The 57671-nt window shown below is 43.4% G+C and carries 46 protein-coding genes, 1 other RNA gene and 1 pseudogene (2 of these 48 only partly in view); 26 read left to right on the top strand and 22 right to left on the bottom strand.

Going from position 1 to position 57671, the window contains the following annotated elements:
• The 5 genes from J5X94_RS07395 to J5X94_RS07415 all read right to left on the bottom strand — a co-directional run.
• Positions 1-564, bottom strand: the 5' portion of a protein-coding gene (locus J5X94_RS07395) for a KilA-N domain-containing protein (RefSeq protein ID WP_210540785.1). 198 nt of this gene lie to the left of the window's left edge; only the first 564 of its 762 coding nucleotides appear in the window; it begins with the start codon at positions 562-564; its stop codon lies beyond the left edge, outside the window.
• 128 nt (positions 565-692) lie between these two features.
• The gene (locus J5X94_RS07400) at positions 693-1985 is read right to left on the bottom strand and encodes a coiled-coil domain-containing protein (RefSeq protein ID WP_210540786.1); all 1293 of its coding nucleotides are present in this window, start codon (positions 1983-1985) and stop codon (positions 693-695) included.
• Positions 1986-2101: 116 nt separating this feature from the next.
• Positions 2102-3343, bottom strand: a complete 1242-nt coding sequence (locus J5X94_RS07405) for a tyrosine-type recombinase/integrase (protein WP_210540787.1) — start codon at positions 3341-3343, stop codon at positions 2102-2104.
• 163 nt (positions 3344-3506) lie between these two features.
• Positions 3507-3885: a transfer-messenger RNA gene (ssrA, locus tag J5X94_RS07410) on the bottom strand.
• Between the two features lie 85 nt (positions 3886-3970).
• On the bottom strand, positions 3971-4642 hold the full coding sequence (locus tag J5X94_RS07415) for an alpha/beta hydrolase (protein ID WP_210540788.1): 672 nt from the start codon (positions 4640-4642) through the stop codon (positions 3971-3973).
• Positions 4643-4816: 174 nt separating this feature from the next.
• On the opposite strand from J5X94_RS07415, the gene J5X94_RS07420 reads away from it, so the two are divergent.
• The 4 genes from J5X94_RS07420 (at position 4817) to J5X94_RS07435 (ending at position 9832) form a co-directional block, all read left to right on the top strand.
• On the top strand, positions 4817-6202 hold the full coding sequence (locus J5X94_RS07420; protein ID WP_210540789.1) for a glycerophosphodiester phosphodiesterase family protein: 1386 nt from the start codon (positions 4817-4819) through the stop codon (positions 6200-6202).
• 414 nt (positions 6203-6616) lie between these two features.
• Complete coding sequence (locus J5X94_RS07425; RefSeq protein WP_194620128.1) at positions 6617-7399, top strand: response regulator; 783 nt, start codon at positions 6617-6619, stop codon at positions 7397-7399.
• Positions 7400-7613: 214 nt separating this feature from the next.
• Positions 7614-9470, top strand: a complete 1857-nt coding sequence (gene creC, locus J5X94_RS07430; RefSeq protein ID WP_210540790.1) for a two-component system sensor histidine kinase CreC — start codon at positions 7614-7616, stop codon at positions 9468-9470.
• 161 nt (positions 9471-9631) lie between these two features.
• Entirely contained in the window at positions 9632-9832 is a 201-nt protein-coding gene (locus J5X94_RS07435) for a hypothetical protein (RefSeq protein WP_010199444.1), read from the top strand.
• Positions 9833-10021: 189 nt separating this feature from the next.
• Here J5X94_RS07435 and aroC read toward each other — a convergent pair whose 3' ends face one another.
• Positions 10022-11125 (bottom strand): chorismate synthase, encoded by a 1104-nt coding sequence (aroC, locus tag J5X94_RS07440; protein ID WP_210540791.1) that lies wholly within the window; start codon positions 11123-11125, stop codon positions 10022-10024.
• Between the two features lie 76 nt (positions 11126-11201).
• A complete protein-coding gene (gene prmB, locus J5X94_RS07445) occupies positions 11202-12368 on the bottom strand; it encodes a 50S ribosomal protein L3 N(5)-glutamine methyltransferase (protein WP_194620136.1) in 1167 nt (388 codons plus the stop codon).
• A gap of 354 nt (positions 12369-12722) precedes the next feature.
• On the opposite strand from prmB, the gene J5X94_RS07450 reads away from it, so the two are divergent.
• Entirely contained in the window at positions 12723-14090 is a 1368-nt protein-coding gene (locus tag J5X94_RS07450) for a L,D-transpeptidase family protein (protein ID WP_228293189.1), read from the top strand.
• 202 nt (positions 14091-14292) lie between these two features.
• Here J5X94_RS07450 and J5X94_RS07455 read toward each other — a convergent pair whose 3' ends face one another.
• A complete protein-coding gene (locus J5X94_RS07455) occupies positions 14293-14505 on the bottom strand; it encodes a hypothetical protein (protein WP_189584363.1) in 213 nt (70 codons plus the stop codon).
• Between the two features lie 310 nt (positions 14506-14815).
• Between J5X94_RS07455 and J5X94_RS07460 the strand changes: the two genes are divergently transcribed.
• The 5 genes and pseudogenes from J5X94_RS07460 to J5X94_RS07480 all read left to right on the top strand — a co-directional run bounded on the left by J5X94_RS07460 (position 14816) and on the right by J5X94_RS07480 (position 22165).
• Positions 14816-16657 (top strand): TIGR00341 family protein, encoded by a 1842-nt coding sequence (locus J5X94_RS07460; RefSeq protein ID WP_210540792.1) that lies wholly within the window; start codon positions 14816-14818, stop codon positions 16655-16657.
• 169 nt (positions 16658-16826) lie between these two features.
• A complete protein-coding gene (alaS, locus tag J5X94_RS07465) occupies positions 16827-19499 on the top strand; it encodes an alanine--tRNA ligase (RefSeq protein ID WP_210540793.1) in 2673 nt (890 codons plus the stop codon).
• A gap of 310 nt (positions 19500-19809) precedes the next feature.
• A complete protein-coding gene (locus J5X94_RS07470; RefSeq protein WP_210540794.1) occupies positions 19810-21096 on the top strand; it encodes an aspartate kinase in 1287 nt (428 codons plus the stop codon).
• A gap of 325 nt (positions 21097-21421) precedes the next feature.
• Positions 21422-21589, top strand: a pseudogene (gene csrA / locus J5X94_RS07475) (carbon storage regulator CsrA); the annotation flags it as partial.
• Positions 21590-21790: 201 nt separating this feature from the next.
• Positions 21791-22165, top strand: a complete 375-nt coding sequence (locus J5X94_RS07480) for a HopJ type III effector protein (RefSeq protein ID WP_010199421.1) — start codon at positions 21791-21793, stop codon at positions 22163-22165.
• A 110-nt stretch (positions 22166-22275) separates the two neighbouring features.
• Here J5X94_RS07480 and J5X94_RS07485 read toward each other — a convergent pair whose 3' ends face one another.
• The gene (locus tag J5X94_RS07485) at positions 22276-22587 is read right to left on the bottom strand and encodes a YeaC family protein (protein WP_010199419.1); all 312 of its coding nucleotides are present in this window, start codon (positions 22585-22587) and stop codon (positions 22276-22278) included.
• Positions 22588-22625: 38 nt separating this feature from the next.
• Positions 22626-23630 carry an NAD(+) kinase gene (locus J5X94_RS07490; protein WP_010199415.1) on the bottom strand — a complete coding sequence of 335 codons (1005 nt, stop codon included), beginning with the start codon at positions 23628-23630 and terminating at the stop codon, positions 22626-22628.
• Positions 23631-23917: 287 nt separating this feature from the next.
• On the opposite strand from J5X94_RS07490, the gene J5X94_RS07495 reads away from it, so the two are divergent.
• A complete protein-coding gene (locus tag J5X94_RS07495) occupies positions 23918-24640 on the top strand; it encodes a Bax inhibitor-1/YccA family membrane protein (protein WP_010199412.1) in 723 nt (240 codons plus the stop codon).
• 235 nt (positions 24641-24875) lie between these two features.
• Here J5X94_RS07495 and J5X94_RS07500 read toward each other — a convergent pair whose 3' ends face one another.
• Complete coding sequence (locus J5X94_RS07500) at positions 24876-27710, bottom strand: heavy metal translocating P-type ATPase (protein WP_210540795.1); 2835 nt, start codon at positions 27708-27710, stop codon at positions 24876-24878.
• 404 nt (positions 27711-28114) lie between these two features.
• On the opposite strand from J5X94_RS07500, the gene mrcB reads away from it, so the two are divergent.
• From mrcB to purH, 6 genes are all read left to right on the top strand, one after another.
• Positions 28115-30592 carry a penicillin-binding protein 1B gene (gene mrcB, locus J5X94_RS07505; RefSeq protein WP_210540796.1) on the top strand — a complete coding sequence of 826 codons (2478 nt, stop codon included), beginning with the start codon at positions 28115-28117 and terminating at the stop codon, positions 30590-30592.
• A 33-nt stretch (positions 30593-30625) separates the two neighbouring features.
• The gene (locus J5X94_RS07510) at positions 30626-31471 is read left to right on the top strand and encodes a tetratricopeptide repeat protein (RefSeq protein ID WP_210540797.1); all 846 of its coding nucleotides are present in this window, start codon (positions 30626-30628) and stop codon (positions 31469-31471) included.
• A gap of 214 nt (positions 31472-31685) precedes the next feature.
• On the top strand, positions 31686-32612 hold the full coding sequence (gene prmA / locus J5X94_RS07515) for a 50S ribosomal protein L11 methyltransferase (RefSeq protein WP_010199392.1): 927 nt from the start codon (positions 31686-31688) through the stop codon (positions 32610-32612).
• A 197-nt stretch (positions 32613-32809) separates the two neighbouring features.
• The gene (locus J5X94_RS07520; RefSeq protein WP_210540798.1) at positions 32810-33958 is read left to right on the top strand and encodes a DUF3426 domain-containing protein; all 1149 of its coding nucleotides are present in this window, start codon (positions 32810-32812) and stop codon (positions 33956-33958) included.
• Positions 33959-34264: 306 nt separating this feature from the next.
• Positions 34265-34510, top strand: coding sequence for a helix-turn-helix domain-containing protein (locus J5X94_RS07525; RefSeq protein ID WP_189585244.1), 246 nt, complete (start codon positions 34265-34267; stop codon positions 34508-34510).
• A 152-nt stretch (positions 34511-34662) separates the two neighbouring features.
• Positions 34663-36243, top strand: coding sequence for a bifunctional phosphoribosylaminoimidazolecarboxamide formyltransferase/IMP cyclohydrolase (gene purH, locus J5X94_RS07530; RefSeq protein ID WP_210540799.1), 1581 nt, complete (start codon positions 34663-34665; stop codon positions 36241-36243).
• A 216-nt stretch (positions 36244-36459) separates the two neighbouring features.
• Here the strand turns inward: purH and J5X94_RS07535 are convergent, their stop codons facing one another.
• Both J5X94_RS07535 and J5X94_RS07540 read right to left on the bottom strand, forming a co-directional pair.
• Positions 36460-38334: a SurA N-terminal domain-containing protein gene (locus tag J5X94_RS07535; protein ID WP_210540800.1), complete on the bottom strand. Its 1875-nt coding sequence runs from the start codon at positions 38332-38334 to the stop codon at positions 36460-36462.
• Between the two features lie 406 nt (positions 38335-38740).
• A complete protein-coding gene (locus J5X94_RS07540) occupies positions 38741-39013 on the bottom strand; it encodes an HU family DNA-binding protein (protein WP_045445077.1) in 273 nt (90 codons plus the stop codon).
• Between the two features lie 510 nt (positions 39014-39523).
• On the opposite strand from J5X94_RS07540, the gene J5X94_RS07545 reads away from it, so the two are divergent.
• From J5X94_RS07545 to fdx, 8 genes are all read left to right on the top strand, one after another.
• A complete protein-coding gene (locus J5X94_RS07545) occupies positions 39524-40168 on the top strand; it encodes a hypothetical protein (protein ID WP_201591766.1) in 645 nt (214 codons plus the stop codon).
• A gap of 482 nt (positions 40169-40650) precedes the next feature.
• Complete coding sequence (locus J5X94_RS07550) at positions 40651-41160, top strand: Rrf2 family transcriptional regulator (RefSeq protein ID WP_010199379.1); 510 nt, start codon at positions 40651-40653, stop codon at positions 41158-41160.
• Positions 41157-42383, top strand: coding sequence for an IscS subfamily cysteine desulfurase (locus J5X94_RS07555; protein ID WP_210540801.1), 1227 nt, complete (start codon positions 41157-41159; stop codon positions 42381-42383). The genes J5X94_RS07550 and J5X94_RS07555 overlap by 4 nt, the downstream gene beginning before the upstream one ends.
• Positions 42384-42552: 169 nt before the next feature.
• Positions 42553-42963 (top strand): Fe-S cluster assembly scaffold IscU, encoded by a 411-nt coding sequence (gene iscU / locus J5X94_RS07560; protein WP_010199375.1) that lies wholly within the window; start codon positions 42553-42555, stop codon positions 42961-42963.
• A gap of 395 nt (positions 42964-43358) precedes the next feature.
• A complete protein-coding gene (iscA, locus tag J5X94_RS07565) occupies positions 43359-43679 on the top strand; it encodes an iron-sulfur cluster assembly protein IscA (protein ID WP_025653020.1) in 321 nt (106 codons plus the stop codon).
• Positions 43680-43828: 149 nt separating this feature from the next.
• Positions 43829-44410, top strand: a complete 582-nt coding sequence (gene hscB, locus J5X94_RS07570; RefSeq protein ID WP_210540802.1) for a Fe-S protein assembly co-chaperone HscB — start codon at positions 43829-43831, stop codon at positions 44408-44410.
• A gap of 249 nt (positions 44411-44659) precedes the next feature.
• Positions 44660-46540, top strand: coding sequence for a Fe-S protein assembly chaperone HscA (gene hscA, locus J5X94_RS07575; RefSeq protein WP_210540803.1), 1881 nt, complete (start codon positions 44660-44662; stop codon positions 46538-46540).
• Positions 46541-46632: 92 nt separating this feature from the next.
• A complete protein-coding gene (fdx, locus tag J5X94_RS07580) occupies positions 46633-46971 on the top strand; it encodes an ISC system 2Fe-2S type ferredoxin (RefSeq protein WP_010199366.1) in 339 nt (112 codons plus the stop codon).
• 93 nt (positions 46972-47064) lie between these two features.
• Here fdx and J5X94_RS07585 read toward each other — a convergent pair whose 3' ends face one another.
• Both J5X94_RS07585 and J5X94_RS07590 read right to left on the bottom strand, forming a co-directional pair.
• Entirely contained in the window at positions 47065-48348 is a 1284-nt protein-coding gene (locus tag J5X94_RS07585; RefSeq protein WP_228293190.1) for an adenylate/guanylate cyclase domain-containing protein, read from the bottom strand.
• 344 nt (positions 48349-48692) lie between these two features.
• The gene (locus tag J5X94_RS07590; RefSeq protein WP_210540805.1) at positions 48693-49292 is read right to left on the bottom strand and encodes a DedA family protein; all 600 of its coding nucleotides are present in this window, start codon (positions 49290-49292) and stop codon (positions 48693-48695) included.
• Between the two features lie 364 nt (positions 49293-49656).
• On the opposite strand from J5X94_RS07590, the gene J5X94_RS07595 reads away from it, so the two are divergent.
• Positions 49657-51177: a phosphatase PAP2 family protein gene (locus J5X94_RS07595; protein WP_210540806.1), complete on the top strand. Its 1521-nt coding sequence runs from the start codon at positions 49657-49659 to the stop codon at positions 51175-51177.
• Positions 51178-51404: 227 nt separating this feature from the next.
• On the opposite strand, the gene J5X94_RS07600 is transcribed toward J5X94_RS07595, so the two are convergent.
• From J5X94_RS07600 to J5X94_RS07630, 7 genes are all read right to left on the bottom strand, one after another.
• Positions 51405-52160, bottom strand: a complete 756-nt coding sequence (locus J5X94_RS07600; RefSeq protein ID WP_210540807.1) for a PAP2 family lipid A phosphatase — start codon at positions 52158-52160, stop codon at positions 51405-51407.
• Positions 52161-52182: 22 nt separating this feature from the next.
• The gene (locus J5X94_RS07605; RefSeq protein WP_228293191.1) at positions 52183-52656 is read right to left on the bottom strand and encodes a diacylglycerol kinase; all 474 of its coding nucleotides are present in this window, start codon (positions 52654-52656) and stop codon (positions 52183-52185) included.
• A gap of 131 nt (positions 52657-52787) precedes the next feature.
• The gene (locus tag J5X94_RS07610) at positions 52788-54134 is read right to left on the bottom strand and encodes a sensor histidine kinase (RefSeq protein ID WP_210540808.1); all 1347 of its coding nucleotides are present in this window, start codon (positions 54132-54134) and stop codon (positions 52788-52790) included.
• 130 nt (positions 54135-54264) lie between these two features.
• Positions 54265-54954: a response regulator transcription factor gene (locus J5X94_RS07615; protein ID WP_210540809.1), complete on the bottom strand. Its 690-nt coding sequence runs from the start codon at positions 54952-54954 to the stop codon at positions 54265-54267.
• A gap of 57 nt (positions 54955-55011) precedes the next feature.
• Entirely contained in the window at positions 55012-56688 is a 1677-nt protein-coding gene (locus J5X94_RS07620; protein WP_210540810.1) for a phosphoethanolamine transferase, read from the bottom strand.
• Between the two features lie 141 nt (positions 56689-56829).
• Positions 56830-57492, bottom strand: coding sequence for a c-type cytochrome (locus J5X94_RS07625; protein WP_210540811.1), 663 nt, complete (start codon positions 57490-57492; stop codon positions 56830-56832).
• Between the two features lie 49 nt (positions 57493-57541).
• A protein-coding gene (locus J5X94_RS07630; RefSeq protein ID WP_210540812.1) for a flavin monoamine oxidase family protein crosses the window boundary here: on the bottom strand, positions 57542-57671 show its 3' portion. It continues 1487 nt past the right edge of the window; the window shows 130 of its 1617 coding nt (coding positions 1488-1617); the start codon falls outside the window, past its right edge; its stop codon occupies positions 57542-57544.

Genomic DNA, 57671 nt, shown 5'->3' on the forward strand with positions numbered 1-57671 from the left:
TTGCTGATTAGATATTGAGTCAAAGGCACGTATAACGAGTAGTTGAAAACATGGGCTAATCCACATTGCATAACTATAGACAAGCTCACGGCATACAAATGTGCCTTGCTGTTCTGAGTCACCACCTTGAATAACCTTGTAAGCTGTTGAATTTGTTCCGTTACTCATATCTGAGCAACGCTCTATTTCGTCAATCAAGCCTTTCGTGTTTTCTAATCGCATGAAGTTTTCTGGCTTATGTTTTTGGCTTTTACCACTTACTCTCTGTAGGTCGTTGAGTGAATAAAGCCCGTCTTTCATACCTATTTTGCTGTCATGAACGTCTGCATAGCTCCATGCGGTCATCGTTGGTGATAGCTTTCTGCCAGCTGGGAAACGTCCGTCTTTTGACCATTCAAAAAGTGTGGTCTTAGAGAATGGTAGGAAAGGTAGGATATCTTTAGCCCTGCCCATGCCAGTAGTAGGCAGTTGCATAGCTGGACTGTTTGCGTTGGTTGGTTCGGTATCGTGAGAGGTGTTATCAGTAAAAGGAATTACTGGTGTGTTTTGGGTTGGGTGTGTCATATTCATATCTCCATGTCAGCTGTAGCGGTGTGCTACGGCTTTCAACATGGTTCTATGGTATGTGTTGACAGAGGGGTCAGATAAGGACATATGACGGTCATATAACCCTAAAACATGATGATATGACCCTATTTTTTGAGATCTATGTCTAATTGATGAACCCTTTCTAGCCAGTTAGCTACAAAGTTTCTAGTAACTGGTGATTTGTGACTCCGTGATGCTGCTACAATTTGGTCATTTGCTACACCCTTACCTTTGGGTGATGATAAATCATACCTATGTTCTTTCAAAATAGCGTAAAGCATATGAGTAACTTTTGCTTGTGAATTGGGTGCTAACTCTTTGTCATCAGCCGACTTGTCTGCTAAGTCAGCTTTGGCTTTATTAAGCTGCTCAATGAGGTTAGCTTTTTCAATGTTCACTTTCTCAAGCTGTGCTTTGAGTTCTTTTATCTCGTTTTTATCTTGCTTGTAAGTATTTCTAGCAGTAAACAATCTAGCGTTGAGGTCGCTATTCTCAGCTTGGGCGGTTTCTAGTTTTGTGAGTAATTCGCTGTCTTGTGCTGTAGGCTTATAGCCGACATAAACGGTATCAAGTGAGGCTATGTAGCTGTCCAGTTCTTGCTTTGAAAACCTGATTTCATCAAAGCCAATGCAGCTAAATTTACTCCTATTGTTTTTATGGTCATCAAAAGGCTGGGGTTTGCTCTCAAACAAAGCCAAGCCGTTGCTGTAATTTATATTTGTGTCGTCCTGCCTCTCAAGTAACCTATGAATTCGTATCTCGTTGCCAACTTCGCAAGACGGTACTGTTAGGTAGTCGTCTTGATTGCTAATTTGCTCCACTAATAATCTATAGGTGAAATAGCCTGTCATCATTTTAAACTTTGAGTTTGAGTTGGTACTATTACTAATATATAGCTCGCCCAGTGGGCCTTTGAATAGCGGGCAAACAAAGCCACTAAAATAAAAACACGGCGTTATTTTTTTCTTTCTTGCCAAGTCCCTTATCTTGTCATAACCACAAGACAACCCAGCTCTATTGTTAAGATTGGCCATTACCTCATCTAGTGTTAGGTAGTCATCATCAATATTTTTTTGATATGGGTTGAGAAAGTCATTACTGCCCTCTTTAAAGATACCGTGCTTGATGATTGGTTCAAATGCCATTACATCGGCTTTTTGATAGTAAGTTATATTTGCGTCATTGCCCAAGCCTAAAATATGCCCGTTGTACTCCTCAAAAGTATAACTTTCGTCCATGTATAACAGTGGCATGTGATCGTCAATATTATGGGCATCAAGATATTTAACCACCTCATCAGGTACGCTATTGGTCGCATTTCCCAGCACGTTTATAACGTCTGCCACTAGAATATAATCGTTCTTTCTAGCCTCTAATTCATCAATTAAAACACTCATATCCACACCCCTACACCCTTTAATCAAAATAGGTGCAAGGCAGCGACAGCATAAGGGTGTGTAAATAGCTGTCGTTCGGGTAATTAGTCCTAGCCTTGCATAGTTGATGCTAAGCCTTAGCCTAGCTTTTGTGTTTGCGCTTTAAAGTCTGCACGGATTAGATTATCCAGCTTGCCAGCATAAGCATCATCAATGAAGTTTGCCCACTGGTGCATCATGTCTATTCTGTATGGTAGGTGCTGTGCCCCGTTATAGGCTGCGCTTATTTTGTTTTCTCTGTCATGTGCCAGCTGTAGCTCTATTGCTTCGTGCATAAATTCTTTTTCATGCAGTGTGGTACTGGCAAGCCCACGGAATCCGTGCCCCGTCATTTTGCCTTTATAACCCATATTCCATAGGGCATTAATAAATGCGCTTTGGCTGTATGGCTTACGGGTTGAGGTATTAAAGAAAACGTACTTATACGAAAAACCCAGCTCTTTGATCTGTTCTAGTATCCCCATTGCTTGCGGTGCTAGTGGCACAATGTGCAAACGCTTGGCTTTCATTTTGTCGGCTGGTATGCGCCATAAGCCGTGTTTGTAGTCAATCTCTGACCACTCCATAAAGCGTAATTCATTGGTACGCACAAACGTATAGCATAGAAACCATAAGCCCAGCTTCACCAGTACATCACCTTGATAAGCATTGATGTCTGTTAGTAGCTTTGGCAGTTGCTGGCTAGTAATGCGGTGGTGGTTAGTCGTTTTGTGTGGCTTGATGGCTTCGGCTAGGTCTGTGGCTGGGTTATGTGTGGCTAGTCCATTACGTATCGCATGTTTGAATATCTGCCCTACTTCTCTAATAGTACGCCTTGCCATTTCATTAGCGCCACGGCTTTCTACTGCTTTGCCAATGGCTAATATATCAGGCGCGGTTATATCGTTGATGTTCTTTTGACCAATAGAGGGCTTAACATCACGCATGTAGGCGGAATAGTTACGGGTAAAGGTGCTTTCTGCTAGGTAGGTTTTGCGTTCTGCATACCATGACTGGGCTATGTTATCGAAAATATTTGAACCATCTTGGCTGACTTGCTGCTCTTTTTTATGATCTTTGGGGTTCACACCATCAGCTATTAAGCGTTTGATCTCAATATTGCGCTGCCTTGCGTTCTGCAAGCTCATAATTGGATAAGTGCCAATAGTGAGGGTTTGCTGTTTACCTTGCCAGCGATAGGCGCTGATCCATGACTTAACGCCAGTGTAACGCACCCATAATTGCAGCCCGTTACCGTCACTATGTTTGTCAGGTCGCTTTGTATCAATCGAGGTGCTACTGGGCTGTAGCTTATTGATGACGGTATGAGTTAAGGGCATTGGGCTATCCTTTGTTGGTATTGAGAGCGTGTATAAACTCTAATACCAACAATAATACCAACATTCTATATGGTTCGCCATACCCCTAAGAGGTAATGAAAACCCAAAAAACGCCCAAAATAAAGGGCTAACAGTCTATGACGGTCAGCCCTTTATCGTTGTTTGGTGGAGATGGCGGGAGTTGAACCCGCGTCCGCCAGCATTACGCTCATGAATCTACATGTTTAGTTTCTGTCTTTAATTTTAGTCTGCACCGATCCGACAGTCAGGATGGATTAGCCGATTCTCTACTTTTGAACCCAAGCGATTGAGACAATCCCTTGTGGCGAGCCTACATGCGGACGCTTCAACTTAGTTGACCAACTGTAGGTGATCAGCAACTTAGTAAGCAGGGTCTAAACCAAGTAAACTGGGTTTATGCTGCTAGAGCGTAATTTTCGTCGTTTGCGACTATAACAATATATGTTGGATTAACGAGAGGACATATACTCTCGACATGCATCATTGAGTTTCATCACCAGCGTCGAAGCCAGAACATCCCCAATAAGGTCGAGTATTATATAGGAATTAAGTGCCAACTTTCAACCTATAAAATACCCTCATTACATTACGTTACAGCTCAATTCTCTAAGCCAATACTTTATTTAACCATTTACCAATATTTTGAATTTGTGGCATACATACTTGATGTGCCATCGGATAGGTATTATAAGACACATTATAATCTTTTGCTGATAAAAGCTGCTGCGCTTGCTCGCCTAAGACCACAGGAACAACTGGGTCGTGAGTACCATGCTCAATCAATATTGGCATGTCTTTATTAGCAGCACTATAACTAATGTTGTCATTGGTTGCTAAATACGTAGAGAGCGTCATCAGGCCAGCCAAGCGCTTCGGATAGCCGAGTGCCACATGATAAGCCACTGCCCCGCCCTGCGAAAATCCTGCAATCACAATATGCTCAGGAGCAACACCGCGTTCCATCTCGCGGCTGATCAAATCATTGATCTGTTGGGCAGACTCTTCAATTTGAGCCACATCGATTTTGCGCTCAAGGCTCATCTCTAAAATATCGTACCAAGCAGGCATCACCATGCCGCCATTCACGGTCACTGGGCGCTTAGGCGCATGTGGGAAAACAAAGCGTACAGCCATATCATCAGCTAAGCCTAGCTGCGGTACCACAGGCTCAAAGTCATGACCACTGGCACCTAAGCCATGAAGCCAAATGACAGCACGGTTGATGGTTTTTTGGCTAGGGTTATGCTCAACGATAACAGCGTCTAAATAGTCAGTCATACCTGATCCTTAATATATTTTTGATAGCTTAATTTTGATGATGGAGAGTGAAATACTTTTGTAACAATTGTTTGCCTGTCATTATCTTTTAAAGATTATCAGGTAACGTAAAGGACGGGTCAATGACCGCAATATTGTACTTATTATTTTTCACTTTTTGTAGGGACAGTTTACATGACAATGTTAGATAATTCAGTGGCGACGCTCAATCAACTCAAAAAAACGCCATTTAAAACCGTTAAGACGGTCAGTATAGCCATAGCACTAGGGGCTACTTGCACCCTATCAATGGCAGCAGACGATATACGCAATACCACATTGACTCAAACATCCAACCAGACCATTAAGCCATCACTAAAACAACTACCAAAAAGCTTGCCTGCTAAGCCTCAAGCCTATACCTATGGTGTGCGGCCCTTTTACTTGGTCAATGACATGGATGCAGGACCATTAAAAGACGAGCTGATGGCTTGTAGTGCGCAAACGCCTAGCAAAACGAACTTTTCTATCGCGCATCGCGGTGCACCGCTGCAATTACCTGAACACACTTATGACAGCTATGTTGCCTCAGCGCAAATGGGCGCAGGTATCTTGGAATGTGACGTGGCTTTTACCAATGACAGTGAGCTGGTCTGCCGCCATGCACAAGACGATCTGCATACCACTACTAATATCCTTGCTACCCCGCTGGCCAAACAGTGCACCGTGCCGCCAATTACAGATGCAAATGGTGTGCTGACCAATGCCGACAGTATTGAATGCCGTACCTCAGACATTAGCGCAAGTGAATTCAAAACCCTCACAGGGAAAATGGATGCCGCGAATAAAAAAGCGACCAGTATCGATGAATATATGAATGCGACTGCGCCTTGGCGAACAGACTTGTACTCACAAAATGGCAAGGTATTGACTTTGAAAGAGCATATCGCATTGGCACGCCAACTGGGTATGAAGCACACACCTGAGCTAAAAGCGCCTGCCGTGACCATGCCGTTCAATGGTTACCGTTTAGACGATTACCGCCAGCAGCTCATAGAGACTTATAAGGCAGCGGGTGTGCCTGCAAACGATGTATTTGCGCAGTCATTCAATATAGAAGACCTTGATTACTGGATAAAAAATGAGCCAGCTTATGGTGCCAATGCCGTTTATCTCATCGATGACAGTAATGAAACCGCTAAAAACAAGACGTTTGATAAAGATGATGCGACGACATGGAAGCACTCCTTGGCTGATATCAAAGCCCGTGGCATTAACATCATTGCGCCAGCACTTTGGCTATTAGTCACAACGGATGACAATGGAAAAATGATACCGTCAGCCTATGCAAAACAAGCAAAAGCCAATGACCTAAAAATCATTACGTGGTCAATAGAGCGTTCAGGTCCACTGGCAAATGGCGGTGACTGGTATTATAGTGGTCTTGGCAAGGCTATCAATAATGATGGTGATATGATGAATTATATCGATGTGTTGGCACAAGACGTCGGTGTCCAAGGTATCTTTTCAGATTGGCCTGCTACAGTGAGTTATTATGCCAACTGCAAAGGCTTAAAATAGGTTAATCCAACTCCTTTTTCTTATCTAAGTGTCTAATATTAATACACACCCAATACCAGCTTAATTATTGTTGAGCTGGTTTTTTATTTTCCATTGGTTGTATCAGCATCATTAAATAATAGACCATTTGCTTAGGGCGTGTCCTCAATCTGAACAAAACCTTTTAAATGGGTTAAAAAAGGCTATATTCTCGCCACTTTTCGAAAATTTATAGACAATATGTTCATATTCTCTGCAAAATTTCCATCGATTGGCAAAAATCTATCTCTTTTTATTTCCATTTTCAAAATGAGGACATGCCCTAATACCCTGCTTTTCCATCAAGTTTTCACACTGTTTGGATAGTGGTAGCAAGAGCAGGCTGCTGTTTTGTGCTACGATAATTTACTAAAATTATAAAACGATATAGAAACTATGACCCATATTTTACTGGTGGAAGATGACCCTGCTATTGCGATGTCACTCAAAGTTACTTGCAAACGTGAAGGCTGGAAAATCACTTGGCTAGACAATGCGAGCAGCGTGTTACCAATGCTTCATAGCCTTGAGGCGCAAGATCTATCGGCGATTATTTTGGATGTTGGCTTGCCAGATGGTGATGGTCTCAGCCTCTGCCAACAAATACGACACACCCCTGATATCGATGGCTTAAAAGACATCCCTATCGTATTTTTGACGGCTCGTAGCGACGAGGTTGATAGGATTTTGGGTTTAGAGATGGGCGGTGATGATTATTGTGCCAAGCCTTTTAGCCCACGCGAGTTGGTTGCCCGTCTAAAAGCCATTTGGCGACGTGAGCAATTACTGTCTAAGCAATCTGCTACTCATACCACAGCCACCGATAATACAACTAACCGTGCTTCTTCAAATAGTATGTCAGGACAAGCATTGACGTTTGAATGTCAATCTGGCGTTTGGCATTACCAACCGCTCAATTACTCCTTGATGTGGCAAGAGCAAAAGCTGGAGCTCAGCAATACCGAGCGCAAAATTTTGCTGACATTATTGCAAGCACCCAATCAAGTCTTTAGCCGTGAGCAATTACTCAGCGCTGTGAGCGACTACCCTGACCATCGCTTAGCCAGAACCATAGACAGTCATATTAAGTCCATTCGTAAGCAGCTGGCCACTGTCGACGCGAGCATTGAGGTCATTCATACTCATCGTGGATTGGGTTACGCATTATGTCCCGCTTAGTCATAATTAACTATAGTCAGGTCAATATAAAAAAGAGACAGCGTGACTGGTATAAATTTTTCGTAGCCTCTGTCTGCGTAGGCACAGCAAGCAAGAAAAGTTTGTGCCAGTCACGCATCATCATGTCGTGTACCCATTTCATTTAGTATCGACTATATAGCCATATTTTGATTAAAACCGACCTTCTATAACGTCAAATAGCATACCTAAAAATATGAATCATAAAACCAGTAATAGCGTTAATAGCCACCCTAATACTCATATTAATAACAAGGCTGACAATAGCACTGATGCCAGCCAAAGCAATTGGTATGCAAAACTGCATCCCATTGGCACCGCGCAGCAAACGACTAAACCAAAACGACTGCTGAATTTGAGTATTTTTTTTAGGATTTGGCTCGCGTTGGCGTTGGTGTTGATTATCTGCGGTGTGGTCGCATTTACTCAGCTGTTTGGTTATGTCAAACCGACGGCGCAGCAAGTCATCGAAGACACGTTATTAGATACCAGCAAATTGCTGGCGGCAAGTTTACAGATGCCACTGTCTTCAGGGCAGCTATACGATGATGCCTATCAAAGAAGACTTGATGCGGCATTTATTGGCATGCCAGTAATTGGCGAAACTCAAGAGCCAGAGTATAAAAACAAAAATTATAGCAGCTTTCGGATATACGTAACGGATGATAAAGGCGTCGTCATATACGACTCTCTGCCTGAAATCGACAATGATGAAGGACGAGATTATAGTCGCTGGAACGATGTTTATTTAACGTTAAAAGGTCAATATGGTGCTAGAAGTACGACACGAGACCATAGTCAGCGCGATGGCACAGTCATGTATGTGGCGCAGCCGATAAAAAATAACGCTGGCAACCTGATTGGTATCGTCAGCGTCGGCAAGCCTGTCGCGAGCGTGTTGCCTTATTTGGACAATACGCGCAATCGCATGCTTATCACAGCACTGCTCATGAGTATTGCTGCCCTTATATTAGCAGGACTGGTCGCATGGTGGCTTAAGCAAAGCATCACCTTGGTTACCCAATATACCAGTGCGCTGGCAGAGGATACCAAAAAGCCCTATTTTTACTTAGGTCATGAGCTTAACAGCTTAACAAATACCATCGAATCCATGAAGCATCGGTTGGAAAATCGTGCCTATGTCACCGACTATGTCCATACCCTCACCCATGAGCTCAAAAGCCCCTTAACCGCTATCCGCGCCAGCAGTGAGTTGCTAGAAGACGACGGGCTTGATGAGGAAGACCGACAGATGCTCATTCAATCCATTGGTGAACAGAGTATCAAAATGCAGCAATTAATTGACCGTTTGCTATTACTTGCCAAGGTTGAACAACCGAGCTTTAAGCTAAATCGGCAGCTGACGCCTCTATTACCATTACTGCAAACCCTTGCAAAAGACAATACCGCTAAATTGCAACAGCAGCACCTAGCGCCTATCGACATCTATCTGGATGATAAACGGGTTACTGAAACAGCGACTTTATCGCCAGATATCTTGGCAAATACCAGCGTTTTCGCTGACCAGTTTTGGTTGGTACAGGTGCTGCAAAACGTATTAGATAACGCCATCCACTTTGCCGATAGCACAGTCGCTATTTATTTGCACAGCACCGCGCAAAACGATTCTGCGCAAACTGTGACTATTGATATCTTTAATAATGGTAAATTATTACCTGAGTATGCCGTTGGTAAAGCGTTTGACCGTTATTTCAGTTTATCGCACCAGAGTCAATCTACTGATACTACATCAGAGCCTCTATCAACATTTTCAACAGAGAAAAGTTCAACTGCCGATACTGAGCAAACACAGCCTAGCATGTCTGGTAATACGCCAAAAAAAGGGACGGGCCTTGGCTTAACCCTTGTGAAGCAAGTAATCGAACATCATGGCGGTCAGGTTGCTATTAAGAATATTCAAGCAAATAGTGATGACAGTAGTAGCAATATCAATGAAAGCAATGAAAGCAATGAAAGCAATGAAAGCAAGTCTACTATTACGCAGTATTCAGGCGTGATGGTCAGTATTACCTTGCCTTTAGCTAAAGAATAAATGTTTGGCTAAAATAGACGCGCTCACTTTCTATACTCAAAAATAAAATGATTAATAACGACAATTCATTCAATTTCCATCGTTCCTACACAGGTTTTCTATCTGCTTGTTTTACGATAGCGTTATTCAAATTCGTTATCAAAACTAAGGATAGAAATACTATGAAAAAATCTACTAACCAAAACCAAATGATAAAAAATTGCTTAGGCTACAATCGTCAGCATTGCGCACAGACTTTATCGAACCAAGGCATCGATAGTATCGAATTCGGCCATTGGTTGGCCATTCCCAGTCAACAATTACTTTTGGTGTTTCGCCATCAGCAGTGTGTGGCGGTTGATGATTATCAAGTAGCTGCTTAGCACTATTATTAAGGCTACGAAAAACTCATCCCAGTCGCACTGTATCTGTTTCAAAGTGAATCCACTTTATTAAGGTCTGTTGAATCACTCATTTTTAATCTTCCACAAAAAAACCCTTGGTTATTTCTAATAAAATTATCAGAAACAATCAAAGGCTTAAATCTCTAGGATATAATTCGAAAAGCTACCCTAAGTAATCGACTCTACTGGCTGCATCACATCCGCGTTTTGACCGCGATGACGCAGATAGTGATCCAATAAAACAATGGCTAGCATGGCTTCTGCAATGGGCGTGGCACGTACCCCAACGCAAGGGTCATGACGACCTTTGGTGAGCATATCAACCGACTCGCCTTGCGTATTGATACTCTTGCCAGCCGTCGTAATACTAGAAGTTGGCTTAAGTGCAATACTGACACGGATATCTTGTCCTGATGAGATACCACCTAAGATGCCACCCGCATGATTGGCAGTAAAGCCATCTGGCGTCAGCTCATCACGAGAGCTATGACCAAACTGCCCTGCGACTGCCATACCATCACCGACCTCAACGCCTTTGACCGCATTGATACTCATCATAGCATGAGCGATATCTGCATCGAGACGATCAAATACTGGCTCACCCAATCCAACTGGTACGCCACTGGCGATAATCTCTAAACGTGCGCCACAGCTAGTGCCTTCACGGCGTAGGTTATCTATCAAAGTCTCAAAGCGACTGACAGCATCGGCATCCGCACAAAAGAACGGGTTACCATTTACAAAGTCCCAATCGATTTTGCTAGGTTCTAGGATATTGCTGTATTCATTGCCAATTTGCGTGATATGACCACGGACTTGCACACCCAAGCGTTCTTGTAGATATTTCTTAGCAATAGCACCTGCCGCCACACGCATCGCAGTCTCACGCGCCGAAGAGCGCCCGCCACCACGATAATCACGAAAACCATACTTCATACTATAAGTATAATCGGCGTGACCGGGACGGAAGGTATCTTTAATCTCGCTATAGTCTTTGGATTTTTGATTGGTATTACGAATCAGCAGGCCAATAGACGTGCCAGTTGTCTTACCCTCAAACACACCAGAGATAATCTCAACTTCGTCAGACTCGCGGCGCTGGGTCGAGTACTTAGACGTACCCGGTTTACGGCGATCTAGATCAATCTGCAAATCTTCTGCGGATAATGCTAAACCCGGTGGTACGCCATCGACGATTGCCATGAGACCAGCACCATGCGACTCACCGCACGTGGTAACCGTAAAAACTTGCCCAATACTATTGCCTGCCATATTTATCCTTAAACAAGTAAACGCAACTTATGCTAATTTGACCCATTATTTATAATTATTGACTGCCAGTCTAGACCTATTGATGACTGTCTAACATCTGCACAAAAGGAGCAAACAGCTGACGATGCGCCATTAGTTCATCATAGGTAATCGCAAACACCCCATGACCGCCATGAGCAAACTTCAACCAGTCAAACTGAATCTCAGGATAGGCTTGCTTTAGTGCCCATTCGCTATCACCCACTTCACAGACAAGTAGACCTTCTGGGCTTAGGTAATCTGGTGCTTCAAAAAGAATACGATGTACCAGATCCAGTCCATCTTGACCTGCCGCTAATGCGTGCTCAGGCTCATATAAGAATTCAGGCGGTAAATCTGCCATGATAGCAGCATCGACATAGGGAGGATTGGTAACGATAAGCTCGTATTGATTTTCAGCAGGAATCTTGGCAAACAGATCCGACTCAATAACATTCACTTGATGACCAAGATCATGGTGATCTACATTGACCATCGCCACTTCAAGCGCACCTTTATCAATATCTACGGCATCGACCAAGGCATCGACGAAACGTGTTGCAATCGCAATCGCAATACAGCCAGAACCCGTGCATAAGTCTAAAACACGCTCAGGCTGTGATAGTTGCTTGATATCTAAACCATGATCGTAAAAAGCGGTTGCCTGATCGTTGACGTTCATACCCAATGGCTTGGCCAGCTCATTGGTATCAAAGTACGGATGGAACTGCTGACGAATCAGCTCTGCCACAGGTGAACGCGGAATCAAAACCCGCTCATCGACATAAAAAGGCAAGTCACAAAAGTACGATAAATTAATCAAATAGCTCAAAGGCTTACGCTCAGCGATACGCTCTTCTAGCAAGCTCAGTACCACTTGCTTCTCTGATGTGGTCAACCGGCAGTCTAGGATCTGCTCATTCGCCGACCAATCTAACGACAAAGAATGCAATACTATCGCCGATGCTTCAGCAAACTCATCAGTCGTTCCTTGAGCCACGACCACATCATAATTGCGAAGCTGAGTAACCGAAAAACGTATAAAATCACGAATACTGACCAGCTGCTCGCGTGCTTCTTCGAGCTCTGCAGGCAAATTGGCAAATTGATCGTCTTCACCGAGAAGCCCAGTCTCTGAATCAAATACCATACCACCCTCTAGACCATCGTCGTTGAGGTACTGATTTTGAAACTCTTCTGCGCTCATTGTTTGGTCTTCTGACATATCGCACCTTGCTGGTTACATGTCCACTGACGACATGCGGGTAAGTTAAATTGCTCTTTATAATGAGCTGACTTATTAAATAAGAATCTAGCCAACCATTATAGACGCAAACGCTAGATAGCGCCAATCACTGTGCTTTTTAGTGTAAAAAAATAGCATATATAACAAGTGACTTACGTTAAAATCCAGCAAAACTTCATACATACCATGGCTAAATTATTGCCCAACTGTAGTGAATACGTCAGCAGTTGACGTTTAGCACCCTACGGACATAAAAATATGTGTCAAAAGTTTGCGAAGCTTATTAATTATGCGCATAATAGCTTCATTAGTAGCAACCACAAGTAACTCAATATGATGAAAATAAAACCGCTTATTACTGCCATCGTTGTCGTTAGCGCCAGTGCTACTGCATTTGCTGCTACCGCTGACAGTACTCGCACATTGCCAGTACGTACCGCTGACTCAATGCCTAGTATCGCCAAGAAAGTCAGCCTTAATGTGCAAGAGAGTCGCGCTCCTGTCACTGCCGCAAAACCAGCTGACCGCATGACGCAATTGATTGATTCAAAGCAAAAGACTAAGCCGTCAGCGCCAGCAGCCACTGCTGATAACATGAGCGCAGAAGAGCTGACCCGTAAGGATGAGCAATCTGACAAAACTGACGATATGAGCGAAGGTCAGGCCGTTGCCGCCCCTAGCAATGTCTCGTCTATTGACTCATCTGACCCTTTAGCTTTTGAATTGCCTGACAGCGAAAAACGTCAAGACTTCAGTGATGACCCTACCATCAAAAACATCGAAGACAAAGATGGCAAAAGATATACCACGCTAAACTTGTCCAACTACGCCACACAAGTCAACGATGCTGTTTGGTCACCAAGCATGAAGGTCAACTCAGCGATGACTATTAAGATGCAGGCATTGCTCGATTGGAACCATGCTTCTCCTGGTCCTATCGATGGCGGCTGGGGTATGAACAGCAAAAAAGCCCTGATCAATTTCCAAACCATGAAAGGCTTGCCAGCAACTGGAAAAATGGATCAAAAAACTTGGAATGCCTTGGTTAAAAACATCGCTCCTAATAAGCCGGTGCTAGTGACTTATACGCTGACTGAGGATGATATAAAAACCAACTTCGCGGCTACTCCTTCTGGTTCAGAAGCAAAGTCAAAAATGAAAGGCTTGTATTACCAAGATATCAAAGAGATGCTGGGTGAGCGCTTCCACATGGACGTACGTTATTTAGACAAGCTCAATAAAAATAAAACGTATACCGCTGGTGAGACAATCACTGTATTGAATACTCGTGAAAAGCTTAATCAACGTATCAATCGCGTGGTTGCCAATAAAGCAGACAAAACGCTGTACGCTTACAATGACGATAAACTGGTTGCCACTTACCCAACGACCGTTGGTAGTGATGCCACACCATCACCAAAAGGTACATTTAAAATCATCAATAAAGTCAAAATGCCTTGGTATAAAGCAACCGTTGGCGAAGGTGCTCAAAAGAAAATCCATATGTTACCGCCAGGACCGAACAATCCAGTAGGTGTGGTATGGATGGGAATGTCTAAACCTTCTTATGGCTTACATGGCTCACCAGTACCTGAAGGTATCAGTCGCCAAGGGTCAGCAGGTTGTGTACGTTTGACCAACTGGGATGTGTTAGAGGTTTATGCCAATATCGAAAACGGCGCAACCGTTGTCCTCAACTAAACTGGCTTAACGATGAAGGTACCACTCGTACTCGTCGATTGGACAAGCAATCAGAAATACTAAACAAAAAAGACCCTCTTGGTAGGGTCTTTTTTTATGGCTAAATTTCACCAAACACTGACACATTATTCATAAATCAGCAGAAAAAATATCAATGTAAAATATAGTCAAGGAATTTTAGAATCGCCCATCGTGCTGCGCCTTATACTTTGTAACCTTCCTCGTTACCAGTAATGCTGCCGACTTTTTTGGTGAAAAATAAGCCTGCAGGAATAGAGCACAAAATACCCGCTGCTACTGCCATTTGGATATGGGGTATCTCATTGAACCCTGTGACCAAGGCGCCAATCATAAAGACACCAATGGTAACTGTTGAGGCGATTGCATAGATGACAGAAAATAATGGCCAGTTCATAATTTATTCCTCATTTTTGTTGTGGATATAATACCTTTATACACTAAACCCACAAAAAAAGTAAGTATTTAATTAAAACCTTCAAGCCAGTTATATCGGGTGACCTAGCATAAAGACCCTAATATAATTAAGGATTTATCTACGATATTATTTATCGTAAAAAATAGTAAAAAATATTGCTTTTACCAGCTATCAGTTGATTTTATATCTGCTTATTTCCCGCCTGCCTAGTCGTAAAAAACTCATACGCTTTTCTAAATTTATCATTACAATAGTGACTTTCTGTCCTTCTCTAAGAAAGTTTTCCGCTATGACCTTATCTCATAAACAGTTACCCGTTGAGTCAGCAACTACAAAAGATGCCTCAGACGAGATTGACCTTCAACAGGCATCAGAGTCTGTTGCTCATACAAATGTGACTGATGAAACTAAGGTCGATGCAACGTCGAGTCCAAATGATGAAACCTATACTCATAGGACTTTGGATAATAGAACCTTGGATAATGAAACCTTAGATAGCGAAACACTAAATAGTGAAGCTTTAAATAATGAAAATTTAACCAAGCTTGAAAGCGACATTGAGCAAGACGGTATCGAGCAAAAAACCCTAGGTGCACAGCCTCCTGAAGCTAAAGTAACGATGGAATCGCTTGGACCGGATGTAGTGGTTGCGAGCGTTGAAACATCGGAACCAGAAACCCAAGTATCTGCCGACATGGAAAAAACAGAAGTTGGCGTGTTAAATGCTGATAATGCAGAAAAGCAAGGTACTGAAAATGGTCAGGAGACGCTAGTCGATGAAGCCACAGTTGAAGCAGAAGATACTAACGATTCTGCGGTGCTGAATACTGCTAGCAAAGCCAGTCATAATGAACCGACAGCAGATGCAACTCATTCTAAGACAGACGAAAACATGTCTGTAGAAAATACGAATGTAGAAAACATCAATGACGCCAACGCTGAGCCAGATACAGATACAGATACAGATACAGATACAGATACAGATACTATGGTAAAGGCGCAAGATAGCGATGATGAGGAAAAGGACGAAGTCAAAGAACAAAAAGAAGCCAAACTAGAGTCTTATAAGCAATTTGTCGCTGAGCAGTTTAACAATCAAAAGGTAGACTATCCAGAAGTACGCGTCAGAATTGAAGCCAATGCGCTGCCCAGCAAAATGTATTTTATCATGAACATACTTTCTGCCATCATCGCCAGTTACGGGTTGGTGACCAATTCAGCCGCTGTCGTCATTGGTGCGATGTTGGTCGCCATGATGTTAGGTCCGATCACAGGAGTGGCGCTAGCGATTATCGACTACCGTGCGCCGCTGTTACGTAAGTCGCTTATTACGGTTATTGCTGGTATCTCACTGGTCGTATTGGTCGGTTTCGTCGTTGGTTGGCTGCACAAAGATCAACCGTTGACGACAGAGATACTATCGCGTACCCAACCCACTTCCATGGACTTAATGATTGCCTTAGCAGGTGGTACTGCTGGTGCTTATGCGATGGTGTCACCGCACTTATCAGTCGCCGTCGTGGGTGTGGCAGTCGCCACGGCCTTAGTGCCACCTCTTGCCGCCAGTGGTATTTTATTTGCCAATAGTGAGATTCAGCTTGGCTTTGGTGCCCTACTGTTAGCCATTACCAACATTATTGCCATCCAATTTACCAATGCGCTTGTCTTGTGGGTTTTAGGCTTCCGCCGTTTGGTGAAGGACGATTATAAATCCAATACTTATCTGACTTTTTTGCAACGTAATGCCGTGACTTTGCTGTTGTTAGCAGGATTGGGTACTTATCTGACTATCAATCTACAAACCAATGCCAAGCAACAAGTCTTTGAAAGCAGTGTCAAAGAGGCGATCAATAGCTACTTTATTGACAAAGGTAATGTACTGACCAACACCCAGTTCGATACGGCGGAAAAAAATCAAATCGTTCGTGCTGTTATTCGCGGTGAGACCACTCCTAGCTCTTACGATGTCCGCCAAATTGAAGCCGCTATTACCCAAGACATGGCGGAAAACTTCCCTGATTACTTACCGATCAAAATACAATTACGCTACTTGCCGGTACAAGTCATTGAATCGGATCCATTGATACAAGACAAACTCGACAAGACCGATGCGGCGATTTTGACCAATTAGCTTTTATACGCTACCAAAACCATTGACTATCTAGAGACGCAGAATAACGCAGCAGTTGTAACTCTTGTACCAAGAGCTTAGGCGTTTGTGCTAAAATCGCTTGCAAAATTATTTAATCCTTTTTTATATTAAAGCCATCTTTAATCCCATCCGTCAGTAAGGAGCCGCTGTGAGCCAGCCATTTCGCTCAGCCGATATTCGTCAAGCTTTTATCGATTTTTTTATAAGCAAGCAGCATACCCCTGTTTCTTCGTCTAGTTTGATTCCACATAATGACCCGACATTGCTGTTTACCAATGCCGGTATGAATCAGTTTAAAGAAACCTTTTTGGGTATGGAACCACGTGACTATACACGTGCGGTGACCTCGCAAAAGTGCGTACGTGCTGGCGGTAAACACAATGATTTGGATAATGTCGGCTATACCGCCCGTCATCATACTTTCTTTGAAATGCTTGGCAACTTCTCCTTTGGTGATTATTTCAAGCAAGCAGGTATTGAATACATTTGGGAGTTTTTGACGTCAGATAAATGGCTAGCGATTGATAAAGACCGCTTGTATGTCACTATCTATGAAACCGATGACGAAGCCTTTGATATTTGGAATAAGAACATCGGTATTCCAAGTGAGCGCATTATCCGTATTGGCGATAATAAAGGCGCGCCTTACGCCTCTGATAACTTTTGGACGATGGGCGACACGGGTCCTTGTGGCCCTTGTACCGAAGTCTTTTATGACCACGGTGCCGATATCGAAGGTGGCTTGCCTGGCACGCCTGAAGAAGATGGCGATCGCTATATTGAGATTTGGAACTGCGTATTTATGCAGTTTAACCGTCAAAAGGACGGTACATTGTTACCACTACCAGCCCCAAGCGTCGATACTGGCATGGGGCTTGAGCGTATTAGTGCCATCATGCAAGGTGTCCATGGCAACTATGAGATCGATTTATTCACTCATTTAATGGATGCAGCAGCTGAGATTTTAGAGATCAATAATGAACAGCAATCATCCTTAAAAGTCATCGCAGATCATATCCGTGCCGTGTCATTCTTAATCGCTGATGGCGTCATGCCAAGTAACGAAGGGCGTGGCTATGTGCTGCGCCGCGTAATTCGCCGCGCGGTACGTCATGGCAATAAGCTGGGCGCTGATAGTGACTTTTTCTACAAGATGGTCGCGCCACTCGTGGCTGAAATGGGCACAGCCTACCCTGAGCTAAAAGACAAACAAAGCGTCATCGAAAACGCCATTCAAAAAGAAGAAGCACAGTTTGCTAAAACCTTGGCGCAAGGTCTGCGTTTGCTTGCCAGCGAACTTGAAGGTCTAAAAGATGGCGATACGCTCTCTGGTGAAGCCGCCTTTAAGCTCTATGATACGTATGGTTTCCCGCTTGATTTGACCGCTGATATCACTCGTGAGCGTGGTATTGCTATTGATGAAACGGAATTTGACGAGCATATGCAAGCACAACGTGAGCGTGCGCGTGATGCTGGCAAATTCGATGTAGATTACAGCAGCGTTATCCAAGTAGAGACGCCAACGACATTCATCGGCTATGAGCAGCTTGAAGAAGATGGCATGACTGTTGACGCGCTTTATCAAGACGGCAACCCAACAGATATTTTGACGGAAGGTATGGAAGGCGTTGTGGTACTTGATCGCACACCATTTTACGCTGAAGGTGGTGGTCAAGTGGGTGAGCTTGGTGAGATTCGTACCGCATCAGGGGTCTTTGAAGTACAAGATACCAAAAAATCGGGGCAAGCGATTATCCATTATGGTGTTGTGACCATGGGCGACATTAGCACTAAGCAAACCGCTGAAGCACAAGTACTCTCTAGCATCCGTGCGGCCAGTGCCAAAAACCACTCAGCCACGCATCTATTGCATGCAGCGCTAAGAGAAGTATTGGGCGACGCGGTCACGCAAAAAGGCTCATTGGTTTCAAGCGAAGTCTTACGTTTTGATTTCTCTTATGACAAGCCCGTTAGTACTGCTGAAATTAGCCGTATCGAACGTCTCGTCAATGAACAGATTCAAGCCAACACTCCTGCTCGTATTGAAAATATGTCAATTGATGACGCCATGAAAAACGGTGCAATGGCATTATTTGGCGAAAAGTACGGCAGTGATGTTCGTGTACTGACCATGGGTACAGACACTATCGTCGATGGTCAGCGCAAGCCCTTCTCTATCGAACTATGTGGTGGCTTACACGTACAGCGTACTGGTGATATCGGTGTGCTTAAAATTACTAGCGAATCAGGTATTGCAGCTGGTATCCGCCGTATTGAAGCCGTCACTGGCATGAATGCGGTCAAAAACATTCAGCAAAGCGAACAACAATTGAGCGAGCTTGCCAGTCAGCTTAAAGTAAAACGCCCTGAAGTCGCTCAGCGTGTCCGTACCATGGCAGATAAGCAACGTGACCTAGAAAAACAACTAGAGCGCTTGCAGCAAAAAATAGCCAGTGCCCAAGCAGCCAACCTACTCGATGACGTGCAGACTATCGCAGGTACGCCAGTTCTTATCAGCATGTTAAGCGGTGTCGATGGCAAATCAATTCGTACACTGATGGACGATATCAAATCAAAGCTACCTGATAGCGTGATTGTGTTGATTGGTGATAAAGACGAGCAATTGGCATTAGCTGCAAGTGTGGCAAAGTCTGTCACTGCTAAAGTGAAAGCCGGTGACATCATTCGTCATTTGGCGGGTGAGCTGGGCGGTAAAGGCGGCGGTAAGCCTGACTACGCACAAGGCGGCGCACCGAAATCTGGTAACAGTGCAGCGGTTATCAATGCGCTACCTGCTTGGATTGAAGCCCAGCTTAGCTAAGTTGGCAAAAACACGGAGCTTCACGCTGATCTATAACGCATAGAATACGTGATTGGTTATAACCATTATAACCAATCGCCATATATCTAAGTAGTACTGAGACTTAAAGTTACGCTGTAGATATGGTATAAAGGTCGACGTTTGAAGATATTACTCATTCACTGAGGTTGAAGCAAATACCACTATATGAATGAAAGACATAGGGCGTAACTCTTATAATCTGGCTTTATCTATATAAACATTGACGAGTATCATGTTGACTCTTATCGATGATAATAAAAGGTCATTATTGAATAATAGGTAGATTTTTATGGCGTTAATAGTACAGAAGTATGGCGGCACCTCGATGGGCAGTATCGACCGCATCAAAAACGTCGCGAAACGAGTCAAACGCTGGCATGACAATGGTCATCAAGTGGTTGTCGTGGTCTCTGCAATGAGCGGCGAAACCAACCGTTTGATTGATCTGGCCCGCCAAATTAGCTCTCAGCCTGACCCTCGTGAATACGATCAAATGGTCTCAACGGGTGAGCAGGTTTCTATCTCACTGCTGGCCATGGCGATTAAAGAGCTTGGTATTGGCGCCCGTTCATTTACTGGTCGTCAAGTGCCGATCAAAACTGATAGCTCGCACAACAAAGCGCGTATCGAAAGTATCGACGACAAAAACATACGCGAACAGCTAGATGCTGGCAATATCGTCATTGTGGCAGGCTTTCAAGGTATCGACGACGAAGGCAATGCAACCACACTAGGGCGCGGCGGCTCTGATACGACAGGCGTTGCGATTGCAGCGGCTTTAGGTGCTGATGAGTGTCAGATTTATACCGACGTCGATGGCGTCTATACCACTGATCCACGCGTTACCTCAAAAGCCAAAAAGCTTGAAAAAATCACCTTTGAAGAAATGCTTGAGATGGCCAGTCTTGGTTCTAAAATTCTACAGATTCGTTCGGTAGAATTCGCTGGTAAGTACGGCGTGCCACTGCGTGTACTCTCTAGCTTTGATGAAAACACCGACGGCAGCTTTGACCAAGAGTTTCAAGACAACGTGGGCACCCTAATTACGATAGACGAAGGAGACAATATGGAACAGGCAATCATCTCAGGTATCGCGTTCAATAGAGACGAAGCAAAAATCTTAGTACGCGGCGTTCCTGACCACCCTGGTATCGCTTCTGCTATCTTAAGCCCAATTGGTCGTGCCAATATCGAAATCGATATGATCGTCCAAAACCTTTCGGATAATGGTACCACCGACTTTACCTTCACGGTTAATCGCACTGACTTAGACAAGACGCTAAAAGTGCTCAATGAAGAAGTCAAAAATGAGATTGGTGCCAAAGAGATATCAGGTAACAGCGAAGTTGTTAAAGTCTCATTGGTTGGCGTTGGCATGCGCTCACACGCAGGTGTTGCCAGCCTAATGTTCCAAACCTTAGCCGAAAACAACATCAATATTCAAATGATATCGACCAGCGAAATCAAAGTGTCTGTGCTGATTCAAGACCAACACTTGGAAAAAGCCGTTAAGTCATTACACACCGCATTTGGTCTTGATCGTGAAGACGGTGAAAGCAAAATCGCTGGGCTATAAATGCTATAACGAGCATATGCCAGAGTTAATAGTTATCAATTAAATAGGGTCTTATTAGATCCTATTTTTATTTTTTATTATTGCTCTGGTTCGTATATAGCTAATAGTTTTGTGAAAACCCGTGACAGTATCTGTTATGCCCCCTATAATGGGGCTTTCATTTGGGCTAAATGAATCTACCTATCATTACCGCTATTCGCCTAACTTTAGACATAGTAGCTTGTAAGTTAAATACAAGAGATGTCTAGTGCGATGGTAATGTCCTGCAATTGAGATGTAATCTGATGAGTAATAATCTGTTGATGCGACATAAGGAGTGTGACGCATGTTAATTTTGACACGCCGCGTGGGCGAAACGTTAATGATTGGCGACGAGGTCAGTGTGACTGTCTTGGGCGTTAAAGGCAATCAGGTGCGTATCGGTGTTAATGCACCAAAAGACATTGCCGTACACCGCGAAGAAATTTATCAACGTATTCAGCATGAGCGTTCTGTACAGTCGCAAATGCAGCATCTTGAGCAAGGCAGTTTTGCGCCTTCATTTGATGACGAAGACTATTTCAATCGCTAAGCTATAACAGTTAACGCTTAATCAATAATTATTATTGAATATATATAAGCATTATATTTTTATAAGCAGTGTACACAAATACTGTATTTTTGCTTTTTTAATCTGCTCTGAGGTCATTTATTTATGAGTATCCGCCAATCAGATGTATCGGCTCTACTTAATGGTTTGAATAAAAAAGCCATTGGATTCAATGATGTCATCAGTTTTATTGATGATTTTTATCGCTATGCGCCCGCTCCTTTCGTTAATGGTATGGTGCATAATGCAGCGGGTGAAAATGAAGGTAGTGCGAAGATCTTTGGTTTTGCTAAGCACCATGGTCTGAATCAGTTGGACACGCTAAAGCTATTCGGCGAACACTATGCCAAGGTTCAAGCGACGCCTAACGGTACTGACCACGCCAATATCCGCAACTTTTTACATTGGGGTTGGCAAGGGTTTTTGATGCAAAAAAATCCATTGACCGTTCGCCCTAGTGTTGATACCACTGCACTTTAATTATTTTTGAGCATGCAAAAAAGCCACGCTATTATATAGCGTGGCTTTTTTATTGAGCGACTACTGCTGTGATTAGCGATACTCCTGCTTATTTATCATTATCACAAAACTTATTTATCAAGAAACTTAACCGGCTGAATAGCACCTTTAGGATTGGGCATATTGGGATAATGATGCTCATGCTCCACATCACATTCAGCGCCGACAATGGAGCCATTGTCTTTTACGGGTTTATGAATATAACCGGTACGCTCGGCAGCAGGTAGATGCTCATGCTCCCAGACCATCACTGCTTGCATACAGGTGTCGCGCTGCTCAGCCGTTAATTTTCGACCATCCGGCCATTTGCCAAGCTCAATAGCCATACGAAATTTATCAACCATGTCAGGCGTTAGTGTTGCTAATATTGTTTGCTTGTCCATCTTACTCTCCGCTACTATTTTTTATACGACAACTGCTTTTATTCATCATCCATAATATCATCATCGATATCAAGACTGAATTCTTCGGCATGGACATTCCAGTGTAATTTGGTACGGCAGGCTTCATAAAAATCAAACCCTGGTGGATGCAGTAGCGTCAGCTTATCAGGGTGCTTACGAATATAAAGCCGCTGCTCTTGATCGAGCGGTATGCTTGGTTTGCCATCTGCACTGACCATCGGTTGCGTGCGATTGTCCTCATGGATACGAATACAAACTTCGCTATTACCACTGACCACAATTGGACGGCTGGATAAGGTATGCGGATGCATGGGCACTAAACATATCGCATCCATACTCGGATGGATAATAGGCCCACCACCAGAGAGTGCATAGGCTGTCGAGCCAGTAGGCGTCGCAACAATCAAGCCATCGCTGTGTTGCCTATAGACATCATGGCCATCAATTTTCAATTGAAAATCAATCATATGTACTGACTTACCCGCATGCAATACGATGTCATTGAGCGCCATATCTTCATGGATAATGTTGCGCCCTTCTCGTATCTCCATCGTCAGTAGAAACCGATGATCCAACTGATAATCGCCCATCAATACTTGACGCAATTTAAAAGCAGCTTCATCAGGTTTGACATCGGCCAAAAATCCAAGACGACCACGGTTGACACCCAACACAGGTACGCGATAACGTGCCAGTGCTTCAGCAGCATGCAATATGGAACCATCACCACCGACGACGATGACCAAATCACAAATCTCACCAATCAAGCTACGCTTAACGATTTTGACTTTTTCAATCTCAGTGAGATCCAAGGTTGGTAGATGGGCGGTTTGCATGTCCATTATCAAGGTGAGATTCATCTCATTGATCGTTTGGGCAATCTGCACCAGACTTTGGGTGACGCTGCGCTTGCCTGCGCGCCCCATTAGCCCAATACGCCGAAACGCAGGGTTTTTGATGGCGTGGAACAGCTCTGATTCATGTAAGTGTGGCAATCTTTCGGACTGCGCGGAGTTTTCCATAAAACGACTCGGAATAACAGTAAAGTACAGAGTAATGATAGCGATAAATGAGCGCTTAAACTAGCATGTTTTATCAATTATCGTTGTTAACTGTCGTAATCGACCCCATATATCTACCATTACACGCCCCTTTATAGCGTGTTTACAGCGCTACTGAGCATCAATGCCTATCAAACACAAATTAGCTGCATCAGGCTTCGACAGCCGTCACGCAAACACAGTTGACAATAACCGAGCTTTTGCTAAAGTAGCAGTAATTTATATCATTTTTAATTAAGGACATATGTATGGCCAATCCTATTGTCAGTCGCGCAGAGCTTGCGATCGGCGGTCAGCCGATGACCGTCAAAGGTGTCATCCAAAAGACCAGCTTGTTGCTTGGTTTATCTGCTATCACTGGTATCGGCTTTTTCTTTTATGCGCTGATGGCAGGTCTATCACAAAGCTTTATTACCATGGCAGCCTTTGGTAGTATGTTTGCCGCTTTTGGTCTCGCGATCTTTATCACTTTTAAACCGCAAAAGGCCAAAACCTTTGCCGTCCCTTATGCACTCTTAGAAGGTATCTTCTTAGGCGGCATCTCGCTGTTCTTTATGAGAATGTATCCAAGCGTGCCAGTGACTGCAATGTGTGCAACCTTCGTGACAGCAGCCGTTATGCTAGGGCTATATCGCTCTGGTCTCGTTAAGGTAACGCAGAAATTCCGCTCTATCGTCACCTCAGCGCTTATTGCCATCATGCTCGTTTATGTTGCGCAGTGGGTACTTTCTTTAGCGTTCGGTTCGAGCTTACCTTTCTTATTTGAAGGTGGCGTTATCGCTATTGGCTTCAGTTTGTTCGTGATTGTTATCGCTTCTTTTACGCTATTACTTGATTTTGATAACATTGATCGCGGCGTAGCAGCTGGTATTTCTGAAGACTACGAATGGTTATTTAGTATCGGTATTCTTGCGACGCTAGTATGGATGTATATCGAATTTATGCGTCTGCTCAGCTACCTACAAGACTAATATAAAACCTATCTAATAATAATGACACGTAAAATAAAAAACCGTCTTTTGCTAAAGGCGGTTTTTTTATGGGTGAAACTAGGGTCTGTTGAACATTAAAATGTGGTACTGGCAGTGGCTATTTTTTAGACCATACGCAGTGAAATTTTTGATGCCTAGTCGTTCTAGTTTAGACAATTTCGCCATGTATTGGCAAAAAATAGCCCTGCCCCTGCTTGTATACTTGGGGCTGATACTAAGCGCGTTTTAGACGCAGTGCATTTAATACCACGAATAACGAGCTCAATGACATTCCGATGGCGGCAAGCCAAGGCGGGACATAACCGAACGCGGCAGGCAATAATACGATACTGTTATAAGCCAGTGCCCAGCGGAAATTTTGTTTGATGATACGTTCCGTTTTATCCGCGATACGCTTGGCAGCTGTAATGGCTTCAATCTGTCCATTAAGGATGATGCTGTCACTCGACACCTGCGCCAAATCTGCCGCGCCAGCAATCGAAGTCGACACATCTGCTGCTGCCAACACGGGTGCATCATTAATACCGTCACCAACCATCAGCACGACTGACCCTTGTGCTTGCAGCTGCTGGATATGATTGACCTTATCCGTTGGTGACAGACCATTATATGCCGACTGCATGCCCAAACTCTCCGCCATGACCAGCGCCTGCGGACTGGGATCGCCCGTCAGCATCACAGACTCAATCCCTAAGTCTTTGAGCGTATCCAGCATTGAGCGGGCGTTATCACGCACTTTATCGCTAAAATAAAAACATGCTAGTGCTTGCCATGTGCTTGAGGAGCTTGTTTGACAAGACAACACAACCGCTGAGCTGGCACGATGGCTCAACAAATCAATCGTTAAATCATTGTCTGCATTTGCACCAGTGGCGCTTTTATCCAAAGCAAAATTCATATGACCAATACGATATAGAACGCCATCAATCATGGCTTCTACCCCGCCTGCTGGATAATGCTGCAAGGCTTGAGTGGGTGGCAAATGTAATTGATAAGCGGCAGTCAGTAGCGCATGAGCAATCGGATGGCGACTGCCTACTTCTAAGGCAGCAGCTATGCCTAAAAAACGGTCTTTTTGCAAAGGCAACGCGCTTGAGTCAGCGTTTTCGTTTTGGCTGACTGGTTTTATTAGCTCAATGTTTAGTAAGTTTGGCTTTCCATAAGTCAATGTCCCTGTCTTATCAAAGGCAACATGAGTAATCTCTGCTAAGGTTTGCAGCGTATGACCACGCGTGGTCAAAAATCCATAGCTGGCCAATCGATTGGTGGAGACCGTCAGCGCAATCGGCGTGGCTAGTGACAGCGCGCAAGGACAAGTAGCGACCAATACCGCGACCGTTGCCCAAATGGCTTGGCTTGGATCAACGATGTACCAGCCGATAAATACCAATGCTGACAACACTAAAATCCGCGCCACAAACCAACGAGCCAGCTTATCCGCTTGCTGTGCCAGTTTGGGCTTTTCACTCATGGCACGGTTCATCAGCCGATCAATTAATCCAATCTGACTGTCTTCTGGCAGTGCCGTGACCAGCATCTCAAACGGCTGACTGTCGTTTTGCGCACCGCCGACGATATAGTCACCTTGAGACTTGATGATTAAATCACCCTCACCCGTCAGCAAACTTTGGGAAACGGTCGCAGTTGGACTAAGCAAAATACCATCGCTTATAATCTCAGACCCAGCCTCAACCATGATGATGTCACCCACTTGTAAGCTTTGGGCGGTCACCATTTGTTTTTGTTCTGCGCCATACGCTGGCTTTAATAAACCTGACTTTAATAAATCTGGTTGACGGCTGGTTTGTTGCCAGTCTTGAGCTATACGATTGGTTATTTGATAGACATTGGCGTCCATACTCTGCATAAAATTGGGCGTGTACTTCGTCGGAGCACTTGCCACAGCGCTGATTGGACTTTTAACACCTGTCTCATGAACTGCCTGATTAATAGTACTCGTATCTACTTTATTCAAAGCATTTTGCTGTAACTGCTGCAAAATGAGCGCAGCGTCTCCTTTATTTTCAGCGATTTTTTGTACTAAAACTGGTTCCACCACTACTAGGTCATTGGCCATCGTCGCCGCTTTTAGACGGGCATTATGCTCGATATAACGCCCTGCCAATAAGAAGAAAATAAACATGCTGACCGAATCATAATAGGTCTGACCGTTTCCAGTAATGGTGGCGTACAAACTGGCGAAAAAAGTGACAATCAAGGCGATACTGACCGGTACATCCATATTGACTTGGCGCGCGCGAACTGCCGACCATGCAGACGTAAAGAACGGTATGCCCGCATAAAAGAACACGGGAATACTGACGAATAACGACACCCAACGCAAAAAGTCGCGCTGTAATATCAACATCCCGCTATATTCACCAAAATATAGTGCGACCGCATACATCATTGCTTGCATCGCGCCAAGAGCAGCAATTCCTAGGCGTAGCAGCATCTTGTTATTGTGCTTAGCCAGCATTGCTTCATGGGTGTCTTGACGGTAAGGCTTGGCTTCGTAGCCAATTTCATTGATAACGGCTAGAATACGGCTGATAGGCAGCTTACTCTCGTCCCAAATGACGCGCATACGCTGATTGGTCAAATTGACCTGACACTTACTGATGCCATCAATCTCATAAAGACGCGATTCGATGAGCCATGTACAAGCAGCACAGCGCAAGTTATTAACGGACAATTCCGCCACCGACAGGCCATCTTGAGCATAAACGAACTGTGACTTTATCTCATCATGATCATAGGCTTCGAGGCGCGTCAGCTGGGTGGGAAGGCTTGCGGTACGATTGATTTCAGAGCGATCAAGATAATATTGCTCAAGCCCAGCTTCAACGATGCTTTGAGACGCCAACTGACAACCCATGCAGCACATCTCACGGGATTTACCCAATATATCGGCATAAAATGGCGGCTGCGGCACTGGATCGCCGCAGTGAAAACAATGACCAGCAAGGGGCAGCACCAACCCTTCTGTGATAGAGTTGTCTTCATAATGATGGCTGGGGATTGGCATTGGTGAGGGGGCACTAGACATAATCGCGCTTACTTCCTTTAGACAGGTTTGCTCGAACCCAATTCGCTTTGAGTAAACTTGCTATCATCAAACGTACTTACTTTTACTTAAAACAGCTATTTTAAATAGGTTCGGCACTGCTAGCACAGAGGGAGAATCAACCGCTAATTCATACAAAAAACATCGTTAGAATAATCGTAAATTGTTATCTTATATGGCATACACAGAGCAAATTAAAAGCGCGCTGTGTTTTCGTATAAACATAGCCGTCAACAGATCGATTATACTATAAGCCAGTGCTGTGAGTAGTATAACCCCTCACAGTGTAATCCCAATGAATGCCTGCGTTGATGATGATAGATTGAAAAATTTGTCAATTTGCGTCATTATGAGGCAGTTTTTTATCCCTAAATGGTGCATCATCCGTGCAAAAATATAATTCTAAGCTACCAAACGCCAAGCTCTCTTCGCCATCTACGCCTTCTGTCAGCACGCTACCCTCTCAGCAGCGCGGCTTGGTGTTTAGTAGTATTTTATTAATTGTCATTATTGCTGGCATGGTGCTACTGGCGCTGTATTTGATCAAGCTCGATCGCACCATTACCCACAAGTTCGAAGGTAAGCGTTGGGATATTCCTGCCAAGGTATACTCGCAGCCGCTTGAGCTTTACCAAGGTGCCAATGTCGATAACAGCACGATTAAGACATGGCTTGAGCTGCTTAATTATCAAAGCAATAAGGCGTATGATCGCACTGGTACTTATCGTAAGTCCGGCAATACTTATTTTATCCATACCCGCGGTTTTACCTATAGCTCTAGCGATATAGACACTGAGCAAGTCATCAAAATGACGATTGCCGGTAATAAAATTGAGTCGATTCAAAGCACTTTACCAGCTAAGAGCGGCATTATTCGCCTTGAGCCAGTTAGTATCGGTGGCATTTACCCAGACAGCAATGAAGATCGTATGGTTGTCTCTTTAGATGAGGTGCCACAGCCATTGATTGATGCGTTAATAGCCACAGAAGATCGCGGCTTTTATGAGCATAAAGGGGTGTCGATACGCGGTATCGCTCGTGCGGTCATCAATAACTTCTCTGGTGGCTCTAGACAAGGTGGTTCGACCATCACCCAGCAGCTGATTAAAAACTTCTATCTGAATTCAGATCGCACCCTAAAACGCAAAGCCAATGAAGCCTTGATGGCTGTGCTACTTGAGCTCCATTATAGCAAAGATGAAATTCTGCAAACGTATCTGAACGAAATTTATCTAGGACAAAACGGAAACCGCTCTATCAATGGTTTTGGTTTGGCAGCACAGTTTTATTTCAATCAACCGCTGAACGAGCTGCGTTTAGATCAGCAAGCCTTACTCGTCGGTATGGCAAAAGGCCCAAGTGTCTATAATCCACGTCGCCATCCAAACGATTCAAAAGCACGTCGTAACATTGTTCTTAGCAACATGCTAGAGATGGGTACGCTCAGTCAAGCAGACTATGATAAAGCCATAGAGAGATCGCTGGGTATCGTTGATAAACCCGTCGAAGGCAAAAGCCAGTTTCCTGATTTTCTTGATATCGTCAAACGTGAATTGAATACCGTCTATTATTCTGATGACCTCAAAAACGAAGGTCTGACGATTATTAGTACGCTCGACCCTATTGCCCAACTAGCTGCTGATAAAGCAGTCGATAAAAAACTGGGCGAGCTACGTCGTAGCAGCAGCAAAACCAAAGACTTACAAGGGGCTTTGGTCAGTGCGAACCCAGAGACTGGCGAGCTGGTCTCCGTAGTCGGTAGCGGCAGTGAATTTACCGGCTTTAACCGTGCTGTCGATGCCAAACGTCAAGTCGGTTCTTTGTTAAAGCCGATCATTTATATGACAGCGCTCGAAAGTGGTCGCTATAATTTGGCGAGTTCCGTCGATGATTCACCGATTACGGTCAATCTAAATGACGGTACGAAATGGAATCCAAAAAACTATGATAATCGCGATCATGGTTATGTCCCCTTTACCACCGCTCTGTCTCAGTCTTATAACCAAGCAGCGGTACGCTTAGGCATGGAATTTGGAATCAATACTTTTGCCAAGCAGCTACAGCGTATGGGTATTAAAGAGAAAATATCGCCCTATCCTTCTGCTTTGCTAGGTTCTGTCAATCTAAGCCCTATGGATATGCTTGGTATCTATCAAGTATTTGCTACAGGTGGCTTTCGGACGCCCATTCACAGCATTCGTAGTGTCATTGATGATCGCGGTCGTATTTTACAGCGTACAGGACTTAATACGCAGCGTAGCATTCCACCTGAGACTAACTTTTTGACCAATTACGCGCTACAGCAAGTGGTCGCCAGCGGAACGGCTAAACGAGCACAATCACTTGGTAGTAACCTAAATCTCGCGGGTAAAACAGGCACCACAAACGATTACCGCGATGCTTGGTTTGCTGGTTACAGTGGTAACTATGTCAGCGTGGTTTGGGTCGGTCGTGATGATAACAAACCAATTGGTCTGAGCGGCGGCACGGGTGCATTACCAGTATGGGTCGACTATATGAGTCGCTTAAAGTTAACACCGGTATCGCTGCCTGAGCCTGAAGGTATTGAATGGTTATGGCTTGAAAACAATTCTGGCAAGCTGTCAAATGAGCGCTGTGCTGATGCGCGCTATTTACCAGTGATGTCTGCGCATTTACCCGAAGAAGCCAGCAGTTGCGCCATTGGGTTGTATCAACAAGATAGCGCTCGAGAACAGAGTGCGCAAGGCGCTATCAATCAGCAACGCCGCCGCGAAGGCTTAGACATTCCAAATGGCGAAGCCGTTGATACCGACAACCAAAATGATAGTGATACGCAGAACGGTGCTGACACTTGGTACGACCGTGCGGTTGAATGGTTCTAAAATTGTTTTTAAAACTTAAAAGAGGGTTCTAACATGGTGTCATCTATACAGCAGAGCGTATCCGTCAAGCAATACTTTATGCGCGCGGCTAAAAAAACCACGCTAGTGAACTCTGTCCTTGCTGTCAGTGCGCTCGTCAGCATGATGAGCTTGAGCGCCTGTCAGACGGTGCCTAATGCGACGAACACAACGCCTGTTCAAACGGTGCCAGCAACGCGAAATCCAAAAGCACCCTCCTCGGTTACCAGTATAATACCTGCGACTCAAGCACCAATCATTGATAGCAGGGGCTATGACAATGCTAACGAAAACAACTACCCTGTTGACCCTTATACGCCGTCCGAATCATCTGCAGCGACAAACCCATTGACGCAGCAGACCCCAGTATTTACAGAGCCTAACACACCGCCTAGTCCCGTATTTACAACACCCGACGCCGCGATTATTACGCCTTCTCCTGATGACTATATGATATCCGAACCCTCAGTGCCGTCACATAATGAACTGTTGGAGCGCGCGCGCCAAAATTCGCAGCAACGAAGTCAGCAAGTGGCCACTAATAACAGTGATTTGCCAGCATTTCGTAATCTCATGCAAACGGGAATCGGTCAGTTAAAATCAGGAAAATTGACCAGTGCTGAGAGTAGCTTTACCCGTGCCCAGCGACTTGCACCAAAATCCTCGGCGGTATACTTTTACTTGGCACAAGTTGCCCTCAAAAAGAACCAGCCGCGCAAGGCAGAAGCAATGGCGCGCCGTGGTCTTGCCGTCTCGCAAAATGCCAATCGTAGACGGGCACTCTGGCAAGTCATTTTGCAATCAGGACAAGCTCAAAGCAATTCACGCGTAGTCAGCGAAGCAAAGCGAGCATTGCGTTAGTTAGTTAGTTAGTTAGTTAGTTAGTATCTAAATGAGCAGGACTGCATTCACAAGCATCAAAAGTTCGTGACTGTTAAATACTTATAAAAGTTAAAAGAGCCAAGCAAGGCATGCAAACTGTTCACTTTAAGTAAGCTGCTCATTCACTATTTACTCCAAGCTGGGATTTATCCAGAACACCCATTCATTTTTACTCTAGATTAAGGTTATCGTTATGGCATGGCAACAACTGCACTTACAATGTGAAAAAGCAAACGTCGATCTCGCCGAGGCATTGTTACTAGAAGCAGGTGCATTATCAATCGCCTTAGACGACGCAGGGGATCAACCCCTGTTTGAACCATTACCTGGCGAATCACCCTTGTGGGATGAGGTCATTCTGACAGGATTGTTCGATGCCACAACAGACATTGGTAGTCGTCATGCGGTTGAACAGTTAAGTCACGAAATTGGCGCACAGGTACACGCCAGTCGCATTTGGCTAAGTGCGGTAGATGATAAAGACTGGGAACGCGAATGGATGAGCAATTACCACCCTATACCATGTGCCAACAATTTATGGATTGTGCCTAACTGGATAACGCCGCCTAATCCTGAGGCGACCAATATCATTATGGACCCTGGTTTGGCTTTTGGTACTGGTTATCATGCCACCACTCGCCTCTGTCTCGACTGGTTAACAGAGCAAGATCTGACCGATAAAATCGTGATTGACTATGGTTGCGGCTCAGGTATTTTGGGCATTGGGGCGTTGTTGTTGGGGGCACGTCACGTTTATGCTGTCGATATCGACCCACAAGCCGTGCTGGCGACCAACCAAAATGCCGTACGCAATCATGTCGATGATCGCTTGCAAGCATTTTTGCCAGAGGAGTTTACTGATTACTGGAAACAAAACGACGTTAAACCTGTAGAAGTGATGGTCGCCAATATTTTAGCCAAGCCACTGATTGGCTTAGCACCTTACTTTGTTACCTTAATGGCACCAAAAAGTCGTATCGTGTTAGCCGGCTTAATCGAGTCACAAACTGAAGAAGTGACTGCTGCTTATCAGCCTTACTTTGCGCTCGATCCGAAGCACGCTTTTACAGCGCAAGAAGACCAACATTGGCAGCGTTTGTCTGGTACATTTACAGGCTAGCAACATGTAATTACATCTGTTACGATAGAGAGGCAGTCAAATGTTATGTGTTTGACGCCACTCTGTCCTTATCTATCACTCATATATGTATCAAACATTTAACGATGAGTGTTTACTGTGGAAGCCTGAGCGTTGCAGGCAACTATTGGTGAGTGGCTACGCGGTATTGATAACCATACTTTTTTGGATTCGACCCTATGACCACGCCAATAAAAACTCAGTGCCCTCATTGCCAAGCTTGCTTCAAGTTAAAACAAACGCAGTTAAATAAAGTGAATGCAGCCGTCTGCTGCGATCAGTGTCAGCAGAGTTTTTTGGTCAATAGACATCTTATCGTCACCACCGATACGCCACCAAATCCTACAGATAGCACGACAACCAATCCTAATAATAAAAGCAATGCCAAACCATCCAGTAACAAGCAATCTTCAACAGTATTCTCTAATACTTTAATTCATGACGGCTTAATTTATGACGATATGGATATTGAAGAGTCGGATGAGAACAATTTGGAGTATGACTCGTTAGCCAGTATGGATGCTTGGCTAAGTAAAGCAGATAACAGCAGTCATAGCACCTCGATAACCAGTAAGCAGCACAATAATCTTGATAAAAATGACGAATCAGCAGCTCAGGTTGCGCTTAGTTCAGCCGAAGCTAATAATATTCATGCAAATATTGATGATACGACTGACAACGCATGGCTTGAAGATTTGCTCAAAGAGCAAAACAAAAATGATAATACCGTCCAAGAGGATACGGACTTATCACAGCTATTGCTCAGCATGGGTGTGCCCTTCAAAGACGAAGACCGCACGCATGAAGAGCGGGTCAAAAAAATGGAGGCACAAGCAAAATTCACTCCGACACCAGCGCGACGTTCGATTGCCTCGTTATTGTGGACATTAGGCTGCTTGGTCTTGGTGCTACTGCTTTTCGCCCAGTACGTTATTTTTAATTTGGAAACCTTGGTAAAAAATCCTGCTCATGCGGAACGACTACAAACCCTCTGTACAATCGCTGCTTGCAGCCTACCTAGTGCCGACTTGGCTGCCTTGACAGTCACTGAACTCAGTCACAAACCCAGCCAAATTAAAACAACGGGTACTTTTAGTGAGGTAAGTGCGACACTAAACAACCAAAGCGTACAAGCACAGCTCTACCCTAGTGTTAAGGTCAGCGTTTACGGTGCAGATGCCCTCCTCGGAGAGTTTATTGCGGCGCCAGATGATTATCTATTGAGCACCCAAAGCCAAATAGCCGCTGAGAGTCGCAGACAGTTACTGTTTACAATACCCGTTGCCAATGCTCAAATTCGTGAAGTCAGTGTCAGTCCCGTTTATTAAGCAAAACTTTAACAAATAGGACTTCATAAGATGATTTTAGATTAAATGATCTTAGTGATGACATTAGTTTCATGGTATCACCACTAAGATAACGTCTAATCTGTCAGTGCTAGCCGATATTAATTTGTTATAATATTCCTCTAACCCCTATAGTTTGACTCTTTCTAATCCCAAGGACATTATCTTATGGCACCTCATGCACAGCATAATGCCAATCGGTTTGCCCAAAGCTCTGAGCATCTTGCCGATTATAATGACGACAACTATCAGCATTCAATTAACAATTTAGAGCCTTCAGATAACCGTATGAGCCATATCCAGACTCATGAACCCTTACGTGTGAATGTAGAACGCGTGGTACGTCAGTATTTTGTGATGTTGGGTGATGAGATACCTACCGACTTGTATGAGCTTATCTTAAAACAAATCGAAGAGCCGCTACTGTCCGTCGTTCTTGAACAAACGCGAGGCAATCAGACCAAATGCGCGCAAATTTTAGGTCTCAATCGTGGTACGTTACGCAAAAAACTCAAAACTTATAACTTGATGTAGCCTCACCTATATGAGCTTATCGATCGTCATTAACCCTCATTATGTATGGCAGTGTATCGTTCATGACTTTATCCATAGTGATAACGTCTACAGCGAATGCCATTATCACCTTGCCAGACGTTTACGTCAGGCTTTTTTTATGGAAAGTTCTTATGAGTACAGCCCCACTTGCCCTACTGTCGGTCTCCGATAAGTCTAACATCGTTGAATTTGCTCAAGGCCTCATTAAAGCAGGTTTTGCTTTGCTATCGACTGGCGGCACTTATCGACTACTGACAGAGCATAACGTTGCGGTGACCGAAGTATCAGATTACACCGGTTTTCCTGAAATGATGGATGGCCGTGTTAAGACGCTGCATCCTAAAATTCATGGTGGTATTCTAGGGCGCCGTGGCACTGATGATGCTGTTATGAGCGATCATCAAATTGAGCGTATTGATCTAGTCGTGGTAAACCTTTACCCATTCGCAGAAACCATCGCTCGTGCTGATGTAACGATGAACGATGCGATCGAAAATATCGATATCGGTGGTCCTACAATGGTACGCTCTGCTGCCAAAAACCATGCTCACGTTGGTATTATTACTGACCCAGTAGATTACGATCGCGTGCTTACTGCTTTGGGCGATGGCACTAAACTGACCGCTGCTTTACGCTATGATTTGGCAGTTAAAGCCTTTGAGCACACTGCACAATACGATGGTATGATTGCCAACTTCTTAGGTAGCCGAGTCAATGAGACTCAAGAGCCAGAGAACTTTTCACGTACCTTTAACGTGCAGCTAGAAAAGGCCCAAGACCTGCGCTATGGCGAAAACCCACATCAAAACGCGGCTTTTTATACCGAAAACCATCCACTAAAAAGTCAGCAAGCTTCTATTGCCACGGCGAAGCAATTACAAGGTAAAGCACTGTCTTATAACAACATCGCCGATACTGATGCGGCGCTTGAGTGTGTCAAAGCCTTTAATGCCTCTGCCTGTGTCATCGTTAAACACGCCAATCCTTGCGGTGTCGCGGTCGATACCGACCAAGTAGCGGCTTATAACACTGCGTTTAGCACGGATCCTGAATCTTCTTTTGGTGGCATCATTGCCTTTAACCGCCCATTGACCGTTGCTGCTGCAAAAGCGATTATCGACAATCAGTTTGTAGAAGTGATTATTGCACCTAGTATCGAAGATGGTGTGCTTGAGGCGACTGCTGCTAAGAAAAACGTGCGTGTATTGGTATGTGGCGAGCTACCAACGCCTGAGCAGCGCGAAAGCCAGCTCGACTATAAGCGTGTTAACGGTGGGCTGCTCGTACAAGAGCAAGATCTGGGTTTGATTACTGCCAACGACCTAAGAATCGTCACGGACGTGCAACCAACTGAAGCGCAGATTGCTGATTTACTATTCAGCTGGAACGTCGCAAAATACGTCAAATCTAATGCCATCGTTTATGCTAAAGGTCAACGCACTATTGGTGTTGGCGCTGGTCAAATGAGCCGCGTCAACTCAGCACGTATCGCCGCTATCAAAGCTGAACATGCTGGCTTGGCCACAGAAGGCGCTGTTATGGCCTCAGATGCCTTCTTCCCGTTCCGTGATGGCATTGATAATGCTGCTGAAGTAGGTATCTCGGCGATTATCCAGCCGGGCGGCTCTATGCGTGATGACGAAACCATTGCTGCGGCGAATGAGCATGGTATCGCAATGGTATTTACAGGTATGCGTCATTTCCGCCATTAAACTGTGTCTTATCACTTTGAAAACTGGCATTAACAGCCGTATTGAATTGTATATCGCTGTTAATGCTACATTCTTAGGATAAAAGCAATGTCCATTAAAAAAGCCACTATAAATAGTGGCTTTTTTATACGTCAAATTTAATAAAAGTATTTAGAAAAAACGATTTAGCAATTAGGTCATATTTCCCTTAATACTCTTATTTCAACACCTCTATCTCTAGCGCCCTTGCGCATTGGCCATATTAGTCTCATTGATCTCGACTTTATATACTAAACGTAGATACTCTAAGTAATCTTGTAGCTGATCTTGACCCAAGTTATCACGGATAATGGAGGCAGTTTGCGCGCGTTGCATATCAGACAGTGGTGACTGTTGCTCGGTCTTGATACGATCACCGACCAATAACGTCGCACCCATCTCTGTTTCGCTCGCAATCGCAACGACACCATTATTGGCCGCTTGCTGACTAAACGCCAAACCTCGCTCTTTTTCTGTCAATCGTGTGGTTTGACGGTTTATTTCACCTAGGGCTTGAAAACTGACTGGTTGTTTAGCAATATCTGCCGTTGTTTTAATGCCAGTCGCCAGTTTCTTAGCATCTTTTAATGCCAATGCCGTGGCTTTTTGCTGACGTAATGTCTGTGTGATTCGTGGCGTAGCCGCTGCTAAAGCAAGTGTTTTAGTAGGACGATAATTGCTTGGCTGTACCCATACCGTGCCATTACCAACTTCAATACCGGCGGTAACCGCTTGGTCTTGAATCGTAAACTCATCAAAGGCTTGCTTAATAACTGCTGGTTGCGACAATGCTGACTGATTATTTTCTTTACGATAATCCTTGAGACGTTTTAGCGTCACATTCTCTTGTTGAGCGATATCTTCGATACTAAAACCATCTGCTGCCAAGTCGTTAATCGCAGTCACTTTATCGGCATACATCTCCTGACGCTTATATTCTTTTGCTTTAGCGGTTAGCTCATCACGCATATTCTCTAAGCTTGGGATTTTCTTGCCATTGTCTTCAGTTACCGTAAATATCTGATAACCAAAGCTGGTCTTAACTGGTGCGCTCACATCGCCGACACTCAGCCCTTCCAGAGCTTTCTCAACTGCTGCTGCGTCATTACCAAACACAGAAGGGTTAAAGCGGCCGATATCGCCACCCGTCTCTCCTGATGGGTCATCTGACTGTGTTTTAGCAAGCTTGCCAAAAGCCTCGCCTTTGTCCAAACGGGCTTTCACTTTGTCTGCGCGAGCTTTTGCATCTTTACCTGTTAATAAAATTTGACTGATTTTGCGCTCATCGACTACAGCCAGCTGCTGCTTATAGGCTTCATATTGCTGCTGCAAATCTTTTGTTGTGACATCAGTCACTGGAACGGTCTGAGGACTCAATTGCAGATAAGCCAAGTCTACCATTGCCGCGCTTTTTAGCGTGTCTTTATTGGCATCATAGTAAGCTTGTATATCGTTTTTGCTCAGCTTCACTTGCTCTTGGTAATCCTGCCAATTAAAGCGATGCAACCAAATATTGCGCGACTCTAGCTGCAGATCGATCAACTGACTGACCGCTTGCATTGGATACACTGCTGTACCAACGATACTGGCATTGAGCTGATCAAGACTTAACTGGTTACGAAATTCTGTAAATAGCTGGTCTTTGGTCATGCCGCGCTGACGCAAAAAGTTTGAAAACTGGTCATTTGAAAAGTTACCATCAGCATCCTGAAAAACTTCTTCTTGACGCAGCAGACGATTGATCGTGTCATCAGACACTGTCATACCAAGCTTACCAGCCTGTTGCTCTAACAACGTCCGATCGATCAAACCCTTTAGCACCTGCTCATGCAACACATCTTCATTTAATAAGCTGGCATCATCAATTTGCTCTAATGTCTCAGTACGCCGGTTATTGACAGCAGTCTGATACTCTGATAATCCGACACTTGCCTCACCTACCTGTGCAATTTGGTTGGGATCAACGCCACCACCAAAGTAGCTTTCGACACCCAAGAGAGCGAGCGGCGATAGGCATAAAATCAATAAAATGCGACCTGGCCAGCTTTTTAAGAAATCGCGCAATTTATCCATAGTTATCTCTGCTTTATTAACCTATATTGATGAAAAACCATTGTAATACTATTATTAATATCAATGCTATCTAAGCCGGCAATGGTAAGAAGAAGAACATGTGCATTTTATAGAGGAATATAGGGCTGAGTGAAAAAGCCTTACTCAAACAACACATCTATCGCGCGCCCTATGATACGTGATTTTTACAGTAGACTCAAAATATTCACGTGGTACGATACAAACTATGGCTACAAAAAAAGCACCTAATATTTAGGTGCTTTTTTGCTGCTTCGCTTAGCGCTTAGAATGTGCGCTAAACTATCAGCGACCATCTATTATTTTACTGCCAACAAACGCTGTTTTATTCGTCTTGCGAGTCATTATGCAGCGCTTGTCTATAATAGAGTAACTTCAAGATAACGGCTTAGTTTAAGCGCTCTTTTAAGTTTTTACCGGCTTTGAAGCTTGGTACTTTGCTTGCTGGGATGCTAAGTTCTTCACCAGTCTTAGGGTTACGGCCAGTACGGGCTTTACGATCTTTTACGCTAAAGGTACCAAAGCCAACTAGTGAGATGCTATCGCCAGCTTCTAAAGCTTCGCCAACACTTTCCATAACGGCATTCAAGGCATCACCAGCTTGAGTCTTATTTAGACCACTTTTGTCTGCGATGCTATCAATCAATTCTGACTTATTCATAAAATTTCCTTCAAGTTTAAGGGGGGTAATAAACGCTCACGCCAAGCATTGTAACGCTCTCATAGCACTTACGCAATAAAAACTACCTGACTGGCGTATTAACAGGTTTCGCTTTGTTATCGTCTTTATATCAAGGCAGCATAAGGAGCGCAAGCGATTTTACATATTTTTGTGCCATGTACTACGTATTTGACACCCAATGTTACGCAAAACATCTGCAACGTCTATACAAGCCAACTACTTTAGCTCAAAACACCCTCTTCATGTCTCTTTAGGCTTTGAAAACCGTGGTCAGTTGGTGTCTGTGCATTGCCAGTCATAAATAGTGGTGTCTTTATCGACTGCTAAATTGTACTGTAATAATTTTGCTACTGACAGAAACTAGCGTTACTTTTTATTATAAAGGCGTTACTATAAGCAAAATATCACTGCAAATTTTTAGTAAAAATCAACTTGAGTTGATTCGATAACTTTAATTTTAATTTGCTAAATAAAAAACGGATTATTTACATGAAGCGTTCTACGTTGTCTCACTCTTTTCTTAATATTATTCTGGTGTTCATTGAGTCGGCTCTGACACTACTGTTACGTTTAGATCCCGAGCTACGTAAAGCCGCTTATCCGCTTGCCAAGCAAGGCACCGTCGTTGCACTTCGCCTATACTTACCACATGTAGAAATTTTTGCCACCTTTAGTACCAAAGGCGTGTTATTAGATGCTCAGCTACCTATTGGCCGTAGTGAGCCGGATGTGGTTATCAATGCTTACAGTATCCAAGTCATCAATGCAATCACCACTCACGATAGCGAAACAACCGAAAAATTACAAATGCGCGGTGAGTCAGTACAAGTGCAATTGGTTAAGCAATTTATCATGCAGCTTGGTCTCGGTAACTTGATTCAGGGTTTGATCAAAAAGATAAAAGGCGGCAAAGGTAAGTCTAAGCCTACTGACGCGGAAATGGCCGAAAAGAAGGACAATTATAAGCTCCGTATCAAAGAGCAACAGACACAAATCAGTACATTGACGACTAAAAACCGTGAGCTTGAAACCACGGTAAAAGAGTTGCAGAGTAAACAGAAGACATTAATGACTGTGACTATTATGGCGCTTGTCATTATGATTGGCTCAGTCATAGCACTATTGATGAACTAGTTTTTGTTAATGATGGTAATGTTTATTGATAAACATACTTATTCATAAATAATAGTGCATCTGTTAGGCGATTACTTTAATGACCATTAAGCGTTTGATAGCTTCAATAAGCTACCAAACGCTTTTTTATCGCTTTAATTTACTCATTGTGAATTCGAAACAAATCTAAAATGGATGCAGATATTTTACGATATGCGCTCTGAAGCCCTTCTACACCGCATCTCAACCACCATTGTTTTTATCAATCATAGTAATCAATTGGATTAACCATTCAACCACACTTTAATCTTGACTAAATTACTCGGGATTAAGTATAATTACTCTATCGTTGCACACATCGGGTTCACCATCTGTTGTTTAATAGCGATAAGACACACTTAGTTGATAGATAATTAACAGAGGCAAAAGTTCGCTTTTACCAAAACTACTTGACTAAGATCGTTGTTAAATACACTTATAACTGAGAAGTTGGGAGATAACACATGCGTTTGACTACTCGAGGCAGATATGCCGTTACTGCATTATTAGATCTGGCGTTACAGACTAGCCAACAAGAGACAGCGGTATCGCTATCCGATATTGCTAAGCGGCAATCCATATCTATCTCTTATCTCGAACAGTTATTTTCTAAGCTTCGTAAACGTGGTTTAGTCACGAGCATCCGCGGTGCAGCAGGTGGCTATCACTTGGCCAAGCCATTGCACGAAATTGATGTGATGAGCATTATCTCCGCTGTCGATGAATCTGTGAATGCGATGCAGTGCGAAGGACGCGGTGATTGCCAAGGTGGTACAATGTGCTTAACCCATGATTTATGGTGTGCATTGTCCAATCATATCGAACAGTACTTGAAAAATATAACATTAGCGCAATTATTAGACATGGAAAACGTGCAGTCAGTCTCAGACCGTCAGCAGACCGTTACCAAAGATATTTCAATAAAAGACATCAATACTATTACCCTATCGACCAGCGAGGCAAACCCAGCATGAGCCAACATAACAACCTTATATACTTAGATTATGCCGCCACCACCCCAGTTGCTAAGTCAGTTGCAGCTAAGATGAGCGAATATCTGACGGTAGATGGCATCTTTGGTAATCCTGCCTCGCGCTCGCATGGCTACGGCTGGCAAGCAGAAGAAGCAGTAGAAACAGCGCGTCAGCAAGTGGCAGAAGTCATCAACGCTGATCCACGCGAAATCGTCTTTACTTCTGGTGCGACTGAGTCTGATAACCTAGCAATTAAAGGTGCCGCACACTTCTACCAGTCTCGCGGTAAACATATCATTACCAGTAAAATCGAACACAAAGCCGTATTAGATACTTGCCGCGAGCTTGAGCAAGAAGGCTTCGAGATTACGTATCTTGAGCCGCAGCCAAGTACTGGTCTTATTTTTCCAGAACAAGTCAAAGAAGCGCTACGCGATGATACGATTTTAGTATCACTGATGATGGTAAACAACGAGCTTGGTACGATTACTGATGTAGCCGCTATTGGCGAAATCACTCGTGAAGCTGGTGTTATATTTCATGTTGATGGTGCACAATCTGTTGGTAAAGTTCTTATCGACACGCAAGAGATGAAAATCGACTTAATGAGTTTTTCAGGTCATAAAGCATATGGTCCTAAAGGCATTGGTGCCTTGTTTGTTAGTCGTAAGCCACGTGTTCGCCTAAAAGCTGAGCAACATGGCGGTGGTCACGAGCGCGGAATGCGTTCAGGTACACTACCGACGCACCAAATCGTTGGTCTTGGCGCAGCATTTGCCTTAGCCAATGATAGCTACAGAGAAGACAATGCCCATGCAGCCAAACTGCGCCAAAAACTGTGGGATGGTCTACAAGATATCGAAGAGATCTACCTAAACGGTGATTTAGAGCATAGCGTTCCTAACATTGTGAACATCAGCTTTAACTTCGTCGAAGGTGAATCACTAATGATGTCCCTTAAAGACTTGGCTGTATCATCAGGCTCAGCTTGTACGTCAGCGACACTTGAGCCGTCATATGTACTACGTGCTATCGGTCGTCCAGACGAATTGGCACACAGCTCTATTCGCTTTAGCTTCGGTCGCTACACCACTGAAGAAAACGTCGATACGATTATTAAGCAAATGCACGAAGCCGTTGATAAACTACGTGCCCTATCACCACTTTGGGACATGTACCAAGAAGGTGTTGATTTAGATTCAGTCGAGTGGGCTGAGCACTAAATTTAAGTATATATAGCGATATAAACATCAAATAGATTTATTAAACGATTGATCAGACAGTTATAAATACCATTTTTATTAACTAAATGTTTGACCCCAATTATCGATGAGTGGGTAGTGTTTCAACTTTCAGAAGCCACTGCTCATCATCTAACTAGGAGAAAACCCCATGGCCTATAGTGACCAAGTTATTGATCATTACGAAAACCCACGCAACGTCGGCAATCTTGACAAAAATGCCAAAAACGTTGGTACTGGTATGGTTGGTGCCCCAGCTTGTGGCGATGTGATGCGTCTACAAATCCAAGTCGATGATAACGGTATCATCGAAGATGCACGCTTCAAAACTTACGGCTGTGGTTCAGCAATTGCCTCAAGCTCGCTCGTTACTGAGTGGCTAAAAGGTAAGAGCTTGGATCAAGCTGGTGAAATTAAGAACAGTCACATTGCTGAAGAATTGGCATTACCACCAGTAAAAGTGCATTGCTCTGTACTTGCAGAAGATGCTATCAAAGCTGCTATTAGCGACTATAAAGATAAGCACGGCGCAGCAGCAGTAACCGAAGAAGCTGTTATCTAAGGCTAAACCTACTGGCCTATGCGCTGCGTAGAATTAGCAGTGCTAAGTAGCAACACGTTAAACAGCTACTGATGCTAAAAAGGTGACAATGACACTTATGTAATTGTCACCTTTTATTTTCTAATAGCCGCTAGGGCGTGTCATTAATTAGATTGTGAGTCTTAAAATGAGAAAAATTGTAGATAAACAAGGAAGAAATTGTTGTTAATATGAACATATTGACAAGATTTCTGACGATGTTTAGCAAAATTTAGCCATTTTAAGTCCACTAAATGTATTAATGTGCTAATTGATGACACGCCATATCATATTATTTTGGCAAACTTGTGATTCCAGTTGCCAGTCTATACAGATTTTTTATTGATACTTATAATTAATAGTCAATGGGAGTTGGCATGATTGAAATGACAGAACGCGCCGCTCAGCATGTTCGGGATTTTTTGGACAATCGCGGTAAAGGTGAAGGCATTCGAGTGGGTATCCGCACAGCGGGTTGCTCAGGTTTGGCTTACGTTTTAGAGTTCGTAGATACCCCTGACGAAAATGACACGCGTTATGAAAGCCGTGATGTCAGTATTTTTATTGATCCTAAAAGCTTGGTCTATTTAGATGGTTTATTGATGGACTATGAAAAAGAAGGATTGAACGAAGGCTTTAAGTTCACTAACCCCAACCAAAAAGGCGAATGTGGTTGTGGTGAGTCATTTACCGTTTAGTGATTCAATGGCTTAAGGTTGCTGACTTTGCTTTTAAGCGATGATAAAAGAATGCTGCCACAATTAAGTCAGTGTGGCCGACCAAATAGCAAACCTATTCTGATATTGACAACACTTTAAAAATAAATAGAAAAAGCAAGGCGTATGATATGACAGATATTACTCAAGAAGCACAGTTTGATAACTTTTTTGCCCTATTTGAGCAGCCTGTACAATTTGACGTCAATCAAAGTAGTCTCGATCAACATCTACGTCTGCTACAAAAACGTTATCACCCTGACAATGTCGCCAAGAACTTGGCAGACGCCGCACAAGCGCAACAGCAGTCTGAGCAAGCGTCAGCATTGATTAACCAAGCTTATCAAGCGTTGAGTGCACCTGATAGCCGTGCGAGCTATCTGTTAGATATGGCAGGACAAGCACAGAACCTAGAACACTCAATCGCAGATTTAGACTTTTTAGAAGATGCGATGCAGATGCGTATCGAATTAGATGAAGCGATTGAAGACAAAGATCGCCCAACCTTACAGCAATTACATCCGCAGATTACCGAACGTTTGACGAAACAGTCTAAGCGTTTTAGTGACGCGTACCAAAGCAAGGACTGGCAAACGGCGATTGATGCGACGCAAAAACTGAAATTCTTGGTCAAGTTAAATGCTGACGTGACGACAGGGCTTGATGAGGTCGCGACGTCTGAACATTCAGATGATGATGATTTATACGTTTAGATAATGAATATTTAAACGCTTGTATTATTAATAATGTATACACGCTTTTCTAATTTATTGCTCTTATTTAAATCTGTATTTTAAAACGATAGTTAAAATAGTCCCAACGATATCGTATAATCCCTTATTTTAAGCGCTATTAAACGCTACTCTCTTCTATGTTAGAAAAGAATCGCAGCCGTTGACTGTCATAGCGCCTATGTTGTATTTGCCTCATTTCACTTATTCATTTTATCTTTGAGTTATCTTATGTCTTTATTGCAAATTGCCGAACCTAATCAAAGTGCCCAACCCCATCAGCATCGTTTTGGCCTAGGGATTGATCTTGGTACCACGCGCTCATTGGTCGCTGTGGTGCGCTCAGGCAAGGCGCAAGTGTTAGAAGCAGGCGCAGCTAACGATACTCTATTACCCTCTGTGGTCTATTATCCAAGCACAGGCAACCCGCTTGTCGGCTACGATGCCCTAGCCCACTTGGCGGATGATCCAAAAAATACGATCGTCTCGGCTAAGCGCTTTATGGGTCGTAGCCAAGCTGATATCAAATTCTCTCATCCTTATGAATTAAGTGGCAGCAAAGACGATATGCCAGCATTCGTGACTGCTCAAGGCGAAGTCTCGCCTGTTGAGGTATCAGCGCGGATATTGGCAACGCTTGAGCAACGTGCAGCCACTGCATTGCCTGCAGACAGTATTGAAGGTGCGGTGATTACCGTTCCCGCTTACTTCGATGAAGCTCAGCGTCAAGCGACCAAAGATGCCGCCCAAGCAGCCGGTATCAATGTGCTGCGTCTATTAAATGAGCCTACCGCTGCGGCAGTCGCCTATGGTCTCGACCAAGCTACGCAAAATGGTGATAAAGAAAGCTATTACTTAATTTATGATTTGGGTGGTGGTACTTTTGACGTTTCTATCTTGAAGCTAAATGATGGCGTCTTTGAAGTATTGGCAACTGGCGGTAACAGTGCGTTAGGTGGTGATGATATCGATCGTCTGATAACCAATTGGCTTATCAAACAATTAAACATTGATCCTAAAGATGTGAGTCGTCATGACAAGTCAATACTGGCGCAACAAGCCAAAGCTTATAAGCAGGCATTGACTGACGATGAACAAGTTAATATCGATATCACTGTGAATGAGCAGGCCTATCAAGGTGTGTTTCGCCGTGAAGATTTGCTGGCTATTACAGAACCTGTTAGCCGCCGCACGATAAGCGTCTGCGAACAAGTGCTACGTGATGCCAAGCTATCTACCTCAGACCTAGATGAGGTTATCTTAGTCGGTGGCTCTACTCGTATGCCTGCTGTGCAGCAAGTTGTCACTGAATTTTTTGCCAAGCAGCCGCTGTGTCGTCTGAATCCAGATGAAGTGGTTGCTTTGGGCGCAGCACAGACAGCGCATCAGTTGGTCAACGGTGATAGCGACAATAACTTATTATTGTTGGACGTAACGCCATTATCGCTCGGTCTTGAGACCATGGGCGGCTTAGTTGAAGTACTGATTCCACGTAATACGCCTATCCCAGTCAAAAAACGCCAAGTATTTACCACGTACCAAGATGGTCAAACAGGCATGGTGATTCATGTGGTACAAGGTGAGCGCGAGACGGTGGACAACTGCCGCTCATTGGGACGTTTTGAGTTATATGGCATTCCATCGATGAAAGCTGGGTTTGCCCGTATCGAAGTGACCTTTAGTATTGATGCCAATGGTCAGCTAACTGTCAGTGCGCAAGAGACCACCACCAAAACAGAAAGTAAGATTGAGATTGTGCCTTCTTACGGTTTATCTGACGAGCAAAAAGAGCAATTACTGGTGGCTGGATTTAAGTATGCAGAGGAAGATAAGAACGCACGCTCTTTAATCGAAACAAAAGTAGAAGCAGAGCGTGAAGTACTGGCTCTACAATCTGCACTCAATGAGTTTTCAACATTACTATCCTCTGAAGAACAAAGCATTTTAGCAGAGCAAATCAAAGCTCTAGCAGCCGCACTCGACACTAATGACTTGAGCTTTATCGAAACTAAGCAGGCTCAGCTCAAGCCTCATAGCGATGCCTTTGCTGCCCGTATTATGAATCAAAGCGTCAAAGCCAGCATGGCAGGTACGAATGCCCAAGATTGGTAGCAGATACGTTTAAGAATGCGGCTTAGCGACCATACTAAGCTCATCTCTTATATTTTTATTTTTTTAATTGATTAGCACTGGAAAGACGATTTATGCCAAAAATTACCGTATTACCGCATCATGAAATTTGCCCTGAAGGCGCCGAAGTCGAGCTAGAAGCTGGTAGCAACCTATGTAAGGCGCTAATAGAAAAAGGCATTAAAATTGAACATGCATGTGAGATGTCAAAAGCTTGCACTACGTGTCATGTGGTCGTTCGCAAAGGCTTTAATAGTTTAGATGAGATGGACGACATTGAGGCCGATTTATTAGATCGTGCTTGGGGCTTAGAGCCTGACTCACGCCTATCTTGTCAGGTTATGCTCGATGATGAGGATTTAACCATCGAGGTTCCTAAATATACGCTCAACCATGCCAAAGAAAACCATTAAACAACCTATCTTACTGTTATGTTAAAAAAGCCAGCTATCGTCATGATAGCTGGCTTTTTTGTGCTCAATATTATAGATATTGCTTTTAGACAATTATTTATGACCATTATTGTCACGTTTGCATTCTGCTGCTATATCAATTGCCAACTTTTCTTCTTCTTGTTCAACCCGCTCAAGCGCAAAATTTAAGCGCGCCCTGATATCTTGATAATCATTATCTTTCATATCTTTAAAGTTCAAATGCAAGTTGAAACCTGGCAGCGTGTGATCAACCCATTTAGAGAGATGACCCTTATCGGCATCAGGATCAAGCACTTGCCAAGCATTTACTTGATCATCAAAGCCTTTTAGCTGAAATGCACCAGCGTGCTGACACTCATAATTATGGCAGACGTAGTCGTAGGTACTCTCACTAACTAATATTTCATCTTTACCAGCACTCGCTTCAAGTCTTGCTGCTAAATTGGCCTCTTTACCGATCAAGGTATAGCTGAGACGATTGTTGCTGCCAAAATTACCAACATGGCAGTAACCTGTCGTAATTCCAATGCGTATGTACAGTCCTTCAAAACCCATGAGCCGCCATTTTTGTCTTAAAGTGCGCATCTCACGACGCATATCTATCGCCATTGCGATACAGTCTAGCGCGTCTTGGCGAGCACCGCGGCTCTTTGGTTCACCAAAAAAACACACCATGCCATCGCCAATGAACTTATCAAGCACGGCGCCATGTTTATTGGCTATCAACGTCATACAGTGCATATAAGTATTTAAAATATCAGCCAAATTATCAGCGCTCAAACTATCGGACAATTCGGTAAAACCAACGATGTCTGAGAACATAATCGTCAGCTTAGCACGCTTATTAGAAACGATGACTGGGCTATCAGATTTGACAATAGGTTCCCAAATTTGCGGTGGTATGAAGCGTGTTAACTTATTAATAACGGAGACCATCCTGCTTAGACGCCCGACTGCCTGATGAGCACGCGTTTCATAACCGACATATTCTTGATACATATACTGAAACTGACACAGAATAACCGCCATACTTGCCAATAATACTATTGGTGTTGTCCAGCCTTCATAGCAATCTATCTCAGCTATGGCCAAAGTGACACTAACATAATAAAAAACAATGACCGTTATGATTGAGCTGGCGATCAGCTTTAAATTATTTTCAGAGCCACTAATGATAATCCTAAGACCTATGAGCGCAGCTAAACTCAGCGAAATAATGATGCAGAACTGTACTGATCCAATGACCGCAGACAATAAAATAATGACAATATTAGACGTCCAAAAACTTTTTGGGCGACGATAATTGTAGATTAGTATCATTAAACTTGGCAGACAAACAACAACCAGAAGTGCCATTGAGGTAGATCTAAACTCAAAATGTAACGCGAGGAGTATGACCGTGAGAATTAAGACGAAGACTTCTGGATAGTCAAATCGATAGACCCCTTCATTTTTTGACGGGCGATTTGGTCTCAGCGTGTCTAAAAAAGGCATATAAAGTGTTCGCTTAAACAAAACAGGTGATCGGAAAGCCTATAAGGCTAAGAAGTTAGCACAAGGCATCAACTACCTCTATTATCAAGTCAGATGTTAGTCAGTTAATCACTATATCATAACTGATATTATACTTTTTAAATATGTTAAAAACTATGTCATAGATAACCAAAAGTATACCACCCATCACTTATTTTACCTTAAAGCTATTTTAAATCGGGATTATGGCACTTGTTTTGCCGACGATGCTTGATCAGCCAACCGATGATAATAACAACAGCCAGTATGCCAAACCCTTTAGAGTAAGGGGCTAATGCGCCTTCGATGACCTCATAGTTTTGTCCGAGATAATATCCTGCTAATGTTAATACGGTAGTCCAAATACTGGCACCTAACGCTGTCAATACTAAAAAAGGTAATAGCGGCATCTTGTTCATGCCAGCAGGGATAGAGATGAGCGAGCGAACGCCAGGCACCATACGCCCAAAGAACACGGCTGTTTTTCCGTGTTTATCAAACCAATCATTCGCAGAGGTAACGTCATCGGGTTTAACGAAAACATATTTGCCATATTTTTGGGTAAACGCGACCAAACGTTCTTTATCAAATACACGACCTAAATAATATAAGGGCAACGCGCCAAGTGAGGCACCTAGTGTACCGGCGACAATAACCAGCATTAAATTTAAGTCGCCTTTTGACGCGGCAAAACCGGCCGCTGGCATAATGACTTCAGAAGGTATTGGCGGGAATACGTTTTCGGCAAACATGGCAAACACAATACCAAAGTAGCCAAACTTTGCCATAATACTGAGTACCCATTTGCTGATTTGATTAAAAATGACTGCCTCCCCTTATTAAAACTATAGACGATTTGTTTTTCTAATTTTGAGTAAACCTAAAAATGTAACTATCCAAACACTGCTATTAGTCTTAACCTAACTTATGTCAAAACATCCTGTTTTATGCTATTTATAGCACTTGCACTATGGTAACGATTAGACAAATCCTATGACCAGTAATTCGCCTATTTCAATGACATCCAGATGGATCTCCTTAGCGTGCGCGTTAGGGGTCTTTGCTCTTCTGTACTCATTGACTAATATCTATGCGCAAACACTTTTTTATGATACTCAGTTTTATGCTACTCAGCTTTCTAAGCTAAGTAGCATGAACCCTATATGGCCTAAGAAAGTTCATATACTAGCCATACCGATTGACACAGCGATTCCCTTTATTGCGCTGATGATTGTGCCTTATAGCTGGTCCATCATGCTGTTTTGCGCCAGTTTTTTTATGGTAAAAACGCCAGCACAACTCTCCTTATTAACGCGCAAGTTAATCCTAGCTACCCTTTTTGCTTGTTTTATCTTTTATGTGTTTCCCGCCAAATTTACTTTTGAGCGCCCTACAGTTTTGGGCTGGACACACTATGGCTATCAGTTTTTGCATATAACAGACAAACCTTTTAATCAGTTCCCTTCCTTGCATGTGACATATGCTGTATTACTAGGGATGTCATTATGGCAACTTTCAAAATCTGCGCTCTATCGCCTGACGCTCTGCTGTATCTGTAGTCTCATCATCATATCCACCGTTCTGACTTATCAGCATCATCTACTAGATATTGCTGGTGGGTTGTTACTGGCAGCGTTGATACTGGTAATAACCAATAAGCTGCGAAACAATTTGGTTTTAAAGTATATGACAGTGGCGATATCAGGATTTTTAATCCTATCGATAGCAGGGTTTATGCTCAATAGAAGCATGACCTCTATCACTTTTGCAGGGTTATATTATTTAGTCGCCACGTATTGGATGTTAAGTTTTTTTGTCTTAGCTTGGGCTTATCAATATCCCAATCAACCTCGCGACAAACGCTGGTTTAAAAAGGACAAGCAAGGGCGCTTGCTTCTATCTACTTGGCTGAAGTTTGCCCCCTTACTATTAGGCTACCGGCTGATGTGGTATGTCGGGCAACGGTATCAGCTCACTCAACATACAAAATCAGATTGTGGCTCATTGAACCATACTGATAGATGTCCAACACATAAAATAGCAGACTCGATATATGCAGTTGCGACTCCTAAATTACTTGGCTTATCTAAAATGAGCGATGGGCAGTATCTACGTTTTTCTAACTTTGCGATGATTATTGTGATTGATTCGGCTGTGGAAACCAACAGTCATAGTTTGAGTTTAAAACAAGCATTGCATACCCATCATACTTACGCGCAAGCACAAAGATTAGGCGCTGGTCATTTAGATGTCAGTAATTTAGAGGTTAATCATGACGACTCATTATCCTGCGATTTTCATCCATCATTTGCTGCTATTCAGATGAGATATCTTTATTTTCCACTATTAGACTTACAGTCGTTAGGAGAGATTGATACTCAGCACTTTATCCATTTATTTAAGCAGATAGACATATTAACAGCCCTTGATATAGCGACTAATATCACGAAAAAAAAGCGGCCTAGCAAAACAATCCTCATCAATTTCCAATGCGTGATGGGACTATCCCGTAGTGTCGCCCTGCACGCTTTATATCTGATATATCGAGGACAGCTGACTGCCGATAATTACGTTGCTTGGATCAATGAGCAGTATCCAAAAGCGCATATCAATGATAATTATCTACCCAAGTCGCTCGTTGATAAGGTTAGGGACTTGGCTAAAAATACTTGAACAAGCATTAAGAAAGTATCATCAATATATAAATTCTCTTTTTCAGCAATGCCTCCTTATAAAGACTCAAAGGTAATAAAAACTTAAAGTTTATATAGTCAGTTTAAAATCAAATCGATACGTTAATAGTTAGGTGCGACTGGTATAAATTTTCCTTGATTGCTGCTATCACAGAGGCTACGAAAAATTCATCCCAGTCGCACTGTATCTGTTTTAAAGTGAATCCACTATAAAGGTTTAAAGCGCGCCAAATTTGCATTTTTATTTATCATTGGTTTTTTGAAGCATACTGTTGCGAGTGCGCAAGCAATTGTCAGTGACAGCAGCATCGATACCAAGGTATGACTAAAAAAATGGTCGCCAAAGAGCATTTTGTACCCTCCCATCGTCCACCCTAAGACAGTGACTGTCTCAAAGATTCTATAGCGATATTGTCGTAGCGTCGGTAAAAACGCCAAGCCATATAAAGAAAATCCTGCGCTAGCATGCGCTGCTGGAAAACACTTGGCGGGTGTCATAGCCACTATGTTTTGCCAAAGATTAAGGTATGATAAGTCACCGTTAAAAACCATCAAGTGATTGGGGCAACTGACATGGGTCATGCCTTTGAGCAAAGCAATGGTAGTCGGCACCATAATCAATACGCTCAAAAGATAACTTATCTCACGCACCGATAAAGGAGTAAGGAATCTATCAAATTTTGATTTATTAGGCAGAGAGGTTTTAATCAAGGGCTGTCTATACTTGATGATTAACACGGTTATTAAATAAACGCCGAGCAAAATCAGCAATAATTTAGGTAAATCATAAAATATAAACGCGTAAGGCTGCGCACCTTTATCTATCAGCCATCGACCATTTGCATAGAAAAGCTCACTGATACGAAGGTCCAGTTGGCTATGCTCAAATGTCAGTGTCGCAATGAGGGTTAGGCACAAGAGTTTGAGCCAAGCCCAATCAGCGGAATTGGTTTTTACAGTCATTGATACACCCAAAAGATAGGATTCACAAGAAAGTGCTAGATAGCGCTATCAGCCATAGCAGGGTTAAAAGCAATAATGCCAAAAATTGTGCAGCAGAACCGACATCTTTGGCTATTTTGGCCAGTGGATGCTGCTCTGTCGAAGCATGGTCAACACTGGCTTCGATACCCGTATTAAATAACTCAACGATCAATGACAAGAAAGAGGCGACTATCAGCAGCATTTTTATACTGAGATCAAAAGGCGTGAAGATGAGTGCCATGAGTAAGGCAAAGTTGAGCCACAAAACCTGTCTAAAGGCCGCCTCAAATTGGTAAGCTGCTTTAAAACCATCTATAGAATAACTGGTGGCTTTGACGATACGGGCAAGACCTTTTTTACCTTTCGCGTTACTGGCATAACTATCAATTGCAAGTAATGGGATAGGAACCGGTTGGCCAAGAGGCTCAAAATCGGGCTTTTTATAGTCAAAGTGAGAGGGTGTGACTTTGCTCATATTGAATTCTTTATACTCATGAATAGTAGGATATGCTGCAAGTTTTAAGTATAAGATAGCAAAGGTTAAGACAACGTTAAGAAAGCATTAAAAAATTATGAGCATTTTTTAATGCCTCGCATTGATGAGTGCTATTGATAATAAATACTAAATGTACTACCACCACTCTCATTGGGGTGATGGGTTAACTGCCAGCCCATATGAGTCATGATACGCTGCACGATACTAAGCCCTAGCCCCGTACCTTCTACTTTATAAACAGAATGAAAGTTAGGTGAGAGGTCTTTATCCATTTGATTATCGGTATCACTGTGATTTAGACGCTCAAATCTTTCATAAAGCAGAGGCATCATAACTTCAGGAATACCCAGACCAGTGTCCATCACTGTTATTTTTTTAGCATCGATAGTGACAATGACTTCTCCATCATCCGTATACTGAAACGCATTTTTGATCAAATTACCCAACGCCATCTTAAGTAACTCAGGTCGCACATAGGCAGTGTATTCTTGTTCTGCCACCACTGTGCAGGTTACTGTTTTATAACGCAGCAGATACTTCAAACGTTCAATTTCATTGACTGCAATGCTATTAATGGACGTTAGCGGCGCATCCAATTTTTCAGGCGCACGCGAAAGCAATAATAAAGCCGTGATAATTTCAGAGGTCTCTTTGGCAGTATTACTGATACGATTGGTAAATTCACTCAAGCGGCTGTCATGTTCTAACTGTGAGGCCAACACTTCAGACGCGCCCATAATGATTGTCAATGGTGTGCGTAGCTCGTGGCTGACATCACCTGTAAACAGCTGCTCGCGTTTTAGATACTGCTCCAGTTTATGGTTTTTTTCATCAATCGCTCGAGCCAACACTCCGACTTCCGACGGCAAATGGGTCAACTCTGTCAAGTTACGATGGTCTGTTTCCACTGCCCGCTTTAGAGCCAGTAAAGGCTTGATGATTTGCTTGGAAGACAATTGAGAAAAGACAATAGCAATCAATAAACTTAAAATGACAGCAGCTTTCAAGGCAGCCGCAAATATGTCCTCTAAATGCTCAAAGATTGCTAAAACAGGATAATTTTCCATCACCATATCGGTGTTTTCTAGGTAGGTTAAAATATAATTTTGTTGGTCGCGGTGATAGTGAAAGAAATGCAGTTCAGTGTTCGTTTTGTCTGCGCCCTTATCAACAGTGACAGAAATCTCTTGTACCGTTTCAGTCGCTATGGCTTTTAAATTCTCAGGTGCACTATCATAACGATAAATTTTAATCCCTGGTTCTGCCGTATAAACCGTCTGCTCACCGTACTCTTTCTGACTGAGCTCTAGCTGCTGTAACAGACGAGCTTTAACCAAATCCTGCTCTATTCGCATTTCGGCATACAAAAAAATACTGACAAAAGTGGCGCACAGTAACAAGGCAAATAAGAGGTAGGACACACGAAACTTATTGGCTATAGAATCTATATTAAACATGGCATGGGCTTACTTGATAGTAGCAGAAGATAAGTATAGGTTATCAGGGGTATAAATACCCCCAACCAGTTTATCGTTATTGACCGTTAAATGGCTCACGAGGTGCTAAAAAAATAATCTGCGAAACAAATTATGACAAACTATCAGGGTCGACGATCTGATAGCCAACGCCTGGTATGGTCATTATCATCGGTTGAGCAAATGGTTTATCGACCTGTGCCCTTACGCTATGAAGATGAGTGCGCAAAGCATCACTACTTGGGATATCTCGTCCCCAAACTTTTTCCTCAAGCTCCGTTTTGCTGACCACTCGAGGAGCGGCGTTCATCAGCGTGGCGAGTATCTTGAACCCAGTTGGGGTCAGTTTTAAAAAGATACCCTCGCGCTGAATAGTGTGCTCATCTGTATTTAGAGACAGTTTACCGACTTCTATACTATGCCGAAAGTGCTCATCTTGATGGCGACGTATGAGCGCTTTGATACGGGCTTCGAGCTCCACCAATGAGAAGGGTTTGACCAGATAATCATCAGCGCCACTATCGAATCCTGCGACTTTATCCAAGATTGTATCGCGAGCCGTCAGCATCAATACTGGCGTCTTATCATGCAACTCTTCTCTGAGCTTCTTGCACAACTGAGTGCCATCCATACCAGGGAGCATCACATCCAATAATATAACGTCATAACGATTGGTTGATGCCAAAGTCAAACCACTATAACCATTGTGAGCGTTGTCGATCTCAAAACCTTTTGGCTCAAAAAACGCATAAATATTGGCGACGATATCGGGATTGTCTTCAATAATAAGTATCTTGTACATGGCTATGACTACCTAAAGATGACTGCCTAAAAACGCTTATCTATCATAAATAAGTGTTTAATTGGCGACCTTAAAAAGAGTAGGCGCTGAGGCTACCTCGTCGGTGGTGATATCAAAAAAGCTCAGTAAAGTTGGCGTGATAAAGTCATGTGATACTGGCTGAGTGCTCATGCTCGTCAGACTCTCGCTACTGATACGGTTACCCGCAGGTGACCAAACAATCAACGGCACTTGCTTTTGCGCATTCGGCGCAATGCTGTACGGCAGTCCATGTAAGTAGATATTGTTCTCACCCAGACTTTCTCCATGATCGCTAATATATACCATCACCACCTCATAGTCTTGTTGATAAGGCTTCAATGTTTCAATAACATTATTTAAGAAATAATCAGTATAGCCAATCGCATTGTCGTAACCGTTGATGACCGACTGTGCATCACATTTGGACAGCTCATTGGTCATACAAACTGGCTGAAATTTTTCAAAGGTTTTAGGATAACGTTTGTAATAAGCGGGGCCATGATTACCCATTTGATGCAGTATAACTAAAGTGTCTTTTTGGCTAGAGTCCGACTTAACCATTTGATCAAAACCGTCCAACATACCAATATCTCGGCATTCGCTATCACAATTAGGATTCTTATCCGGCGTTTTGTAATCCTCAAACACCACCCGATCTGCCACGCCTTTAGAGCTAGAGTTATTGTCTCGCCAAATGACCTTGACGCCTTGTTTGTTTAGCGCATTCAACACATTTTCATTATAGGCAGCGGTATCTACATCGTAGTCACTTTGGTTTGCATAGCTGAACATACAAGGCACTGAATAAGCGGTAGAGGTGCCACAGGCCGTTACATTCTTAAAGCTATAGATATCCGCTTGCTTGGCGAGCAATGGCGTGGTGTTACGTGTATAGCCGTTCAAGCCAATATGGTCAGCACGTACAGTCTCTCCGACCACAAAGACCATCAGCTTAGGTTTTGCAGTGCTATTCACAGCTGCGCTACGCTTGGCATCTACTGCATGAAGTATCAGCGTATCAGGGCGTTGCCGTTCAGCTATATAATCCGTTCCTAGTTTTACGACAGAATAAATGGGCGTGATTGGGTTGCTATAATAACGGACCTCTTTATGCTGACGAAAAAAGCTGGCGTACTGATCGCCAAAAGGTATCAGGCAAAGCGCAATCAACGCAATAGAGGCAACTAAGGTTGCGGTCTTTTGAAGTATTGCGCGTTGCCAAGAGAGCCGCTTTAAACGAATTTTGCTAATAATAAATGCTGGAATGATGCCTAATAATACCACTCTAATCGCAAAACTTGGTGCCATTAGATCCATAGCCTCAGCTTGATCGGTTTGTAAGCTATTGATAAGCATATTACGATCAAAAATCGTGCCGTAAGCATCGGTAAAATAACCACAAACCGCTGCCACTAGCACCATGGTAATCAACACTGCTTTTGCCGTTGAACGATAACAAAGCAGCTGAAGTATCAGCCATAGCAAACCAAACAATAAGCCCCCCAGTGAAAGAATGAACCCCACATTTGTATCAAGTGGGTAGATATTTAGGACTTGCGCAAAAAAACTAATATTAGCGGTAGTGACTAAATATAGTGCAGTGATGACGATAAGTACATTAACATTCAGCTCAAAATGATAGCGTTTGCTAATAGCATATTTTCTATCATGAACTTTGGTAAAGCTAGCACTAAGCGCTTGAGATATTGACATACAAATACTTCTCAACAGAATGAGTGAAGACCCAATTCATTAAAGTAACAAGTACCTTGTTAAGAAGGCGTTAAGCTGCTTGAATTAAAAATACTTTAAACGACAATGAGAAATTTAGGATGCTAGAAAATGAGTCATGCGCTATTCACTGGGATCAGCGCCGGGTGGAAAATCATGGCGCAGCTGCGTGACATTAGCAGTGGTCACCGTGTCCGTATAGTTGTTCAAATCGCTATGCACATACTGGGTAACGGCAGCTATTTGCTGATCGGTCATCATGCTATGAAAAGAAGGCATACCACGTAGACCATTCATAACGACGCTAATAATATAATACTTTGACTCCATCTTAGTATTATCCACTAACGGTGGATAGTAGCCTGCTCCTCGTGCGCCCTCGCCTTTTTGCATATGGCAACCTGCACAAGAATCCTCATAAAGCTTTTTACCATCAGTAGAAAAAAAACCGCTTTTGCCTTGTGAGCTGCCTTCAAATTTGGTGAGCCATTTCTGTAAGCCAGCATCTTCGCTTATTTTCGGTATCGAATTAACATCAACGATATTCGTGGAGGGTCTGGTCAACGCTTCTTTGGACATATAAACCGCGCCCCACGCCCCGTTATTGCGGCTGGCTTGATCGTCAAATATCATGGGGCTGGATTGTTGACTGGCAATAGTGACCGCATTATCGTTACTATATTGACTACAGCCTGACACGGTAAATGTGCCTACCAACGTTAATAATATGACTGTCTTATATAAAATAAACGGTTTAAGACCGTTAAAAGAGCGTGGTTTTATCATGTTTATGATCGCCTTTATAATCGTTACTATGCTGTCCAAAACAGGCCTACTAGCCAAGTTTTTTGGCCTTTTGGTGTAAGCGTTTGGCCGCGTCCATCCCCGATAATATGGCCCCTTCTTGCCAAGCCGGAATGTGTGAGCAATGCTCGCCTGCCAATACAATCCGATGATCAATGCTG

The organism is Psychrobacter sp. K31L, from assembly GCF_017942195.1.
Classification (GTDB): Bacteria; Pseudomonadota; Gammaproteobacteria; order Pseudomonadales; family Moraxellaceae; genus Psychrobacter; species Psychrobacter glaciei.

Bases quoted from the DNA above. Each gene is read 5' to 3' on its own strand.
- J5X94_RS07400 (WP_210540786.1), bottom strand. From the start codon at position 1,985: ATGAGTGTTTTAATTGATGAATTAGAGGCTAGAAAGAACGATTATATT.
- J5X94_RS07405 (WP_210540787.1), bottom strand. From the start codon at position 3,343: ATGCCCTTAACTCATACCGTCATCAATAAGCTACAGCCCAGTAGCACC.
- J5X94_RS07415 (WP_210540788.1), bottom strand. From the start codon at position 4,642: ATGACTGACTATTTAGACGCTGTTATCGTTGAGCATAACCCTAGCCAA.
- J5X94_RS07420 (WP_210540789.1), top strand. From the start codon at position 4,817: ATGACAATGTTAGATAATTCAGTGGCGACGCTCAATCAACTCAAAAAA.
- J5X94_RS07425 (WP_194620128.1), top strand. From the start codon at position 6,617: ATGACCCATATTTTACTGGTGGAAGATGACCCTGCTATTGCGATGTCA.
- creC (WP_210540790.1), top strand. From the start codon at position 7,614: ATGAATCATAAAACCAGTAATAGCGTTAATAGCCACCCTAATACTCAT.
- J5X94_RS07435 (WP_010199444.1), top strand. From the start codon at position 9,632: ATGAAAAAATCTACTAACCAAAACCAAATGATAAAAAATTGCTTAGGC.
- aroC (WP_210540791.1), bottom strand. From the start codon at position 11,125: ATGGCAGGCAATAGTATTGGGCAAGTTTTTACGGTTACCACGTGCGGT.
- prmB (WP_194620136.1), bottom strand. From the start codon at position 12,368: ATGTCAGAAGACCAAACAATGAGCGCAGAAGAGTTTCAAAATCAGTAC.
- J5X94_RS07450 (WP_228293189.1), top strand. From the start codon at position 12,723: ATGATGAAAATAAAACCGCTTATTACTGCCATCGTTGTCGTTAGCGCC.
- J5X94_RS07455 (WP_189584363.1), bottom strand. From the start codon at position 14,505: ATGAACTGGCCATTATTTTCTGTCATCTATGCAATCGCCTCAACAGTT.
- J5X94_RS07460 (WP_210540792.1), top strand. From the start codon at position 14,816: ATGACCTTATCTCATAAACAGTTACCCGTTGAGTCAGCAACTACAAAA.
- J5X94_RS07470 (WP_210540794.1), top strand. From the start codon at position 19,810: ATGGCGTTAATAGTACAGAAGTATGGCGGCACCTCGATGGGCAGTATC.
- J5X94_RS07480 (WP_010199421.1), top strand. From the start codon at position 21,791: ATGAGTATCCGCCAATCAGATGTATCGGCTCTACTTAATGGTTTGAAT.
- J5X94_RS07485 (WP_010199419.1), bottom strand. From the start codon at position 22,587: ATGGACAAGCAAACAATATTAGCAACACTAACGCCTGACATGGTTGAT.
- J5X94_RS07490 (WP_010199415.1), bottom strand. From the start codon at position 23,630: ATGGAAAACTCCGCGCAGTCCGAAAGATTGCCACACTTACATGAATCA.
- J5X94_RS07495 (WP_010199412.1), top strand. From the start codon at position 23,918: ATGGCCAATCCTATTGTCAGTCGCGCAGAGCTTGCGATCGGCGGTCAG.
- J5X94_RS07500 (WP_210540795.1), bottom strand. From the start codon at position 27,710: ATGTCTAGTGCCCCCTCACCAATGCCAATCCCCAGCCATCATTATGAA.
- J5X94_RS07510 (WP_210540797.1), top strand. From the start codon at position 30,626: ATGGTGTCATCTATACAGCAGAGCGTATCCGTCAAGCAATACTTTATG.
- prmA (WP_010199392.1), top strand. From the start codon at position 31,686: ATGGCATGGCAACAACTGCACTTACAATGTGAAAAAGCAAACGTCGAT.
- J5X94_RS07520 (WP_210540798.1), top strand. From the start codon at position 32,810: ATGACCACGCCAATAAAAACTCAGTGCCCTCATTGCCAAGCTTGCTTC.
- J5X94_RS07525 (WP_189585244.1), top strand. From the start codon at position 34,265: ATGAGCCATATCCAGACTCATGAACCCTTACGTGTGAATGTAGAACGC.
- purH (WP_210540799.1), top strand. From the start codon at position 34,663: ATGAGTACAGCCCCACTTGCCCTACTGTCGGTCTCCGATAAGTCTAAC.
- J5X94_RS07535 (WP_210540800.1), bottom strand. From the start codon at position 38,334: ATGGATAAATTGCGCGATTTCTTAAAAAGCTGGCCAGGTCGCATTTTA.
- J5X94_RS07540 (WP_045445077.1), bottom strand. From the start codon at position 39,013: ATGAATAAGTCAGAATTGATTGATAGCATCGCAGACAAAAGTGGTCTA.
- J5X94_RS07545 (WP_201591766.1), top strand. From the start codon at position 39,524: ATGAAGCGTTCTACGTTGTCTCACTCTTTTCTTAATATTATTCTGGTG.
- J5X94_RS07550 (WP_010199379.1), top strand. From the start codon at position 40,651: ATGCGTTTGACTACTCGAGGCAGATATGCCGTTACTGCATTATTAGAT.
- J5X94_RS07555 (WP_210540801.1), top strand. From the start codon at position 41,157: ATGAGCCAACATAACAACCTTATATACTTAGATTATGCCGCCACCACC.
- iscU (WP_010199375.1), top strand. From the start codon at position 42,553: ATGGCCTATAGTGACCAAGTTATTGATCATTACGAAAACCCACGCAAC.
- iscA (WP_025653020.1), top strand. From the start codon at position 43,359: ATGATTGAAATGACAGAACGCGCCGCTCAGCATGTTCGGGATTTTTTG.
- hscB (WP_210540802.1), top strand. From the start codon at position 43,829: ATGACAGATATTACTCAAGAAGCACAGTTTGATAACTTTTTTGCCCTA.
- hscA (WP_210540803.1), top strand. From the start codon at position 44,660: ATGTCTTTATTGCAAATTGCCGAACCTAATCAAAGTGCCCAACCCCAT.
- fdx (WP_010199366.1), top strand. From the start codon at position 46,633: ATGCCAAAAATTACCGTATTACCGCATCATGAAATTTGCCCTGAAGGC.
- J5X94_RS07585 (WP_228293190.1), bottom strand. From the start codon at position 48,348: ATGGCACTTCTGGTTGTTGTTTGTCTGCCAAGTTTAATGATACTAATC.
- J5X94_RS07590 (WP_210540805.1), bottom strand. From the start codon at position 49,292: ATGGCAAAGTTTGGCTACTTTGGTATTGTGTTTGCCATGTTTGCCGAA.
- J5X94_RS07595 (WP_210540806.1), top strand. From the start codon at position 49,657: ATGAACCCTATATGGCCTAAGAAAGTTCATATACTAGCCATACCGATT.
- J5X94_RS07600 (WP_210540807.1), bottom strand. From the start codon at position 52,160: ATGACTGTAAAAACCAATTCCGCTGATTGGGCTTGGCTCAAACTCTTG.
- J5X94_RS07605 (WP_228293191.1), bottom strand. From the start codon at position 52,656: ATGAGCAAAGTCACACCCTCTCACTTTGACTATAAAAAGCCCGATTTT.
- J5X94_RS07610 (WP_210540808.1), bottom strand. From the start codon at position 54,134: ATGTTTAATATAGATTCTATAGCCAATAAGTTTCGTGTGTCCTACCTC.
- J5X94_RS07615 (WP_210540809.1), bottom strand. From the start codon at position 54,954: ATGTACAAGATACTTATTATTGAAGACAATCCCGATATCGTCGCCAAT.
- J5X94_RS07620 (WP_210540810.1), bottom strand. From the start codon at position 56,688: ATGTCAATATCTCAAGCGCTTAGTGCTAGCTTTACCAAAGTTCATGAT.
- J5X94_RS07625 (WP_210540811.1), bottom strand. From the start codon at position 57,492: ATGATAAAACCACGCTCTTTTAACGGTCTTAAACCGTTTATTTTATAT.